A 57,138-nucleotide genomic window follows, 5' to 3' on the forward strand; every position below is an offset into this window, starting at 1 on the left:
TCGCGGAAGTCGACGGTCTCTTCCTCGATGTCGGCCAGCATGTGCATGGCCAGCGGGGAGAGCCGGCACTCCGTGTAGCGCATCGCGGCGGCCGGGTCGTTGCCCGGCGAGCCGAAGTTGCCCTGCCCGTCGATCAACGGGTAGCGCAGCGCCCACGGCTGGGCGAGGCGCACCAGCGCGTCGTAGATCGCCGAGTCGCCGTGCGGGTGGTAGTTGCCCATCACGTCGCCGACGACGCGGGCGCACTTGTTGAAGCCGCGGTCGGGGCGGAAGCCTGAGTCGAACATCGAGTACAGAACCCGCACGTGGACGGGCTTGAGCCCGTCGCGCACGTCCGGCAGCGCACGACCCACGATGACGGACATCGCGTAGTTGATGTACGAGTTCTGCATCTCCTGCTGGATCTCGACCGGCTCGATCCGGTCGTGCTGCGGGGGCAGAGTCGTATCGGTCACTGTTCTCTTTCCTTCTCGCCAGAAACGCCAGGGTGCCTAGGAACCAAGACCGGACTCAGATGTCCAGGAACTTGATGCTCTTGGCGTTACGGGTGATGAACGAACGACGTGCCTCGACGTCCTCGCCCATGAGCACGCTGAACAGCTCGTCGGCGGTGGCCGCGTCGTCCATGGTGACCTGCCGCAGGATCCGGTTCGCCGGGTCCATCGTGGTCTCCCACAGCTCCTCGGCGTTCATCTCGCCGAGACCCTTGTACCGCTGGATGTTGTCTTCCTTGCCGAGCCTCTTGCCGGACGCGATGCCGTCCTTGATCACGGCGTCGCGCTCGCGGTCGGAGTAGGCGTACTCCGGCTCGGTGCGCTGCCACTTGATCTTGTAGAGCGGCGGCTGCGCGAGGTACACGTGGTTGTGCTCGATGAGCGGCTGCATGAAGCGGAACAGCAGCGTCAGCAGCAGCGTGCGGATGTGCTGGCCGTCGACGTCGGCGTCGGCCATCAGCACGATCTTGTGGTAGCGCAGCTTGCTCAGGTCGAACTCGTCGTGGATGCCGGTGCCGAGCGCGGTGATCAGCGACTGGACCTCGGTGTTCTTCAGCACGCGGTCGATGCGCGCCTTCTCCACGTTGATGATCTTGCCGCGGATCGGCAGGATCGCCTGGTACATGGAGTCGCGCCCCTCCTTGGCCGAGCCGCCGGCGGAGTCGCCCTCGACGATGTAGAGCTCGCAGCGCTCCGGCTCGGTCGAGCGGCAGTCCTTCAGCTTGCCGGGCAGGCCGCCGATGTCGAGCGCGCCCTTGCGGCGCACCAGTTCGCGGGCCTTGCGGGCGGCGATGCGGGCCTGCGCCGACGACACCGACTTGGTGACGATCGTCTTGGCCTCGTTGGGGTGGCGCTCGAACCAGTCGGCCAGGTGCTCGTTGGTCGACTTCTGCACGAACGACTTGGCCTCGCTGTTGCCCAGCTTGGTCTTCGTCTGGCCCTCGAACTGGGGTTCCTTGAGCTTCACCGAGATGATCGCGGCGAGACCCTCGCGGATGTCGTCACCGGTGAGGTTGGTGTCCTTCTCCTTGAGGAGCTTCTTCTCGCGCGCGTACTCGTTGACGACTCGCGTCAGCGCGGCGCGGAAGCCCTCCTCGTGCGTGCCGCCCTCGTGCGTGTTGATCGTGTTCGCGAAGGTGTAGACCGAGGCCGTGTAGCCGGTGTTCCACTGCATGGCGACCTCGACCTGGAGGTCCTCGCCCTGCGCCTCGAAACCGATCACCTTCTGGTGCACGGCCTCGCGGGTGTGGTTGATGTGGCGGACGAAGTCCTCCAGGCCACCCGGGTAGTGGTAGACGCGCTCCTTCACCGCGGCCTTGTGGCCCTCCGCGTCGGCTTCCTCGTCCTCGGCCGAGACCCGCTCGTCGCGCAGGACGATGGTGATCCCCTTGTTGAGGAACGCCATCTCCTGCAGGCGGCGCGCGATCGTCTCGACGTTGTACTCGGTCGTCTCGAAGATCTCCGGGTCGGCCCAGAACGTGACGGTCGTGCCCGTCTCGTCGGTCGGGTCGCCCTGGCGCAGGTCGTGCGCGGGCTTCGAGTTCTCGTAGCGCTGGGTCCAGACGTACCCCTGGCGCTTGATCTCGACCTCGACGGCGGTGGACAGCGCGTTCACCACCGAGATGCCGACGCCGTGCAGGCCACCGGACACCGCGTAGGAGTCGCTGTCGAACTTGCCGCCCGCGTGCAGCGTGGTGAGCACGACCTCGACGGTGGGCTTGCCCTCGACGGGGTGGACGTCGACGGGGATGCCACGACCGTCGTCGATCACCCGGACGCCGCCGTTGGCCAGCAGTGTGACGTCGACCGTCGTCGCGTAGCCGGCCATCGCCTCGTCGACCGAGTTGTCCACGACCTCCTGGACGAGGTGGTGCAGACCGCGCTCGCCGGTCGAACCGATGTACATGCCCGGCCTCTTGCGCACTGCCTCGAGACCCTCGAGGACGGTGATCGAGGACGCGTCGTACTCATTCTTCTTAGCTGACACGGGCCTGGAGTCTCCTCGCTGATGCGGGCGGGGCCCGCACGGTGTTCCCCTACTTCTGGGACGGGGTGAAGCTCTCCTGTGATTCTACCGGGGCACACCGACAGAACGGGGGCAAGGACACCTTTGATTCGGTCACAGAGCGCCTCACGCGGCTCCAGCCGGGTCAGGACCGCCGAAAAGGGGGTTCAAATCCAGAGGTGAACGCTCAATGAGCCACAGAACGGCCGCTGAGCCCTTGACAGAACCTCACCCGTAGGTGTCACGCGGACCGCGCCCCGGAACGTGCCTGGGGCCGTGTCGCCAGTTCGGGGCGTCCGGGCCCTTGATCTTGAGCCGTTTCACGACGCCGTGGCCGACGCCCGCGGCGATGCGCTTGATCAGGTCGCGCTGCAGCAGGCGCAGCTGGGTGGCCCACGCCGTCGACGACGCCTGGACCGTCAGTTCCCCGTCACTGAGCGCGATCGGTTTCGCGTGCTCGGCGACGTCCTCACCCACCAGTTTCGCCCACCGGCCGAAGACCTGACCACCCTGGAGCTGCTCGACCCAGCCGCGGTCGGCGGCGAGCCGGGAGGCGATCCGGCCGAGCGGCTGGGGGTCGCGGTCGTCGGGTCCCGGCCCCGACCAGCGGCGTCGCCGGCGGTTGACCGGACGGCCCTTCGACTTGCTCCCCGGCACCCGGCCGCGGGCCTTCGCGCTGGCCTTCGCGGCCTCCAGAGCCGCCCGTGCGAGATCGGAACCCTTCAGCTGCTCACCCTCAGGTGTGAATGAACCTGTGGACAAGTCGGGTTTTGTGACGGAGTTATCCACACCATCCACAGACTTGTCCCCAGATGTGTGGGCCGACACAGCCGATCGAGCTACATGTGGGGGGTTTGAACCCCCAGCGTCATGCGTTGCGTCAGACACGTCGCACCTCCCCGCCGTGCACCTCGAACCGGGCACCGCTGAGCTCGTCCGGAACGTCCTCCGCCACCGCCGCGGTGACGAACACCTGCTCCGCACCGGCTGCCACCTTCGCGAGCTGCCGGCGGCGGCCGCGGTCGAGTTCCGCGAAGACATCGTCCAGCACGAGCACCGGTTCGACGCCGTCGACACGCATGAGCTCGTACCCGCCGAGCCGCAGGGCCAGGGCGAAGGACCATGACTCTCCGTGACTGGCGTACCCCTTCGCGGGAAGTTCGCCGAGCGTCAGATCCAGGTCGTCCCGGTGGGGGCCGACGAGACACACACCGCGTTCGATCTCCTGCCGGCGCACCCGGTCGAGCTCGGCCAGCAGGAGGTCCTCGATGCTCTCCCGGTCCTCGGGCAGGTCGCCGACGCTCGACCGGTAGGAGATGAGCGCCGGCCGCGACTCCGGGGCGACCTCCGCGTACGCCGAGGTCACGTGGTCAGCCATGTCGCGGACCAGCTTCATCCTGGCGGCCAGGAGCTCCGCGCCGTGCTGGGCGAGGTGCCCGTCCCACACGTCGAGCGTGGACAGGTCCGCCGATCTGCTGTGCTTCACCGTCTTCAACAAGGCGCTGCGCTGTTTCAGGACGCGGTCGTAGTCGCTGCGGACGCCGGCGTACCGGGGCGCGCGCAGCACGAGCATCTCGTCGAGGAACCGCCGGCGGTCGCTCGGGTCGCCTCGCACGAGGGAGAGGTCTTCCGGGGCGAACAGGACGGTGCGCAGGATCCCGAGCACGTCGCGCGGGCGCGGCACCGGGCCGCGGTTGATCCGCGCCCGGTTGGCCTTGCCCGCCGTGATCTCGAGCTCGACGAGCAGTTCGCGGTCGTCGTTGACCACGGCCGCCCGCACGACGGCGCGCTGGGCACCGTGCCGGATCAGCGGTGCGTCCGTGGCGACGCGGTGTGATCCCAGCGTCGCCACGTACCCGATCGCCTCGACCAGGTTCGTCTTGCCCTGGCCGTTGCGCCCGACGAGCACCGACACCCCCGGCTCGAACGCCAGGTCGGCGAGCTCCCACGAGCGGAAGTCGCTGACCTGGAGGTGTCTGACGTGCACCCCGGCTAGCCCTGGGTGCTGCCCGCGCCGGACGACGGCCCGGCGAGGTGCACCGCGTGACCGCCGAACTGGTTGCGCAGGGCGGCCACCGCGCGCATCGCGGGCGAGTCCTCCTGCCGCGACTGGAACCTCGCGAAGAGCGCGGCGGAGATCACCGGCAGCGGCACCGCGTTGTTGATGCCCTCCTCGACGGTCCACCGGCCCTCGCCGGAGTCCTCGACGTAGCCGCGCAGGTCGTCGAGCTCGGGGTCGGACGCCAGCGCGCGCACCAGCAGGTCGAGCAGCCACGACCGCACGACGGTCCCGCGCTGCCAGGCCGAGATCACGGCGGGCACGTTGTCCACGACGTCGGTCTTGTCGAGCAGCTCGAAGCCCTCGGCGTACGCCTGCATCAGGCCGTACTCGATGCCGTTGTGCACCATCTTCGAGTAGTGACCGGCGCCGACCTTGCCCGCGTGCGCGAAGCCTTCCTCGCGCGGGCCCTCCGGACGCAGCGCGTCGAAGATCGGCATCGCCTGCTCGACGTGCCGCGCGTCGCCGCCGACCATCAGCGCGTAGCCGTTCTCGAGGCCCCACACGCCGCCGGACACGCCGCAGTCGACGTAGCCGATCTCCTTCTCCGCCAACAGGTCCGCGTGGACGCGGTCGTCGGTGAACTTGGAGTTGCCGCCGTCGATCACCAGGTCACCGGGCGACAGCAGCTCGGAGAGCTCCTTCACCGTGTTCCTGGTGATGTCGCCCGCGGGCACCATGACCCACACCACGCGCGGTGCCTCGAGCTTGGCCACCATGTCCGCCAACGACTCCGAGTCGCTGACCTCCGGGTTGCGGTCGTAGCCGATCACCTCGTGACCGGCTCGGCGCACCCGCTCGCGCATGTTGAAACCCATCTTGCCGAGGCCGACGAGTCCGAGCTGCACGGTGTTCTCCCCTAAACGTCTTCTTGTTACCCGGTAAGAGGTTTTAGCCGGGCAGGCGAACGGGCATCAGGAGGTACAGATAGCCCGGAGCCACGTTGCCATCCTCGTCCACCGGCTTGAGCAGCGCCGGTCGGCTCGGTGTGGTGAAGGACAAGTGGACACGGGGCGTGCGGACCGCTCCCAGACCGTCGAGGAGGTACCCGGGGTTGAACGCGATCGTGACCGCGTCGCCGGTGTACTCGACGGGCAGCTCTTCCTCGGCCGAGCCCTCGTCGTCGCCACCGGCGGACAGGCGCAGGCCGCCGTCGACGAACTCGAGGCGCACCTGGGTGCCCCGCTCGGCGACGAGCGAGACGCGCTTGATCGCCTGGACGAGCGTGTCGACCTCGATGATCGCCGCGGCGGAGTGCTCGGTCGGCAGGAGCTGGCGGTACTTCGGGAAGTCGGCGTCGAGCAGGCGCGTCGTCGTGCGCTTGCCGGAACCGGACAGGCCGAGCAGCCCGTCGTTGGCCGCGAGCGACATCTCGACCTTGCTGCCGGACGAGCCGAGCGTCTTGGCCGCGTCGCCGAGCGTGCGGGCCGGGACGAGCACGGCGACCTCGCCGAGCGACGCGTCCGGCTCCCACGGGAACTCGCGCATCGCGAGCCGGAACCTGTCCGTGGCGACGAGGGTCAGCTTGCCCTCGCCGATCTCGACGCGCACACCGGTGAGCATCGGGAGCGTGTCGTCCTTGCCGGCCGCGACGGCGACCTGGCCGACCGCCTCGCCGAAGACCTCACCCGGGAGCTCGCCGATGAGCTGCGGCATCGACGGCAGCGCCGGGTAGTCCTCGACCGGCATCGTCGGCAGGCTGAACCTGGCGCTGCCGCAGGTGATCATCATGCGGGCGCCGTCGACCGCGATCTCGACGGGGTGGTTCGGGAGCGCCTTGGTGATGTCGGCGAGCAGCCGGCCGGAGACCAGCGCGCGACCGCCGTCGGCGATCGTGGCCGGAACGCCGACCTGGGCGGAGACCTCGTAGTCGAAGCCGGAGACCGTCAGCGAGTCGTCCGACTCCGCGTCGAGCAGCACCCCGCCCAGCACGGGGACCGGCGGACGGGACGGAAGGCTGCGGGCGACCCAGGCGACAGCGTCGGCCAGGCCGTCGCGTTCGACGCGGATCTTCATGAGGCGTCCTTTCCTCGACAGTCGACAAGCCCGACCACGACAACGTGCCAGTGGGGGTCAGGGAGCCTCGACCCTCGGCTTCCCGAGGTGCGGAGCAACCACGTTAGAGCGTCCTGGCCCTTCCCGTCACTTCGGGGTTCGGGCACCGATCCCCGGGAGCTGTCCCCCGCTGTTTTGCTTTGAAGTTCTTCCTGGAAAAGATCCAACAGCAGTAACAGTAAGGGCTGTGGATTGTGTGGACTGCTGTTGAACGCGCAGGTCGGAGCACCTCCGGCCATGTGGACTAAGGGGGGATGGCACCCGGGGACAGATCGGCGCACCCGGGGACAGCCGGTTGTGCACAGGTCTCGATCCACAGATCGTCCACAGTTGTCCCCGGGTGCGTCCCCGGGTGCGGGGCAGTTGTACCCGGGTGTTCAACAGGCTTCCGTGGCCGGATCGTGGCCGGGGCCACAGACTTTTCCAGTTGTCCCCACCCCTTCGAGTGCCGGTGGTGAACAGAAAGCCTCGCGGCGCGGCCCGGCACCCTCGGCTTCACCCGGGTTCGAGCGCGCGCGTACGTGCCGTGCGCTGGTCGTACGCCGTTGGGTTCCGTTGCGCGCGCACGAAAAAGGGGCCCTCCGTGTTGGAGGACCCCTTGGTTGCCACCCGGGGAGGCTCAGGGAGCGTGGCGGGCGCGCTGCTTGATCCGCGACGTCAGTTCCTGCACCTGGTCGTAGATCCGCCGGCGCTCGGCCATCTCCTTGCGGATCTTCTTGTCCGCGTGCATCACCGTCGTGTGGTCGCGGCCGCCGAACGTCTGGCCGATCTTCGGCAGCGACAGGTCCGTCAGCTCGCGGCACAGGTACATGGAGATCTGCCGCGCCTGGGCGAGCGCCTTCGTCTTGCCGGGGCCGCAGAGGTCGTCTATCGACACGCCGAAGAACTCCGCGGTGACCGCCATGATCGTCGGCGCGGTGATCTCCGGCGCGTGCGAGTCGGGGATGAGGTCGCGCAGCACGATCTCGGCGAGCTGGATGTCGACGGGCTGCCGGTTGAGCGACGCGAACGCCGTGACGCGGATGAGCGCGCCTTCGAGCTCGCGGATGTTGCGCTCGATGCGGGAGGCGATGAACTCCAGCACGTCGGCCGGTGCCGCGAGCCGGTCCTGGGCCGCCTTCTTGCGGAGGATCGCGATCCGCGTCTCCAGCTCCGGCGGCTGGATGTCGGTGATCAGGCCCCACTCGAACCGCGTGCGCAGGCGGTCCTCCAGCGTCTCCAGCCGCTTGGGCGGCCGGTCGCTCGACACCACGATCTGCTTGTTCGTGTTGTGGAGCGTGTTGAACGTGTGGAAGAACTCCTCCTGCGTGCCTTCCTTGCCCTCCAGGAACTGGATGTCGTCGACGAGGAGCACGTCGATGTCCCGGTAGCGGCGCTGGAAGGCGACCTTGCGGTCGTCGCGCAGCGAGTTGATGAAGTCGTTGGTGAACTCCTCGGTCGACACGTACCGCACGCGCATGCCGGGGAACAGGCGCTGGGCGTAGTGCCCGACGGCGTGCAGCAGGTGCGTCTTGCCGAGGCCGCTCTCACCCCAGATGAAGAGCGGGTTGTACGCCCTGGCGGGAGCCTCGGCCACCGCGACGGCGGCGGCGTGCGCGAACCGGTTCGAGGCGCCGATGACGAACGTGTCGAAGTTGTACTTCTCGTTCAGCCGCGTCTGCGACGGCGACGGGTTCGCCGGCCGGGTGTACGGGAGGTTGGTGTTCGGCGTCGCGGCCGCCGCCGTGTTGGCGGTGTTGAAGGTCGGCCAGATCTCGGTGACGGCGGCGAGCGCGTCGCCGGCTTCGTCGACCTCGTCCGAGTCGGACCCGTCCTCACCGTTCGCGCCGGTCGTCTCATCCGCGAGGACGGGCGTGTCGCCGTTGGGGACGACCGGGACCGGCGGCACGATCCCGACCGCCTGGACCGGGATGGGAGTCGTCGGGGGGTTCAGCGGTTCCGGCGAGTCGACCTTCACCGCGAGGGAGACCGAGCGGCCGAGCCTGCGCGACAGCGCGGCGGTGATCGGATCGCGCAGCGCGCGCTCGATCGCCTCTTTCGCGAAGTCGCTCGGCGCCGCGAGCAGGGCCGTTCCGTCGAGCAGACCGATCGGACGGGTGACCCTCATCCACGCGCGCTGCTGAGGGGACAGGTGGCTCGTGGCGAGTTCCTGCACCACCTCGGCCCACACGAGACCAAGGTCGACCTGCTGGTTGGACACCTCCGCGCTCCCCTCCCCTCCGCCGGAGCCGATGACTCCACTTGTGGACACGGAGAATAGAGGCATCCACAGAGTTATCCACAACTGTGCACTAAATGGTGCGTTGTGTTGCCGGTACGGTGGCGGCTCCCAAGCCAGCTCCGGCACGCGCGAGGGGAGAACGGTAACAAGGCCCGCCACGCGTCACAAGACGTGGCCTCGGCCACCCCGATTTGGTCGCCGCACCCGGGCATGCGTACCCTCGTACGAGTCTCCCGCTTGCGACGGGCGCCTTTCGCGCGCCTACGTCCACCGCTGTCGGGGACGACCACACAGGCTTTGTCAGCAGTGAAGCACCGGGAGACCGACCGTGAGCAAGGGTAAGCGCACCTTCCAGCCCAACAACCGCCGCCGCGCGAAGACGCACGGCTTCCGGCTGCGCATGCGGACCCGCGCCGGCCGCGCCATTCTGGCCGCGCGCCGCAGCAAGGGCCGTGCCACGCTGTCCGCCTGATCGCGGCTGGTAAGCGCAGCGTCGTCGTGCTACCACCGGCCGCCCGGCTCACCCGCAGCCAGGACTTCGGCCTGGTGGTCCGCCGGGGCCGCCGCGCCGGACGGCCCCGGTTGGTCGTCCACGTCTTGAAGCCCGACGTGCCCACCTTGGATTCGTCCAAGGTGGGCTTCGTCGTGAGCAAGGCAGTTGGCAACTCCGTGGTGCGCCACCGCGTGTACCGCCGGCTCCGCCACATCGTCCGCCCGTGCCTCGCGGACATGCCGCCGGGAACTCTGGTGGTGGTGCGGGCGTTGGCACCGGCAGCCGAGGCGTCGAGCGCGGAGCTCGCCGCCGATTTCTCTTCCGCTCTGCGCAAGGTGCTGCGATGACCACGTTGCCCGCGAAGGTCGCGCTGCTGCCGGTGCACTTCTACCGGCGCTTCGTCTCGCCGCTGCTGCCGCCGACCTGTCGCTTCTACCCGAGCTGCAGTGCGTACGCGGTGGAAGCGCTGACCGTCCACGGTGCGCTGCGAGGAACCTGGCTGACCATCCGCCGGTTGCTGCGCTGCGGACCCTGGCACCCTGGAGGCCTGGACCCCGTTCCGCCGAGGCGGCAGGTCCCCGACGTATCCACCGAGGAGTAGTCCGTGCTCAACTTCATCTACTACCCGGTGTCCTTCATCTTGTGGTGTTGGCACTGGGTGTTCGGCAAGGTCTTCGGTGAAGCGAGCGGGTTCGCCTGGGCGCTGGCCGTGATCTTCCTGGTCTTCACCCTCCGCGCCATCCTCTTCAAGCCGTTCGTCGGCCAGGTGCGCTCCATGCGGCGGATGCAGGAGTTCGCCCCGGAGATGCAGAAGATCAAGAAGAAGTACCCGAACGACCGCCAGCGCCAGGCTCAGGAGATGCAGAAGCTCCAGTCCGAGCACGGCGTGAACCCGCTCGGCGGCTGCCTGCCGATGCTGGTGCAGATCCCGGTGTTCATCGGTCTGTTCCACGTGCTGCGCTCGTTCAAGCCCGGCTGGGGCGAGGTCTACTTCTTCGACAAGCAGGGCGTCGACTCGTTCGTCAACGCCAAGCTCTTCGGCACCAACCTCTCGACGTTCATCACGATGCCGGCCGACCAGCTCGAGCAGTTCGGCACCGAGCGCCTGAACGTCATCCTCGTGTCCGTGCCGCTGATGATCGTCGCGTCCATCGCGACCCACTTCACGGCCCGCCACTCGGTCGCCCGCCAGAACCAGGCCGCTCTGGACAACCCGCAGACGGCCATCATGAACAAGCTGACGCTCTGGATCTTCCCGGTGGGCGTCCTGGTCGGTGGCTTCTTCTTCCCCGTCGCGATCCTGCTGTACTGGCTGTCCAACAACGCGTGGACCCTCGGCCAGCAGCACTTCGTCTACAAGCGCATCGACGCTGAGGAAGAGGAGAAGAAGACCACCGCGGCCACCACCCGCCAGGCCCTCGCCCCGAAGCCGGGCGCGAAGCCGGTGAACCCGAAGAAGCCGGCGCCGGGCGCCAAGCCCGCGAACGGCGCCAAGCGCCAGCCGACCGCGGGCCCCGGCGGCTCGTCGTCCCGCCCGGCCGCCACCAACGGCTCGTCGGACACCGCGCCGAACACCGAGATCCCCGGCCTGACCCCAGGCCGATCCACCAGCAAGAAGCCGGGCAGCAAGAAGCGCCGTTGATTTCGGGCGTTGCCCCGGAGAGGAGACATCGTGTCGGAGACCTTGCAGGCGACCGACGACGTGGAGGCGTCGACGCCGGCCGAGGCCGGGACCGAGGCTGAGCCGCAGTCGCAGAGCAAGACCGAGGACCTGCTCGTCCAGGAAGGCGACATCGCGGGCGACTACCTCGAGCGCCTGCTGGACCTGCTCGACTACGACGGCGACATCGACCTGGACGTCGAAGGCGGCCGTGCCGTCGTCAGCATCGACGGCGGCGAGGACCTGACCAAGCTGGTGGGCCCCCGAGGCAACGTCCTCGAGTCGCTGCAGGAGCTGACCCGTCTCGCCGTGCAGCAGGAGACGGGCGTCCGCTCCCGCCTGATGCTCGACATCGCCCAGTGGCGTGCGGGCCGCCGCGCCGAGCTGGCCGAGATGGGCCGCTCGACGGCGGAGAAGGTGCTCGCTTCGGGTGAGCGGGCGCGCCTGCACCCGATGACGCCGTTCGAGCGCAAGGTCGTCCACGACGCCGTCGCCTCGGTCGCCGGTGTGCACAGCGAGAGCGAGGGTGAGGAGCCGCAGCGGCGGGTCATCATCTTCCCCAAGCCCTGACGCCGTTCGGTTCGGGCACCACGGCCCCTGGTTCCGGTTGGAGCCAGGGGCCGTTTGCTGTCCGGAACGAGAACGCGCCGCGCTGGAGATCAGCGCCGCCGCAGCGTCACTGTTCCACGTGAAACGGACGATCCCGAGAGACCCACCAGTCGGCCAGCCACATCTCCTGCTCCCCCGTGTCCGGCACCGGGAACCCGCGCGCCGCCGAGATCAACCGCCAGGCCGCCTCCGGCTCCACCCCGTCCATCCCCAGCAGCAACGCCGCCAGCAACGACGACCGGCCGATCCCGGCCCAGCAGTGGAACACCACGTGGGCGCCCGCCCGGTAGAGCGCGTAGATCGATGCGACCGGTTCCACCACCTCCATCCCGAGGGGTGCGGTGCGGTCCTCGATCGGCACGCACATGAAGTGCAGTCCGGCCGCCTCCGCCAAGGCGGCTTGGTCGGACAGCTCGCACTCATCGCGTTCCGAATCCGTCTGAGCGGACACCAGCACGTCCACCTCGAGCCGACGCAGTCCGTGGAGATAGGGCAGCAAGAGGGCTCCGCCCGGCGGGTGGGCCATCGTCGACAGCGTGCCGGGACCGGGGTGGGAAACGGTGTAGATGCTCGGGCGCAACTTTCCCCCAAAGTTTCACGTGAAACGGCGCTCAGGATTTGGCGGAGCGAGTGGTCAATCCGTCATGATGGTGCCCTGGCAATCGCCAGCTTTTCCACCGGCCGCCGGAACTCCGCCGCCGCGTGGTTTCACGTGAAACGCTCACGGACGGAGAACATGGCCGGGGAGTTGCCCGACAACGCGAAGCTCGTCTTCGGTGAGCACGTCGACCGTGCCGCCGAGTTCGTCCGGCTCCTCGCGGAGCACGGAGTCGAGCGGGGGCTCATTGGGCCCCGCGAGGTCGACAAGATTTGGGATCGGCACGTGCTCAACTCGGCGGTGATCGAGGAGCTGTTCCACCAGAACGAGCGCGTCGTGGACGTGGGCTCGGGTGCGGGGCTGCCCGGTGTGCCGCTCGCCATCGCGCGTCCCGATCTGAGGATCACGCTGCTGGAGCCGATGGCGCGTCGCATCGCCTGGCTCGAGGAAGTGAAGGAACGACTCGAACTCGACAACGTCACCGTGCTCAGGGGACGCGCCGAGGAAGGGCCGATCCGGGCGCAGTTGAAGAACTGCGACGTGGCGACGGCGCGAGCCGTGGCGCCGCTGGAGAAGCTGACGAGGTGGTGCCTGCCGTTGCTCAAGGGCGGCGGTCGGATGATCGCGCTCAAGGGCGAGCGCGCGCAGGAAGAGCTCGACCGCGACGGGGCTGCGGTGCTCAAGGCCGGTGGCGCCAACGCCGAGGTCGTCGTCGTGGGAGCGGATGTGCTCGAGGTGCCGACGACGGTGCTGATCGTCGAGCGCCAGACGAGGAAGGACCGGTGAGCGTGTACCCGGAGTTCCACGCTGCCGATGTTCCACGTGAAACCGATCCTCAGCCCAAAACCAAAGCCAAGCCGACCAACAACGGAGATGACAGCGCCGTGGTGTGGACCCCGATTGCAGAAGAGGCGGCTCGTGCGGCAAGCGTGCTGCACCCCGACGAGTCACTGCTCCCCCGTCCGACTCATCGCCGGGTGATCACCGTCGCCAACCAGAAGGGTGGCGTCGGCAAGACGACGAGCACGGTGAACCTCGCCGCGGCGCTCGCGATCCACGGGCTCAAGGTGCTCGTGATCGACCTCGACCCGCAGGGCAACGCCAGCACGGCGCTCTCCGTCGAGCACCGCTCCGGCACGCCGTCCGTCTACGAGGTGCTGATCGGCGAGATCTCCATCGCCGAAGCGGCTCAGGTCAGCCCGACGTCGCCGAACCTCTTCTGCGTGCCCGCGACGATCGACCTCGCCGGCGCCGAGATCGAGCTCGTCTCGATGGTGGCCCGCGAGTCGCGGCTCAAGGAGGCGCTCTCCCCCGAGGCGCTCGACCAGTTGCAGCCCGACTACGTCTTCATCGACTGTCCGCCGAGCCTTGGCCTGCTGACCGTCAACGCGATGGTCGCGGCACAGGAGGTGCTGATCCCGATCCAGTGCGAGTACTACGCGCTGGAAGGGCTGAGCCAGCTCCTGCGCAACATCGAGCTCGTGCAGCAGCACCTCAACCCGGACCTCGCGATCTCGACCATCCTCCTCACCATGTACGACGGCCGCACGAAGCTCGCGGACCAGGTGACCAACGAGGTGCGCGGCCACTTCGGCGACGTAGCCCTCCGGACGGTCATCCCGCGGAGCGTGAAGGTCTCCGAGGCGCCGGGCTTCGGCCAGACGGTGCTGACGTACGACCCCGGATCGCGCGGGTCGATGAGCTACCTCGACGCCGCGAAGGAGATCGCGATCCGCGGGGCCAGGAGGCAGGGCGCATGACGGAGCAGCGCAAGGGCGGGCTGGGCCGCGGCCTGGCCGCACTCATCCCGCAGGGGCCACCGGCCGGTGCGCCCAGCACGATCCGGCCCGTCGCGGCCGGCAACGGGACGGCGACCAAGACCCAGCTCCCGCCCGTCAGCGAGGTCGCGGGGGCGGTCTACCGGGAGATCCCGGTGACCGCGATCAAGACCAACCCCAAGCAGCCGCGCCAGGTGTTCGACCCGGACGCGATCAACGAGCTCTCGTTCTCCATCAAGGAGTTCGGGCTCATGCAGCCGATCGTGGTGCGCGAGCTCACCGAGGACACCTACGAGCTCGTCATGGGCGAGCGCCGGTGGCGCGCGACGCAGCAGGCCGGGCTCAAGACCATTCCGGCGATCGTCCGTCAGACCGCCGACGACGTGATGCTGCGGGACGCGTTGCTGGAGAACATCCACCGCGTCCAGCTCAACCCGCTCGAAGAAGCGTCGGCCTACCAGCAGCTGCTGGAGGAGTTCGGCGTTACGCACGAGGAGCTCGCGGATCGCATCGGCCGCAGCCGCCCCGTCGTCACGAACACCATCCGGCTGCTGAAGCTCCCCCTCCCCGTGCAGCGGAGGGTAGCCGCCGGCGTGCTGAGCGCCGGGCACGCGCGGGCACTCCTCGGTCTGGACGACGCCGGGGCGCAGGAGGACCTCGCGGCACGGATCGTCGCGGAGGGCATGTCGGTCCGCGCGACCGAGGAAGCGGTGACGATCGCCAAGAACGAGAAGCCCGCGAAACCCAAGCAGGCCCCGCGCAAGCAGATGCACGCACCCGGTCTGCAGGAGCTCGCCGAGCGCCTCTCGGACAACTTCGACACCCGCGTGAAGGTCGAACTCGGGCAGCGAAAAGGCCGGATCGTCGTCGAGTTCGGGTCAGTTGACGATCTTGAACGCATCATCGGCATGATGAGCCCAGAAACGACAATTCGGACATCGGAGTAGGCCCATAGGATCACCCACGGGCCTTATGTCACGGTGACGATGACGCCCCGCAGCTAAAAGGCTACGGGGCGTCACCTATGAACAGAGATCAACGAGCGACGGCACGCTCGATCAAACCGGCGTAAATCTCGCCCAACGACTTGCCCGCCGCCTCGACGGCCATCGGCAGAAGCGACGTCTCGGTCAGTCCCGGCGACACGTTCACTTCGAGGAAGTGGACGGTCCCGTCCTCCGCCACGATCGCGTCGGTCCGCGAGACGTCCCGCAACCCGAGCAGCCGGTGCGCCGCCACGGCGAGCTCCCCCACCGCCTTCGCCGACGCGGCGTCGAGCCGGGCAGGTGCGTGGAAGTCAGTCAGCCCCGCCGTGTACCGAGCGGTGTAGTCGTACACGCCGGTCTCCGGAACGATCTCGACCGCCGGCAACGCCGTCGGGCCGTCGTCGCCGTCGATCACCGCGACGGCGACCTCCACGCCCGAGACGAACTGCTCGGCCAGCACGGTGTCGCCGTACGCGAGGCACCCGACCATCGCGGGCGGCAGCTCCGCCGCGTCCCGGACCACCTGGGCGCCCAGCGCGGACCCGCCCTGGTCCGGCTTCAGCATCAACGGCAGTCCCAGCGTCGAGACCATCGCGTCGAGCACCGGCTTGGCGCCCAGCTCCCGGAACGTCGCGTGCGGCAGGACGACCCACTCGGGCGTCGCCAGCCCGGCACGGGCCAGCTCCGCCTTCGCGGTCGGCTTGTCCCACGCCCGGCGGCACGCGCGCGAGTCGGTGCCCACGTACGGCACGCCGACCATCTCCAGGATCGTCTGCACCGACCCGTTCTCACCCTCGCCGCCGTGCAGAGCGACGACGACGGCGTCCGGGCGGTGCTCGCGCAGCCGGGTCAGCAACGAGGCGTCGGCATCCCACTCCTCCACGGTCACGCCCACCGATCGCAAGGCAGCCGACAACCGGCGGCCCGAGCGGATCGAGACTTCGCGTTCGTGGGAGAGCCCACCGGACAGCACAGCGACCATGCGGTCAGCCACAGCACAACTCCAAGGATCAGGCGGTGTCAGGCGACGGGGCCTGGGGACCGGACAGCTGACGGCCCGGCGTCGCCCCGAAGGTCGCGGCGAGCTGCATCTCGTCCTCGATGACGTTCGCCAGGCGGCGGACGCCCTCGCGGATGCGCTCAGGCGTCGGGTAGCAGTACGAGATCCGCAACTGACGGGATCCGAAGCCGTCCGCGTAGAAACCGGTGCCGGACGCGTAAGCCACGCGAGCCGTCACGGCGCGGGGAAGCATCGCCTTCGTGTCGATACCTTCCGGCACCGTCACCCAGACGTAGAAACCGCCGTTGGGAATGTTCCACGTGGAACCTTGCGGCATGTGCTGTTCCAGCGCCGAGATCGCCGCGTCCCGGCGTTCCCGGTACGCCTCGCGGTAGGTCTTGATCTGACCCTTCCAGTCCTGGGTCGACAGGTACCGCGAGACGACCATCTGGTTCAGCGTCGGCGGGCACAGGGTGGCCGACTCGGCCGCCAGCACCAGCTTCTCGCGCACCGCGTGCGGCGCCAGCACCCAGCCGACCCGCAGGCCGGCGGCGAACGTCTTCGAGAACGACCCCAGGTACACGACGTTGTCCGGGTCCATCGACCGCAGCGCCGGGTACGTCTGACCGTCGAACCCGAGGAGTCCGTACGGGTTGTCCTCCACCACCAAGACGCCGTACGAACGGCAGATCTCCAGGATCTCGGCCCGCCGTGACACCGCCAGCGTCACACCGGCCGGGTTGTGGAAGTTCGGGATCGTGTAGAGGAACTTGACGCGCTGACCGGCGCGCTTGCAGGCCTCCAGCGCCTCACGCAGCAAAGACGGCACGAGCCCGTCGGCGTCCATCGCGACGTGCACGACCTGCGCCTGGTACGCCGTGAACGACCCGAGAGCGCCCACGTAGGAGGGGCCCTCCGCGATCACCACGTCCCCGGGGTCGCAGAAGATCCGGGTGACCATGTCGAGGCCCATCTGCGAGCCGACGGTCACCACCACGTCGTCCGGGTGGCCGTTGATGCCTTCCAGCGCCATCACGTCGCAGATCTGCTCGCGCAGCAGCGGAACGCCGTGCGCCGAGCCGTACTGCAGCGCCACCAGGCCCTCGGAGGCCACGAGCTGGCCGATCTCCGCGGACAGCGACTCCAGCGGCAACGCGGCCAGGTGTGGCATGCCGCCGGCCAGCGACACCACCTCAGGCCGGGACGCGACCGCGAAGAGTGCCCGGATCTCCGACGCCGTCATCCCTGCCGTGCGCGCTGCGTAACGGCGGAGGTGGGGGTCAAGGCTTCTGGGGCCCTGCTTTGCGGGCTGTCCGGGCATCGTCATGAGGGACTCCTGAATGGGAAATGTCCCGAGCGAGTGTAACCGTCGTCCCGTTCAGGGCACTTGCCTTCCCGCTTCCGTCACATTCGCCTACCCTCGTATGGGTTCACTGTGTGTGTTAATGGGTGGAGGTCGGGGTGTCCCGTCGCGTCGTGGGCGTCACGCTGGACAACCTGGAGCATCTCTCCAAGCACAGCAGAACGTGCGTGTTCTGGGAGCTTGCTCCTCACCTGCGTGAACAAGCCGAGGAGTACGGCGACACGGAGTTCGAGAAGGAAGCCTGGGTTTCCAGCGTCCTGCTCGAATGGGGCTCGTGCGGCCGTCTCATCTACTGCGACGGCATTCCCGCCGGTTCCGCCTTCTACGCGCCACCGGCCGCCGTTCCGCGCAGCGCCGCCTTCCCCACCTCTCCGGTGAGCCCGGACGCGGTCCTCATGACGTCGCTCGACGTCCTTCCCGAGTTCCGAGGGGGAGGACTCGGGCGTGTGCTCGTGCAGGCCGTGGCGAAGGATCTGACGCGTCGCGGCGTGAAGGCCGTCGAGGCGTTCGGCGACATGCGCCCGGACGACGACGAACCCAGTTGCGTCACTCCTGCGGAGTTCCTCCAGAGCGTCGGCTTCAAGACCGTGCGGCCGCACCCCCGCTGGCCCCGGCTGCGCCTGGAGCTGCGCAGCGCCATCACGTGGAAGGAAGACGTCGAGGCGGCGCTGGAACGCCTCTTCAACAGCGTCACCGTCTCCACCGCGGAACCGAGCTTCCGCCCCGTCTGAACAGCAACGCGGGGGCCCCGCGTTTCCCTGAAGGAAACGCGGGGCCCCCGCGTTACGTCTGAAACGTCAGCTCTTCGACATCTCGTAGCGCAAGAGGTCGTTGAACGTGAACGTGCCCGTCGGCTGGTCGTCCTTGCCCAGCAGGTAGAGCCGCTTCACGGCGACGAGGATGCCCTCGGCCACGATGTCGCGGAAACCGGGCGTCGCCAGCCGGGCGCGGTCCTCGGCGTTGGTCAGGTAGCCCACCTCGACGCGGACGGCCGTGCAGCGGGTGAGCCGCAGCAGGTCCCACGTCTTCGGGTGCGACCCGCAGTTCGACATCGTCGTGCGGGCGGTGACCTCGCGCTGGATGAACCCGGCCAGTGCCTCGCCCACGGTCGACGACGTGCCGTGGCCCGTGCCGTAGTGGAACGTCGCCACGCCTTGCGCGTGCGGCGACGAGTTGCCGTCGCTGTGCAGGGACAGGATCAGGTCGGCCCCGGCCTCGTTCGCGAACCGGGCCCGCTCGGCGTCGTCCGGGCAGTTGTTCGGGCCGCGCGTGAGCAACGCCTCCATGCCGGTGGCGGCCATCTTGCCCTCCAGCCGGCGGGCGAGGTCGAGCATCAGATCGGCCTCGGACAGGCCGTCCACGACCACACCGCGGTCCTGGCCGCCGTGACCGGGGTCGATGACGATCCGCTTGCCCGACAGGCGCGAACCCGCGCTGCGGACCCGCTCCTGCTCGCGCAGCAGCACCGGGCGGCCACCGCGGACCTTCGGCTGGAGCTGGCGCAACGCGCGCACGGTGTCCGGACCGCACATGCCGTCCACGATCAGGCCGTAGTCGCGCTGGAAGTTCCTCAGCGCCTGCTCGGTCTGCTGGCCGAACACGCCGTTGGCGCGACCGGCGTCGTAACCGAGCTCCAGCAGGCGGTCCTGCAACATCAGGACGTCGTCGCCGGTGGTCGGCTGCGACATCAGGTACGCGAGCGGCCGGTCCCCCAACCGGAACGTCGCGTCGCGCAGCGCGCGGTAGGTAGCCGGGCCGACGATGCCGTCGATGATCAGCCCCCGCTGCTGCTGAAACGCGCGCACGGCGTGCTCGACCTGCTGGTCGAACTCCGGCGGCGCCTGTGGGTCGGCCGGCGGAAGCAGTCCGAGCCCGGTCAAGGTCGACCGGATCTCGGCAACATCACTTCCGACGTCCCCGCGGCGGAGCAGCTGCATGCACCCTCGCTCGACTAGGGCGCCGATCTCGTCGGCGCGGTAGGTGGGAAGTCCTCATTGTGCCCTGCCGCGCTCAGTGATCGATGCAGGGCTACTCACAGTTGTACCGGGATGACGTTCCCGGTACCGAACGGACGTGACCCGCCCGTCTTATCGATAGACGGGCGGGTCACGTTGCGCGTTGCACAGGACTTTTCGTCCCGGGCGACGACCTGGGTCAGGCCAGGACGTCCTGCAGGTCGTTCAGCAGCGCCGCCTTGGGCTTCGCGCCGACGATCTGCTTCACCGGGCGGCCGCCCTGGAACAGGATCAGCGTCGGCACGGACATGATCTGGTAGTCGCGCGCGATCGACGGGTTGGCGTCGATGTCGACCTTGGCGATGGTGATCTTCTCGCCGTGCTCGGCCGCGATCTCCTCCAGCACCGGCGCAACCATCTTGCACGGTCCGCACCAGGTCGCCCAGAAGTCGACCAGCACGGGCTTCTCGCTGGTCAGCACGTCGTCCGCGAACGACTTGTCGGTCACCGTGACGGTGGCGCCTGCCATGTTCGTCTCCTCAACTCGCCGAAACTTCAGATGCTCTTGCCGTAGCCGCCACCGACCGCCTCGGCGGCGATCTCGGCGTGTTCCTCGCCGTGTTCGGCGAGCCACCGCTCCGCGTCGATCGCAGCGCTGCAACCGGAGCCGGCGGCGGTGATGGCCTGGCGGTACTCGTGGTCGACGAGGTCGCCTGCCGCGAACACGCCGTCCAGGTTCGTGTAGGAGGACTTGCCCTTCGTCAGGACGTAGCCCTCCTCGTCCAGGTCGACCTGGCCCTTGACCAGCGCCGAGCGCGGGTCGTGGCCGATCGCCAGGAAGAAGCCGGTGACCGGCAGCTCGGACTCGGCACCGGTCTGGGTGTCCCTGACCTTGATGCCCGACACCGTGCCGTCCCCGAGCACGTCGGTGACCTGGGTGTTCAGCTGCCACTTGATCTTGTCGTTGGCGCGGGCGCGCTCGAGCATGACCTTGGAGGCGCGGAACTCCTCGCGGCGGTGGATGACCGTGACGGACTTGGCGAAGCGGGTGAGGAACGTCGCCTCCTCCATCGCCGTGTCGCCGCCGCCGACCACCGCGATGTCGTGGTCGCGGAAGAAGAAGCCGTCGCACGTCGCGCAGGCGGACACACCGCGGCCGAGCAGCTCCTGCTCGCCGGGGATGTTCAGGTACCGCGCGGCGGCGCCCATCGCGAGGATGACGGCCTTCGCCCGGTACTCGACGCCGTTCGCGACGACCTTCTTGACCTCACCGGTCAGCTCGACGGACTCGACGTCCTCCGCGCGCAGCTCGGCGCCGAAGCGCGTGGCCTGCTCGCGCATCTGCTCCATGAGCTCGGGGCCCATGATGCCGTCGCGGAAACCGGGGTAGTTCTCGACCTCGGTCGTCGTCATCAGGGCGCCGCCGTACTGCGAGCCCTCGAAGACCAGGGGCTCCAGCTGCGCGCGTGCCGCGTAGACCGCCGCGGTGTAGCCCGCCGGTCCCGATCCAATGATGATCACGTTGCGCACGCTCACGGCTCTGCAACTCCTCGATCTCGTCGTCTGACTGGCTCAACGGATCGTAGGTGCAGCTAATTCCGTGACCTGACCGACTACCTCTGGCCCACGGTCTCGTCCTCGAGAACGCCCTCCGGCTTGTCCGGCCCGCAGGTCTCCGGGTCCAGCACGACCAGCCGGAACTGGCCGAGCCCGGCGGGCAGAATGGCCATCACCGCGTTCTTGCCCTCGAGGTTGATCGGGCTGATCCCGAGCGGCTTGCCGGAGCTGGTGATGCCACCGCCCTGAAGACAGCCGGCCAACCGGTCGGGCGTCTCCAGCGGGCCGTAGTTCTGCGCCTTGAGCACCTCGCCGACCGCGGAGCCCAGCTCGTCGCGCTGCAACGCGAGCGGCGGTTCCGCGGTCACGGCCGACGACGTCGAAGCCGGGGGCTGGGCGTTGTTCGAGGGCTGCTGCCGGGTCTCCGGCGACATGACCATCACGATGCCGAACGCCGCGGCGGCCGCGACCAGCACGCCACCGCCCAGGCCGAGCCTGCGGTTGCGGCGCTTGCGGGCCTCGGCGAGCGAGACGACCGGCGCGGCGGGACGGGCCTCGGCGGCCAGTGCGGCGTCGATCCTGGCCGCGACGTGGTCGGGCATCGGGATCGGGGGCAGCGACCGCAGGTCCTCCAGCGTGGCGTCGAGCGCCTGGAGGATCTCCCTGGCCTCGGCGTCCGCCTCGACCCGCGGGCGAAGCTGTGCGGCAACCTCAGGGGGCAGCACGCCCGCGTGCAGATCCGCGATGAGGTCCACAGACCACGGCGGACCCATCGGCACGCGCTCCATGCCGGTCATCGGCCCTCCCACTGACGTTGCTCTTGCACATTCACACCGTCAGCTGGGACGTTCGCATCTGCGATTCGGTTCCTGAGGTGCCCGAGAACTTTGGCGAGCTTGGCGCGCCCGCGCGCGCACCGGCTCTTGACCGTGCCTTCCGCGATGCCCAGCATTTTCGCCGTCTCGGCGACGGAGTACCCCTCGACGTCGACCAGCACGATGGGCGCCCGCTGCTCTTCCGGCAGCTCCATCAGCGCTTTCTGCACGATCAGACTGGTCTCTCGGTCGCTCATCGCGTCCCGCGGCGCCACGGGCTCACCGGGACCCGCCTCGGGCAGCGGCACTGTCGGTCTTGTCTGCCGGCGTCTCATCCGGTCGAGGCACGCGTTGACCACGATCCGGTGAAGCCACGTGGTGACCTGCGACTCCGCGCGGAACGACGAGGCCGCCCGGAAGGCCGAGATGAACGCCTCCTGGAGCGCGTCCGCCGCCTCCTCCGGGTCGCGCAGCGTCCGCAACGCCACCGCCCACATCCGGTCGCGGTGCCGTTTCACCAGCTCCGAGAACGCGTAGGGGTCACCTGCGGCGTGGGCCGAGATGAGGTCGGCGTCCGAGCTGGCTGCGGCGGTCACCGGCCGAGGATAGCGAGGACGATCACGATGTCGTCGGGCGCTGTGTTTATTGGCCGCTGGCGCGGCGGCGAGGTCGTCGGGGAGTCGGTCGTCCGGCCGAATCGTCCGTGCCGAAATGGGCTTCGCCGATTTCGGCACGGACGGTTGACCGGACGACCGACACGACCTCGCGTCATCCGGCGAGCTGACGAGGGTGGCGAGTCCATGCCGATCGCGGGACCGTGCCGGTGGCGGGGCGATGTTGGTCGCGGGTCCGAGCCGGTCGCGGGCCGATGCTGGTGGTGGCGGGACCGTGCTGATCGCGGGTCGATGCTGATCACGGAGACCGTGCTGGCCGCAGGTCCGTGTTGGTGGCGGGACGATGTTGATCGCGGGACGATGTTGGTCGCGGGGCGGTACCGGTCGCGGGTCAGTGCTTATGGCGGACCGCGCCGATCACGAGTTCATGCTGGTCGTGAGTCGATGTCGGTCGCGGGTGCGGGCAGGTAGCAGGCCATGCTGGTCGCGGGTCCGCGCCGCCGCAAGCCCACGCTGTTCGCGCTTCCATGCCAGCTGCGATCCACCGAGATCGCGCGTCTACCCCGATCCGCGCGTCCACCCGATCCGCGCGCCCACCCGATCCGCGCGCCCACCCGATCCGCGCGCCCACCCGATCGCGATCCACCTCGATCGCGAGTTCGTGCCGGTCGTCCGGTCACCTCTTCGGGTCAACCGCCGCAGGCGATTCGGCCCGAAGCGGTGGCCGGACGACCGGCTTCCCGACGAACTCGCCGCCGCGCCAGCGGCTCATGTCACAGCTCGGGTGTACTGGACCTCTCGGATCTCCGACTGGTTCTTGCCCCCGTCGGCATCGGCTAGCTGGGTGATCCAGATCAGCACGTGGCCGGTCGGCTCGTGCTCGTTGAGCTGGATCTGCGTCTGCCCGTCCGAGAGGTCGGCGACGCCGATCACCTTGGTCTCCTGCAGCGGGGCGTCCAGCGAGGACGCCACCCTGATCTCCACCTTCGTGCCCTTGCTGGGCGAGGTGATCGTGATCGAGGCCAGCTTCACCGGTTCGGCGAACGACGCCATCAGGCCGATGCCGGGTTTGAGCGCCGGGAACTGCTGGAAGTAGTTGTCGGTCCGCCAGAACGTGCCGGGGTTGTTGTCGACCGCCCGGCTCGCCTGGTTGGCGTTGTCCGGCTGGTTGGTCACGTCGTAGACGCCGATCTGGCCCGGCTGCACCGGGCCGGCCGGCGCGGGCGCGGGGGCGCTCTGGCCGTTCGACCCCGGCTGGTTGATCACCACGGTCGGGCCGCCGCCCTTGGACGGCTCGTCGCTGAAGAACCCGACGATCTGCACGCTCAGCCACACGATCACGGTCAGCGTGGCGACGGCGAGCACGCCGACGCTGATCCACAGCTTCTTCTTCTGCTGCTTGTCCTGCCGTGGCCGCTGTGTCGTCCACACGACCTGGTCGTCGTCATCGCCGCCTGCCGCCACGGCCGGGATCAGCGCCGTTTCCGCTTCCTCGGCGGCGATCTGGTCGAGGACCTGAAGGATCGCCGCGGACGTCCGGATGCCACCGACCGAGGTGTCCTCCAGCGACCGCACCGCGACGGACGACAGTTCGTGCGGCAGGTACGGGTGCAGGGCGTTCGGTGCCACGACGGTCCCGTCCGGGCCGGTCGGGGCGGCCGGCACGCCGCTCGGGCCGCCCGGCAGCGCCCACCGGCCGGTGAGCAGCAGGTACAGGATCGCGCCGAGGCCCTTGACGTCGTCGCGCGCGATCGCGTCCGGCCGCGGGCCGGGGAACGCGAGGCGCAGGCGGCCGTCCGAGGTGACCCGGATGCGCTGCGGATGGTCGGCGCCCAGCACCAGACCGGCGTGGTGCGCGCCCTCGATGGCGGCGCCCAGCGGTTCGAGCAGGCGGGTCGCGGCGCCCGCAGGCAGCGGGCCCTCCGCGATGAGGTCCATCAGGTCGGTGCCCTGGGTCCACTCGGCGACGACCATGCCGAGGATGCCCTCGTCCGGGCGGATGCCGGTGCCGGGCGTCAGCACGTCGATCACCCTGGAGACGCCGGGGTGCGTGAACGACGCCGCGTGCATCGCGCGTTCGACCGTCCGGCGGGCGCGGGCGGCGGCCTCGTTGTCCGCCAGGTCGCCGAGCAGCACCGTCAGCGCCACGTCCCGGTTGAGCTGACCGTCGCGCGCACGCCACAGCTCCGCGTTCGACCTGCCGTCCGCGCCGGATTTCGCGAGCAGGCGGTAGCGGCCATTGCCGATGACGCCGCCGGGAACCAGGGCGGCGTGGACTCCGCTACTCACGGAAACGAGGGTACGGGACGACGGTCACGGGCTGGAGTCACCGTCGCCGCACCAAACGGTGGATCTTCTCGATCGCCGGCTTCATCTCGGGCACCCGGAACGCGGCCAGCAGGCCGAAGGCGAGCGGCAACCCGATCACCGTCACCAGGACGACCTCGACCCAGGCGGCCACGACCGGGTTGCCGAACCCGATCGCGCCCTGGACCAGCAAGTTCACCGCCTTGGCCGCGGCGAAGGCCAGTGAGGAGGCCACGACGGTGAGGCAGATCGTCCAGATCGTGAAGCCGGTGCGCAGCCGTCCGAGGCGGACGCGCAGCCAGATCTGACCGACGACCGCGCCGAAGACGAAGCTGAGCGACATGGCGAGCGACACGCCGACGGCGAGCTGCGAGGCGTCGCCCGGCGCGGACACGTCGAGGAACAGGTAGAGCAGCCCGATGCGGACGGCCACGATCAACGCCTGGATCAGCGTCGGCGTGCGGGCGTCCTTCATCGCGTAGAAGACGCGCAGCTGGAGCAGGGTGATCGCGTAGGGCACCAGGCCGAACGCCGAGAGCGCGAGCGCCAGGCCGATCCTCGTGCCGCCCTCGGTGCCGGAGTTGCCCCAGGCGAACGCGGCGAGGCCGATCGCCAGACCGGAGACCGTCATCAGCGCGGCGAACGGCATCAGCAGGATCGCCGACATGCGGTTGCCGAACAGCAGGTCGCGGACGATCGAGTCGTTGTCGTTGTGCGCGGCCGCCCGGCTCATCTTCGGCATCAGCGCGGTCAGCAGCGAGACACCGAGCACGCCGTAGGGCACCTGGGCGATCAGCCACTGGTAGTTGAACGCCACCAGGGCGCCCCTGGCGCTCGTCGCCACGTTCGTCAGCACGGTCATGCTGGCCAGGCCGAGGCCGACGTAGAGCAGCACCCAGAACGCGAGGCCGCCGAACTCCGACAGCCGCGAGTCCCAGCCGAACCGCCACTTGAAGTGGAAGCCCGTCTTCTTCAGCGCCGGGAACAGCACCGACGCCTGCACCAGCACGCCGAGCGCGGTGCCGAGGCCGAGCACCAGCAGGTGGGTGTCGGTCATGCGGACCGGGTTGAGCGTCAGCTCGCCCGGCAGCATCGCGTAGACGGCCAGCACGACGATCACGACGACGTTGTTCAGCACCGGCGCCCAGGTGGGGATGCCGAAGACGTGCCGCGCGTTCAGCACGGCGCTGAGCAGCGCGGTCAGGCCGTAGAAGACGATGCCCGGCAGCACCAGGTAGGCGAACGCGGTGACGAGCTCCGGGTTCGCGTCCGGCGAGTCCGAGATGTAGACGTCGGTGAGCAGCGGCGCACAGGCCATGGCCACGACCGTGCCGACGCCGAGGAGCAGCGTGCCCATGGTGATCAGCCACTGGGCGTAGGACTCACCGCCGTCGCCGTCCTCCTTCTCGGCGCGGACCAGCAGCGGGATCGCCACGCTGGTGAGCACGCCGCCGAGGAGCAGCTCGTTGATCATGGTGGGCAGCGTCGACGCCGCCTGGTAGGAGTCACCGAGCGTCTCGGCGCCGACCACCGCGATCAGCAGCACTTTCGAGAGCAGGCCGGTGACGCGGCTGACGATGGTCGCGATCGCCATCGAGCCGCTGGCCCTGGCTACCGACGGCGCCTGGCTCCGCTGCCCTGGTTCGGTGGTCGTGGCTGTCTCGCTCACGCGCTCGACTTCTCCGGTGTCACGTTCTCGATGGACGGTGCGTCGCCGTTCTCGCCGTTGCGGGCGCGGACCCGCTTGTAGATCCGCCGCCCCGAGAGCAGGACGAGCGCGATCCCGGCGATCACGGTGACGATCACCGTGATGGTGCCGTACGCGGACGACGACACCTCCAGCTTGACAGTGTCACCCAGAGCGACGCCCTCGGGAGTGGTCAGGCGGACGTTGACCGGGAACCGGCCGGAGCGCAGCACCTCGACCGGCACCCGCACGACGCGTTCGCCGCGGGCGGGAAGCACCTGGTCGGCGAGGTCGAGCTTCCGGATTCCCGGCGTGTCGGCGAGCGTGATCCGGACGGTCATGCGGACGTCGAGCCGGTTGGTGATCGTGACGGGGATCGGGCTGTCGCCGGAGCCGAGCAGGATCGGGCTGTTGGGCTGCGTCACCCCGACCATGCCCGTGAGCGCGTCGAGCTCGCTCTGGCTGACCTCGGCCGCGGACCGGGCGCCCTGCTCGTTCGACCGCCACGCGCCGGACATCGCGCGCAGCAGGCCGAGCCACAGCGGGTCGGCCAGGTCGGCGGGCGAGGCGTGCTCGCTGTCCTCCTGCTGCATGGCCGCGACCACACCGTTGAGCTGCACGCTCTGGGCCGTCACGGAGTTCGCGACGATCGGCGAGATCTCCCGCGCGCCGGCCTCCGCCGGGTAGGCGATCCTGGCGTTCGCCACGGCCGGGGTGGCGCTGGTCAGCTCACCGAGCCCGGTCTGGGCCGCGTACCCGCCGGCGAGCAGCTTCTGCGCGGCGGTGAGGAACTCGGTCATCTCCGGCAGCGGTGCGTTCCACCGGCGCGGCGGCGCGACCAGCACGTTGCGGCCGTCGCCCTGCCAGCCGGCGCGGAACACCAGCACCGACAGCGCGTTCTGCACGGACACAGGCTGGCTCTCGACCGGCGCCGCCACCCCGGACAGGGTGCGCGGGCGCGAGTCGCTGCCCTGCAGCGCGTCCGAGACCATCGAGTCGATCTTGACGGCGGTCACCGGGTGCTGGCCGGCGATGCCGACCGGCGCGGTGCCCTGCGCGTCGGTGAGGCCCGCCGGGTCGAGCAGCAGCGACTTCACGCCGGGGTAGCGCCGGTCCGGCTGCGGGGTGACCAGCTCGTCGAACGTCGGCTGGTCCAGCACGCCGTCCTCCGGCCACACCAGGTCGGGCAGCGGCTGCACGGACAGGACGTCCTGGATCAGCCTGGGCCCGTCGGTGACCGCGAGTGTCCGCATGGTGCCGAGCTTCGCCCTGGTCAGCGCCACGAGGTCGGCGTCGGCGGACGGCAGCGCGACGACGCACCGGCCCGTGACGGCGAGCTTGAGCCGGTCGAGCCACAGCTTCGCCTCGACCTGGCCCTTGCCGTCCGTGCCACCGCGCACCTTGTACCCGGTGCTCATGGCCTGGACGGTGCGCAGCAGGTCGGGGTCGATGGCGAGGCACATGGCCGTGCTCATCGAGGAGATCGCCTGCTCGTAGGCCTGCAACAGGCCGTACAGCCGCCCGTTGACCGACAGCGACGTGGTGAGCTCGTCGTCGATCAGCTCCGACTGCCCGCCGCCGGCCAGCCGGACGAGCCGGGGGCGGTCCGCGATCGGCCAGAGCACGGTGAGCTTCGCGGGCGCGCCCTGCTTGCCCTTCGTCTCGCCGCCGGGCACGCCGAGCACGGGCAGCAGCGTCGACAGCGCCGCGAGCCGGGCCTGGCCGCCGAAGTCCGGTTTGCCGTTGACGTTGGCGAGGATCGGGTAGATGCCGGGCTGCTCGACCTCGAGCGAGGTGGGCTCGGACCCGCGCAGCGGCACGGTGAGGGAGAAGTCCGCCTGCTGGCCGGGCTCGAGCGCGCCGGCGACCGGGGTGAACCTGGGCTGCACGGCCTCGGCCGCCGCCGGTTCCCTCAGCGCCTTGCGCAGCTCGTCCTCGGTGGCGAGCGGCTGGCCGCGCTCCAGGCGCAGCACGATGTCGGAGACCTTGCGGTCGCCGACGTTGACGATCTTGCCGGTGATCGTGACCGTGGCCGGGGAGTCGCTGGTCACGAACCGGGGGGTGAGCTGGGCGATGTCGAGCCGCAGGAACTGCGGCTGCTGCTGGCCGGGCTGGGCGGAGAGCGATCTCGTGGCCCACACCTGGGTGGCGGGCGCCGGCAGGAACGGCAGCGCGTCGACCTCGTCCGGCTGTGACTGCTCGACGGCGCCCGCGGGCGGCGTGGCGATCACCAGGAACGCGGCGACGGCGGCTGTGCAGACGAGCTTCCTCAGGCTCACGCCGACTCCGCCCCGTTCGGGCAGGGGTCTGCGAGCAGTTCGGCGGCTCGGCGGACCAGACGGCGCTCATCGGCGTACGCGAGTCGCTCGTCCAGCTCGCCGAGTGGCACCCACGCCACCTCGGTGACCTCCACGTCTTCGTCGGAAAGCTCTCCCCCCAGCGCTTCGAGGAGGAAGTGGTGAACAGTCTTGTGCACCCGGCGGTCGTCCGCGACGAACCAGTAGTCGATCGACCCCAGCGGGCGCAGCACCCTGCTATGAATACCGGTCTCCTCGGCGACCTCGCGCACCGCGGTCTGTTCCGCGGTCTCGCCGGCCTCGATGTGACCCTTGGGCAGAGACCACAGCAACCGGCCGCGCCGGTCAAGTCTCCCGATCACCGCGGCCCGCTGCTCGCCGTCGAGCACCAGGCCACCGGCCGACGTCTCGTCGACCGTCTTGAGCCTCCTGCCCCGGCGCCTCCTCCGGCGCCCCGGTGCGGGGCCTCCGGAACGTGCGGCTGACTGGGGCATACGGCCGATCGTACTTACGAACGTTGAGTACGCTGGTTTCCCGTGTCTCGATCGCTCCAGCAGAATGCGGTGGTGGAAGAGCCCGCTATCACACCAGTCGTCGCCGAGCTCGCCGCTCGGTTCACCGCCGGGGGCAAGCGCCTCTACCTCGTGGGCGGGAGTGTGCGCGACGCTGTGCTGGGGCGCCCGACGAACGACTTCGACTTCACCACCGACGCGCGTCCCGCCGAGGTCCAGCGGCTGCTCAAGGGCTGGGCCGACGCCCAGTGGGACACCGGGATCGCGTTCGGCACGGTCGGCGCCTCGAAGAACGGCGAGATCATCGAGATCACGACGTTCCGCGCGGACGTCTACGACGGCGTGACCCGCAACCCCGAGGTGACCTTCGGCGACACGATCGACGGCGACCTCGTGCGCCGCGACTTCACGGTCAACGCGATGGCCTTCGACGTCGCCGCCCGCGAGTTCGTCGACCCGACGGGTGGTCTGGCGGCCGTCCGCGAAGGCGTGCTGGACACACCGGCGACCCCGCAGGAGTCGTTCGGCGACGACCCGTTGCGGATGCTGCGCGCCGCGCGGTTCGTCTCGCAGCTCGGCTTCACCGCGGCGCCGCGGGTGGTCGAGGCGATGCGGTCGATGGCAGGCGAGCTCGCCCGCATCACGCCGGAGCGCGTGCAGGTGGAGCTCTCGAAGCTCCTGTGCGGCGCGCACCCGCGCCGCGGCATCGAGCTCATGGTCGAGACCGGGCTGGCCGACGTCGTGCTGCCCGAGCTCACGGCCATGAAGCTGGAGATCGACGAACATCATCAGCACAAGGACGTCTTCCACCACTCGCTGGTTGTCCTGGAGCAGGCGATCGATCTCGAAGATGATGATCGATCACCCGATCTGGTCCTGCGGATCGCGGCGTTGCTGCACGACATCGGCAAGCCGGCCACCAGGAGGTTCGAGCCGGGTGGCGGGGTCTCGTTCCACCACCACGAGGTCGTGGGCGCGAAGATGGTCCGCAAGCGCTTGCGAGCGTTGCGGTACTCGAAGGAGATCACCGAGGACGTCGCGAAGCTCGTCTACCTCCACCTGCGCTTCCACGGTTACGGCAACGGCGAGTGGACCGACTCGGCGGTGCGCCGGTACGTGACGGACGCGGGCGACCTGCTGACGCGGCTGCACAAGCTCGTCCGGGCCGACTGCACGACCCGGAACAAGCGCAAGGCGAACCTGCTGCGGCGGACCTACGACTCGCTGGAGGAACGCATCGCGCGCATCGCCGCCGAGGAGGACCTCGCGCGCGTGCGGCCCGACCTCGACGGCAACGAGATCATGAAGCTGCTCGGCCTGCCGCCGGGCCCGCAGGTCGGCGCCGCGTGGAAGTTCCTCAAGGAGCTCCGGCTCGACCAGGGACCGCTGGACCGCGACGAGGCCGAGGCGGCACTGCTCGCCTGGGCGCGCGAACAGGGGCTCACGCCGCCCGCTTCGTGACGCATAGTGAGTGGATGGAATCCCCGCGTTAGCGATCTGTCAGCGCGGGGATGCACCATGGGTGTGCGCAAGGGGTGCGCATGGGGGTGGTGCAGATGTTCTCCTGGGGACTTTCCGCAGGTCCCGCCACACACGACCTGGACGTGCTGACCGACGACCAGCGGGTCGTGCTGAGGTGTCTCGCCCGTGGCCACGAGGACCACGAGATCGCGCGCGTGCTCGGCGTCGGGCTCCAGCAGGTCGTCGACGAGGTCGCCGACATCCTGCGGCGCCTCGACCTACCTGATCGGGTGGCTGCCGTCGTCTTCGCGCACGAGGCGGGGATGCTGCACCTGCCCTTTCCGCGCTAGCAGCAGGTAGGCGCCCAGACCGGCCAGGTAGAGGCACGCGGCGGTGACGATGAGACCGGGCGAACGCCCGTCCAGGGGGACCACCGTCGCGGTGAGGGACACCGCGGTGACCTGCGTGATGTTGAAGAGGGTGTCGTACAGGGCGAAGACCCGGCCGCGCACCTCGTCGCCGACGTCGTGCTGCACCGCGGTGTCCACGCAGAGCTTGACGACCTGACCGGCGAAGATGATCACGAAACCGGCCGCCAGGACGGTGGGCAGCGTCATCGGCAGCCCCAGCCCGACCTGCGCGACGGCGGCGAGCAGCAACGCGCCGCAGATCGTGCGCCTGGTGCCGAACCTGTCGACGATCCGGTCGGTGAGCACGCCCGCGAGCAGGATGCCCGCACCGCCCGCGACGGCGATCTCGCCGAGCCCGCCGATGCCCGCCTTGAGGAAGCCGACGTCCTCCAGGCTGTAGCGCATCAGCAGCAGCGTGACCATCAGGCTCACGGCGAACCCGGCCCGGTGCGCGAGCAGCGCCGCGAGCCCGGCCGTGACGCTCGGGGTGTGCAGGGTGGCCTTGCCGCCGTCGAGCAGACCGCGCGCGACGGCCGTGACCGCGTTGTGCGGCTCGTCGACCTCGTCCGGCCCGAGCACGCCCGCGGAGAACCGGCTCGCGATGAACGCGCCGAGCAGCAACCCCACGACGGCGGTGCTGGTGGTCCACCCCGACCCGCCGTCGCCGGCGCCGAGCACCGTGCGGAACCCGATCGCGCAGCCCGCGCCGACCACGGCCATGATCGCTCCGGCCGTCGTCGCCAGCGCGTTGGCCTCGACCAGGTGGTCTTCCGGGACGACGTGCGGCAGCGAGGCGCTCAGCCCGGCCCCGACGAACCGGCCGATGCCCATCACGACGAGCGCCGAGACGTAGAGCGGCAGCCCGCTCAGCCCCGTCGCGACCGCCGCGGCGGTGAGCAGCACGAAGACGGCACGCAGGACGTTCGCCGCGACGATGACGCGCTTGCGGTCCCACCTGTCCAGCAGCGCGCCGGTGAACGGGCCGATGAGCGAGTACGGCAGCAGGAGCACCGCGAACCCGGCCGCGATGGCCAGCGGATCGGCCTGCCGTTCGGGGTTGAAGAGCACAGCGCCGGCGAGCCCGGCCTGGAAGACCCCGTCGCCCCACTGCGACGCGAGGCGGGTGGCGAGGAGCCTGCGGTAGTCGGGGATGCCGAGGAACCGGCGTGATCCCCAGTGGTGCCTTTCCACCGCGAGCCTTGTCACCGTTGCACTGTATGCGCGCACCGGCGAAAACCACGAAAGCCGGACCTCACGGTCCGGCTCCCCTGGATCGGATGCCAGGTCGCCTCACGGCGCGATGCACTACGCGGCTCCAGCCGAACGGTATTCCGCGAAGGCGGTTGTCTGTTGAGCCCGGGGGACACAAAGACATCCGACACCTCAGTCTAACGGGACGCGGGCCTGAGTTGTTCCGGCGATCACGGGTGATTTCATGGTGACGTGCGTCCCGATGCCGAAGTCGAGCCAGGCTCCCTCTTGGTTGCCGCTCCGAGCCTGAACGACCCGAACTTCAAGCGCACGGTCGTTTACATCATCGACCAGCGTCCGGAGGGGACCCTCGGTGTCGTGCTGAACCGTCCCTCCGAGGTGGCGGTGCACGACGTGTTGCCGCCGTGGGGTCCGCACGTCAGCAAACCGCAGTGCGTCCACATCGGCGGTCCCGTCGAGCAGAAGACGGCGCTGTGCCTCGCGGCGCTGAAGGCGGGCACCGATCCGTCGACCGTGGACGGCCTGGTCGGGGTGCAGGGCCCGGTGGCGCTGATCGACCTGGACGCCGAGCCGGACGACCTGCTGCCGCTGGTGCGCGGCCTGCGGGTGTTCGCGGGCTACTCGGGGTGGGGCGAGGGGCAGCTCGCGGGCGAGATCGAGCGCGGCGACTGGATCGTCGTGACCGGACTGGCCGACGACGTGCTCGCCGGGGCGAACACCGACCTGTGGGGACGGGTGCTGCGCCGCCAGGGGATGCCGCTGGCGCTGCTGTCGACCTACCCGGCCGACGTCCGCACCAACTGATTCACGTGAAACGTCGGGCTAGAGCCCGGCGAGCGGGGAGCAGCCGCCACCGCCGCACGCGCAGCCGCCGCAGCCCTTGGGCTTGACCGGTTCCGGCAGCATCGCGGCCGCGCGGTGCCCCATCACGCCACCGGCGGCGGCGATGACGAGCGCGCCGACGAGACCGATGATCCCGGCGGTGACCGCGAGGTCGACCATCACGAACGCCATCGCGCCGGACACGACGGCGACGGCACCGGCCGCGACGTTCGGCACGCCGGCGACCCGGTTGGCCAGGGCGAACGTCTCCTCGTCCCGCAGGGCCGCCGCCGTGCGCACCCCGGCGAACCGGTTGCGCCGCAGCTTGCCCTGCAGACCCAGCAGACCGACCGCGCCGAGAGCGACGCCGAGCACACCGAGGACGACCGACAGCACGATGTTCACCCCATGAGGGTAGGCCTCGACCCGCGTTCCTCCCACGGTCACCCCGGCCGGGTGTGCTGCACGCCATGCCCGGCGCCTCGCCCACGCCTCCGGAGCGACGCAGGTCACCCCGTTCATCGAGCTTGCGGTGCGCTGATACCGTTGAGGACATGAGCACGGCCCGCCTGCTCCTTATCTAGCCGCGGCGACCTGATCGGAAGACGGTCGGCGCGGCAGCCCTCCATGCCCATCTGGGCTGGGGGGTTTCGTCATGTCAGGGGCAGGATCGATGTGAGAGGGACGCCTGAGATGAGCACGGACGCGGCGGAGATTCCCGCCTACCGCTACACCGCCGAGCTGGCGAACCAGATCGAGGAGCGGTGGCAGCGGTACTGGGAGGAGCACGGCACCTACCACGCGCCGAACCCCGTCGGCCCGCTCAAGGGCGACGTCCCGGACGACAAGCTGTTCGTGCAGGACATGTTCCCGTACCCGAGCGGCGCCGGCCTGCACGTCGGCCACCCGCTGGGCTTCATCGGCACGGACGTGTTCGCGCGGTACCACCGCATGAACGGCCGCAACGTGCTGCACACCATGGGCTTCGACGCGTTCGGCCTGCCGGCCGAGCAGTACGCGGTGCAGACCGGCCAGCACCCGCGCAAGACCACCGAAGACAACATCAACACGTACCTGCGCCAGATCCGCAGGCTGGGGCTGGGCCACGACGAGCGGCGCCGTATCTCCACGATCGACCCCGAGTACTACAAGTGGACCCAGTGGATCTTCCTGCAGATCTTCAACTCCTGGTACGACCCGGAGCTGCGCAAGGCCCGTCCCATCGCCGAGCTGATCTCGCAGTTCGAGTCTGGCGAGCGGGACGTCCCGGGCGGTCACAAGTGGTCTGAGCTGTCTTTTGCCGACCAGCAAAGGATCTTGGGCGAATTCCGGCTGGCCTACATGTCGGAGGCGCCCGTCAACTGGTGTCCGGGACTGGGTACTGTACTGGCGAACGAAGAGGTCACCGCGGACGGTCGCAGTGAGCGTGGCAACTTCCCGGTGTTCAGGAAAAACCTGCGCCAGTGGATGATGCGCATCACCGCGTACTCGGACCGGCTGATCGACGACTTGGACCGGCTGGACTGGCCGGACAAGGTCAAGGCCATGCAGCGCAACTGGATCGGGCGCTCGCATGGTGCCCGTGTCCGATTTGCGGTGGGAGACGAGAGCATTGAGGTCTTCACGACCCGTCCGGACACGTTGTTCGGCGCGACCTACATGGTCCTGGCACCGGAACACGAGCTGGTGGACCAGATTGCGGCGCCCGATCGCGTGGCAGACATCGCCGCGTACCGGCGCGCCGCGTCCCTGAAGTCCGAGCTGGACCGTCAGGAGAACAAGGAGAAGACCGGCGTCTTCATCGGGGCGTACGCCACGAACCCGGTGAACGGCAAGGAGATCCCGGTCTACATCGCCGACTACGTCCTGATGGGCTACGGCACCGGCGCGATCATGGCCGTGCCCGGCCAGGACCAGCGCGACTGGGACTTCGCGAAGAAGTTCGACCTGCCGATCGTCCGCACCGTCCAGCCGTCGGAGGGCTTCGAGGGCGAGGCCTACACCGGCGACGGACCCGCGATCAACAGTCGCCAGGAAAATGGACTCTGCTTGGACGGCCTGACGATCGACGACGCCAAGAAGGCGATGATCGGCTGGCTGGAGGACAACGGCCACGGCCACGGCACCGTCCAGTTCAAGCTGCGCGACTGGCTGTTCAGCCGCCAGCGGTACTGGGGCGAGCCGTTCCCGGTCGTCTACGACGAGAACGGCACCGCCATCGCGCTGCCGGAGTCGATGCTGCCGGTCGAGCTGCCGGACGTCGACGACTACTCGCCGCGCACGTTCGACCCGGAGGACGCGGACACCGAGCCGTCGCCGCCGCTGTCGCGCGCGACCGACTGGACGACGGTCGAGCTGGACCTGGGCGACGGGCTGAAGACCTACCGCCGGGACACGAACACCATGCCGAACTGGGCGGGTTCATGCTGGTACCAGCTGCGCTACGTCGACCCGGTCGAGACCGAGCGGTTCGTCAACCCGGAGAACGAGCAGTACTGGCTGGGCCCGCGCACGGCCGAGCACGGCCCGACCGACCCCGGCGGCGTCGACCTGTACATCGGCGGCGTCGAGCACGCGGTGCTGCACCTGCTGTACTCGCGCTTCTGGCAGAAGGTCCTGTTCGACCTGGGCCACCTGACCGGCGACGAGCCGTACCGCCGCCTGTTCAACCAGGGCTACATCCAGGCGTACGCGTACGTCGACCCGCGCGGCGTCTACGTGCCGGCGGACGAGGTCGTCGAGGTGGATGGCAAGTACATCTACAACGGCGAAGAAGTCCGTCGTGAGTACGGGAAGATGGGCAAGAGCCTGAAGAACGTCGTCACGCCGGACCAGATGTGCGAGACGTACGGCGCCGACACCTTCCGGTTCTACGAGATGTCCATGGGCCCGATGGACGTGTCACGTCCGTGGGCGACCAAGGACGTCGTCGGCGCGCAACGGTTCCTGCAGCGCCTGTGGCGCAACCTGGTCGACGAGACCGACGGCTCACTGCGCGTCACCGACGAGGAGCCGTCCACTGAAGCGTTGCGGCTGCTGCACAAGACGATCGCCGGTGTGCACGACGACTACGCGAACCTGCGCTACAACACGGCGGGCGCGAAGCTGATCGAGCTGAACAACTACGTCACCAAGCACTACGCCGCCGGCACGCCCCGCGCGCTGGCGGAACCCCTGGTGCTGATGCTGGCTCCGCAGGCCCCGCACGTGGCCGAGGAGCTGTGGGCAAAGCTGGGTCACGACGGCACGCTGGCGCACGGCCCGTTCCCCAAGGCCGACGAGCAGTACTTGGTCGAGGACACCGTCGAATACCCGATCCAGGTCAACGGCAAGGTCCGCGCACGGGTCGTGGTCGCGGCGTCCGCGTCGCAGGACGAGATCAAGGCCGCGGCGCTGGCCGAGGAGAAGATCGCCGAGCTGGTCGCCGGTGGCGAACCGCGCAAGGTGATCGTCGTGCCCGGCCGCCTGGTGAACGTCGTCCTGTAACGACCGCTCGGAGCCGGCGCGGCTACGACCGCGCCGGCTCCGGCCACACCTCAGGGGCCGGGCCGAACGCGCGCCGGGCGGCCCGGACGGCCAGGGTGGCCATGGCCGCGTTGGCCCCACCGCCGATCAGCGCGCCGATGCCGAACGGGACCGCCCGGCCGAGCACGACGATCCCCTGCCTGGTGCCGTACTTGGTGATGAAGTTCCTGCCCAGGACTTTGTTGATCTGCTTCAACGTGGCGGTGGGCACCGCGCCGACCAGTTGGCGGGCCCAGTGCCGGCCGGTGCGCTCGGCGATCTTGCCGATCGTCTTGGAGCTCGACTCGCCGAGCAGGATCCCCAGGACGAGGGTCCGGCGGCGTTCGATCTCGTCGAGCGGAACTCCGTGGACCTCGGCGAGCGAGAGCACGTACAGGGCGCTCAGTTCGAGCGAGGAGAGCGCCTCGCCCGCCGACAGCGCCAGTGCGACCCCGGTGCCGACGCCAGGTGCGGCGGCGGCTCCTCCCACCGCGGCTCCCGTGCTGGTCAGGGCGCTGACGTACATCTTCTCCAGGGTGCCGATGACTTCCGCCGGCGTCGCCTCCGGGTTGCGCTGGCGGGCGCGGGCGATGTTCTTGCGCACGAGCGGTGCCTGCAGCCCGATGGCCTTGTCCAGCAGATCGAGGACCGCCTGGCCGGGGCCACCCGGCGAGACCGGCTCGTCCGGGGCGGCGGGAGGTTCGGCTGGAATCGCGGGGTTCTCGGTGTCGGCCACGGGTCGTATGTCGCCGGACGCCCGGACGGCGCTACATCACCGCGCCGTCGGGTCGTCCTCGTGGAACCCGATCTCCTCCAGCATCTGGTCCAGCATGGAGTCGAACATCGGTTCCGGGTTGCTCACCGCGAACGGGAACCGCCCGAACACCTCCAAGGCCACGTGCCCGTACAGCCGCACCCAGGACTGGATGACGTGGTAGATCTTGCCGAGGTTGAGCACGTCGTCGCCGACCGTGACACCGTGCTCGGACACCGCGCCCATCAGCACCTGCTGGAACCGGACCAAGTCCTCGTGCAGCGCCGCGGGCACCTCCTCGTCCACGTGCTTGGCGTCCTGGTTCGACGCGATCAGCGGCCCGGCGAGCTGGAGGAACACCGAGCCGAACTGGTCGGCGCCCAGCGGGTCGCGCGGCGAGGCGAAGACCAGCGCGAACTCCTGCGGGTGGGCCAGCGCCCAGCGGCGGAACGCGTGGCACACCGCCCTGACCTTGCAGTTCACCTGGCCTGACGTCTCGGCGGCGAGGTCCGCGTACAGCGCCTCCGCCATGTCCGCGCAGATGTCGTCGCAGAGCTGCCGCAGCAGCGCGTCGTGCGAGTCGTAGTAGCGGTACAGGGCGGGTGCGGTGATGCCCAGTTTGCGCGCGATGGCACGCAGGGTAACCGCGTCGCGGCCGCTGTCCACCAAAAGTGCGCGGGCCGCCTGCCGAATCTCACGCTCGGTTTCTGCGCGGAGTCGTTCTCGGCGAGTGGCCTCGGTCATATGTCACTCCATCGGGTTGTAGACCCTGTCCACGGCCCCGTACGGTTTCAGTGAACGGTGTTTACGCAAGTCACGGGATTGGCAGCACGGTAACCCAGGAGGCCGTCGTCGATGTTCGCGAAGTGGGGCTCGATCGCATATCGCCGCCGATGGGTGGTCCTGGTCGCGACCGTGCTGCTCGCCGTGGTCGGTGGCGTCTGGGGCCTGGGCGTGTTCGACAAGCTCAGCCAGGGCGGGTACGAGGCTCCCTCCAGTGAGGCGGCGCGGGCCGACAAGGTAGCCGAGGAGGCGTTCGGGCGGCAGAACGGTGACGTGATCGTCATTTACCGCGGCGACTTCGCCAACCCGCTCGAACTGAAGAAGATCGCCGACCACGTCAGCGGTCTTCCCAAGGACGACGTGCTCAAGACCGTCGGGCCGGTGCCGTCCGACGACCGGCGGCAGGCTCTCGTCGCCATCACGCTGACCAGCGGTGACTCGAACGAGCAGATCAAGCAGTTCGAGGACGTGCAGAAACTGCTGCCGATCGACGGCTTCGACCGGCAGGTCGGTGGGCTCGTGCCCACCCAGAAGGCCATCAACGACATGTCGCAGGACGACCTGACGCGCGCGGAGATGTTCTCGCTGCCGCTGGTCCTGCTGCTGCTCGTCGTCATCTTCGGCGGCCTGGTCGCGGCCAGCCTGCCCGTCGTCGTCGGCGGCCTCGCGATCATGGGCGCGCTCGGCGTGCTGCACGGCGTCGCGATCTTCACCGAGGTCAACTCGTTCGCGGTCAACGTCGCTTCGCTGCTCGGCCTGGGCATGGCCATCGACTACGGCCTGTTCATGGTCGGGCGGTTCCGCGAGGAGCTCGCCGCGGGACGCACCACCGAACAGGCCGTCGGCCGCACGGTCGCCAGTGCCGGACGCACCGTCGTGTTCAGCGCGACGCTGCTGGTCATCGCGCTGGCCGGGCTGCTGCTCTTCCCGCACGGCTTCCTGAAGTCCCTCGCGTACGGCGGTGTCGCGTCGGTCGCGATCGCCGCGCTGGTCTCGCTGACGCTGCTGCCCGCGCTGCTCGGCGTGCTCGGCCACCGGGTCGACAAGCTCGCGATGCCGTGGCGCAAGAAGGAGCCGAGCGAACGCGGCTGGCGCAAGCTGAGCGGCAACGTCATGAAGCGGCCCGTGCTGGTCGCGCTGCCGATCATCGGCGTCCTCGTCGCGCTCGGCGCGCCGTTCCTGAACGTCCAGTTCGGCCAGGTCACCGAGAAGGTGCTGCCGGAGGGCAACGCCGTGCGCGTGGCCACCGAGAACATCAACGAGAACTTCTCCGCGCTCTCCAACACCGGCTTCAGGATCGTCGTCAAGGGCGGTGACCAGGCCGCGGTCCAGGAGTTCCTGGGCAAGGTCAAGGACGTCGACGGCGTCGGCGAGGTCCAGCCCACCGGGGCGGACAAGGGCGTCACGGCCGCGTCCGCCGGTCTGGAGGACGACGCGCTCAGCGAGCGGTCCAAGCAGGCGTTGAAGGACGTCCGCGCGCTCCAGCCGCCCGCCGGCGCCGAGGTCCTGGTCGGCGGCAACACCGCCATGGTCAGCGACTCGCTCGACGCCATCGCCGAGGGGCTGCCGTTGATGATCGCGCTGCTGGTCGGCGCCACGCTGGTCCTGATGTTCCTCGCGTTCGGCTCGGTGTTGCTGCCGATCAAGGCCGTGGTGATGAGCGCGCTGTCGCTGTCCGCGACGTTCGGTGTGCTGGTCTGGGTGTTCCAGGAGGGTCACCTCGCGGGTCTGCTCGGCGTCACGCCGGGGCCGCTCGAGTCCGGCATCGTCGTGCTGATGGCGGCCATCGTGTTCGGCCTGTCGACGGACTACGAGGTCTTCCTGCTCTCGCGGATGGTCGAGGCCCGCAGCAGCGGCGCGACCACCGAGGAGGCCGTGACCACCGGCCTGGCCAAGACCGGCCGGGTGATCACCTCGGCGGCGCTGCTGCTGATCGTCGTCACGGGCGCGTTCGCGTTCTCGCAGGTGGCGATGATGCGGTTCGTGGGCGTCGGCATGATCCTCGCGCTGGCGCTCGACGCCACCGTGGTCCGCATGCTGCTCGTGCCGGCCGTGCTCAAGCTGCTCGGCGACGCCGCGTGGTGGTCACCGGGCCCGCTCAAGCGGATCCAGGAACGGCTCGCGCTTCACGACGAGCCGGTCGACGACCTCGATGACGAGGTGCGCAAGCCGGTCGCCGTCGGCTGACCGGGCGGGAAGGCGATCAAGGCCGCGTCGAACTGGCGCGGCCTCACCTCCCCCAGCCCCGCCGTGACCATCCGGTAGGTGGCGAGGACCGTGTCCGAGCTGTCCAGCACCGTCGTAGTCGGACCGGTCGCGAGGAAGACCCGCGGGTCGCCCTGCGCGATGGCGACGCCCAGCGCGTGGATGGGCAAGCGCTTGCTCACGGTCATGGTCGCCGTGTCGACGACCGCGACCGACCTCTCCTTCGGCAGTGCCAGGTAGGCCGTGGCGCCGTCCGGGGTGACGGCGATACCGCCCGCTCCCCTGCCGACGTCCAGCGCGCCGGCGACCTGGTTCGTGGTCGTGTCGATCACCGACAGCGTGCCGGGCGTCCCCTGGCCCAGGTGCATGGCGCTCACGTAGAGGCGCTTGCCGTCCGGTGAGATCGCGAGGTGCTGCGGCAGCCCGCCCACCGGCACCGCCGAGGTCTGGAACGCCGTCGCCGTGTCGACCAGGCCGACCGTGCCGTCCTGGGCGTTGGCCACGTAGAGGACGTGGTTGTCCGGGTGGACGGCGAGGCCCTGCGGCTGCCCGCCGGTCCTGACCACGGCCACCAGCCGGAACGTCCGCGGGTCCACCACCGCGACGCCGCCGGCGGCCGAGACGTACAGGCGCTCGCCGTCCGGGCGCATCACCGCCCGCGACAGCGGGATCCTGGTGAAGAGCCGGTCGACGACCTCACCGGTGGCCGGGTCGACCTCGGTGACCACGCCGGTCCACCCGTTGACCACGAAGAGACGCCGGCCGTCCGGGGACACGGCGACACCCGTCGCGTGGCCCGCTGTGTCGGCGTGCGCGAGCACCGTGCCGGTCGCCGTGTCGACGATCTGGACGAGACCTGTCGAGTCGACGACGTACGCGCGCGGGACCACCGACGCGGAAGTCATCGTGATGTCGTGCCGTTGCTCGACACCCATCGCCGCGATGGCCGCTGAGAGTGCCAGCACCGCGGCCACGAGGCGTGGCTTTGCCATGCGGGCGATGGGACCACTTCCGGGTGCTTCGCTCCACTTCGGTCACTCGGACGAGGGAAATCTTTGTCCTCCAGTGGGACTACTGCGGAGTTTTCGCCCCGGCCACCAACTTGGCGTAACGAGTGCCGGCGGTCAGCAGCACCAGACCGGCGCCGAGGAACGCGAGCACGCGGGCCACCCCGTCGAGCGCGGAGAGGTCGAACGTCACCAGCTTCACCACGGCCGCGGCGACCAGGATCAGCCCCGAGATCCGCAGCGCCTTGTTGTTGATCCCCTTGACCAGCAGGAACAACGCGACGACGGTCCACGACACGGTGACGACCGAGTGTCCGAAGAGGAATCCGGTCTCGTCCGGCGACACCAGCAGCGCCGCGCACAGCACCGCGCCCGCCGCGCCGTACAGCAGCACCAGTCCGGAGAGGACCCAGGCGAACGGGTGCCTGGCCGGTTCGCGCAGCACCCGCATCTTCAGCGCGGCCCACGGCGCGGTGGCCGCGTAGATGCCGAGCACCACCGCCGTCACCAGGCCCGCCGCGTAGTCGCCGGCTCCGGCGCGGACGTAGCGCGGCTCGTCCAGCAGCCACGTGATCGGCACGGCCTGGACGACCGCCATCAGGAACCCGACGACGCCGAACGCGATCGACCCCACCAGCGCGCTCTTCCTCGTCAGCCGCGCCGCGAGGAACGCCAGCAGCACCGCCTCGGCCAGCACGATCGCCGTGCGCACGTTGCCGTCGAGCGCGATCACCGTGGTCTGGAACAACGCGAGCATGCCCGTCGCGCCGGCCGCCGTCGTGAACGCGCGCGGCAGGTCGGGGACCATCCAGATCGCCAGCAGCACGGCGGCCACGGCACCGGCGAGGATGGACGCGGACGGCTTGTCCAGCAGGGTCGTCGCGAACATCGCCGGCAGCGCGGAGCCCGCGACCAGGGCGACCGCGACGATGTCCGCCGGCCGCTTCCTGATCGTGAGCAGCGCGACCACGAGGCCGGCGACGGTCGTCGCCGCGGCCACCCCGACCACGGTCCACTCGTAATCGCGCGGGATCGCGCTCGCGGTCGTGAGCAGCGAGGCGAGGATCGGCCCGAAGCCACCGGCGATCGCGAGGCCCGGCCAGTTGCGGTGGATCTGGACCGGCGTGCTCGCCATCTTCAGCACCAGCAGGAAGCCGACCAGCAGGACGGTGAATCCCCCGGTCATCACCGGCGAGCACAGCGCACACGCCGCGACGACGCCGACCGCGAGCGTTTGCGAGTCCCACCGCAGGGCGAGCGCGACACCGGCCGCCGCGACGACGAGCCCGGCGACGAGGCCGGCGGCGGGAGGCAGGTACCCGTAGAGGCTCGTGGCGGCGACGACGTCCAGGTACAACCCCGCGAAACCGGTGGCGGCCAGGGCGAACGCACCGGTGCGCCCGGCCGGGTTGCGGTGCAGCCAGACGCCGATGCCGACCAGCGCGCCGCTGAACACCGCGCCGCCGACGACGCGCGGCATCGGGCCGAGCCAGCCGCGCTGGATGGCGAGGATCAGCAGCAGCACGAAGCCGAGCACGGTGATCGCGCCGCCGACCCAGGCCAGCAGCTTCGAGCCGGCGCCGTCCTTGCCGAGCTTCTCGAACAACCCTTCGCGCGGCTGCGGCGCAGGCCAGTACTGCTGCTGCGGCTGCTGCTGCGGCTGCTGCGGCTGCTGGGAACGCGGGGGCCCTGCGTTCCCCTCAGGGAAACGCGGGGCCCCCGCGTTCCCTTGGAGCCAGGGGGCGGGGGGGTGGGGCGGCCACGGTGTGGGGGGCGCTGGTTGCTGCGTCGGGGGTGGGGGTTGGAGTGGTACGGCGGGACCTGGAGTGGCTTGGGCCGGCGGCGACGGTGCGACGGCCTCGGCGGCGACCGCGGTCGTCGCCGACTGTGCCCGCATCTCCGTGCTGATCGTCACCAGCCGCTGGCCGATCGCCGCGAGTTCCAGCGCGAGGCGCTGCTCGTACCCGAGCCGGTCCTGTCCGTCCATGTGCTCAGCGTGAGGCAGGACACGCCCGGTGACATCCGTACACCTACTCATCCGCTTGACTGGACGGCCGTGTAATCGATTAACTACTGCGCCGTGACGACCATGAAGGACGTCGCGCAGCACGCCGGCGTCTCCACGGCCACCGTGTCGCGCGTGCTCAACGGCCACGCCGCCCCGACGCCCGAGACCCGTGAGCGCGTGCTCGCCGCGATCGAGGAGCTCGGCTACCGGCCCAACGCCCTGGCGCGATCCCTCAGGACCACCAGCACCCAGACCCTCGGGCTGGTCATCAGCGACCTGCTCAACCCGTTCTTCGCCGAGATCGCCAGGGCGGTCGAGGACGAAGCCCGGTCGCACGGCTACTGCGTCGTGATCGGGAACGCCGACGAGAGCGCCGAGCAGGAGGCCACCTACGTGCGCACCCTGCTCGACCGCCGGGTGGACGGCCTTCTGCTGTGCCCCGCGACCGACGACCCCGGTCTGGTTCGCGAGGTGAGCGCGGGCGGGGTGCCGCTGGTCCTGCTCGACCGGACGGTCAGGGGCGCCACGTGCCCCGTCGTCCGCGCTGACGGCAGCGAGGCGTTGACCGCGCTCGCCCGGCGGCTCGTCGGCGCCGGTCACACCCGCGTCGGGGTGATCGCGGGTCCACCGGACACCTCCACCGGGAGAGAGCGCACCGACGTGTTCACCGGGGCGCTCGGCGGCCTGGCGCAGGTCGTGCACGGCGACTTCCGGCAGGAGAGCGGCAGCCAGGCCGCCGCGAAGCTGATCGACGACGGCGCCACCGCGCTGGTCGCGATGGACAACCTGATGGGGCTCGGCGCACTGGCCGAGATCAGGGGCCGCGGCCTGCGGATCCCGCACGACATCGCGCTCGCGGTGTTCGACGACCAGCCGTGGTTCCCGCTGCTCGACCCGCCGATCACGGTCGTCGCGCAGCCGACGGTGGAGATGGGCCGCGCCGCCGCCCGCAGCCTGCTCGCCCTGATCAACGGCCAGCAGCCGGACGACGTCCGGCTGACCGCGAAGCTCGTGCTGCGCGGCTCGCTCGGGGAGGCCGAGCTGTGAACGCGCTGATCACCGCCCGCGGCATCACCAAGCACTTCGGCCCGACGAAGGCGTTGGACGGCGTCGACCTCGACATCTTCGCGGGCGAGGTCCACGTCCTGCTCGGCGAGAACGGCGCCGGCAAGTCCACGCTGGTCAAGGTGCTCGCCGGGATCCACGGCCCCGACGCGGGCACGATCGAGGGCAGCGCGAGCCTGGCGGTCATCCACCAGGAGCTGGCGCTGGTGCCCGAGCTCAGCGTCGCGGAGAACCTGTTCCTGAACCGGTTGCCGCGCAGGTTCGGCTTCGTCGACCGCGCCGAGGCGCGCCGTCGCGCCCCGCGGCTGCTGGAGCGCGTCGGCCTGGACGTCGACCCGGACGCGAAGGTCAAGGACCTCGGCATCGCCCAGCAGCAGATGATCGAGATCGCCCGCGCGCTCGACAAGGACGCGGGGGTGCTGATCCTCGACGAGCCGACCGCGGTCCTCACCGACACCGAGACCGACCGGTTGCTGGAGATCATGGCCCAGTTGCGCGGCAACGGCGTGGGCCTCGTCTTCATCACCCACCACCTCGACGAGATCCAGCGCATCGCCGACCGCATCACGGTCCTGCGCGACGGCCGGTCCGTCGGGGTGCTCGGGCCGGGCGTCAGCACCCGGCACATGATCGAGCTGATGGTCGGCCGCCCGATCGACGAGCAGTACCCCCGCGCGCGGCAGCGCCCCGGCAGGCCGTTGCTGAGCATCTCGCACCTGAGCAGGCGCGGTGCCTTCCACGACATCACCATCGAGGTCCGCGCGGGTGAGGTCGTCGGCATCGCGGGCCTGGTCGGCGCGGGCCGGACCGAGGTCGCGCGAGCCGCGTTCGGCGTGGACGACTACGACGAGGGCTCGGTCGAGGTCGACGGGAAGCCGCTGCGCCGCAACGACGTCCAGGCCGCGATCAAGGCGGGTCTCGGCCTGGTGCCGGAGGACCGCAAGGGCCAGGGCCTCGTCCTCACCGCGACCGTCGGCCAGAACCTCGAGCTCGTGACGCTCGGGAACCGCGACCGCGAGCGCCTGCACGACATGGTGGGCAAGCTCCGGGTCAAGGGCAGCGTCGAGCAGCCGGTGAAGGAGCTGTCCGGCGGCAACCAGCAGAAGGTCGTCATCGGCAAGTGGCTGCTGGCCGACCCGAAGGTGCTGATCCTCGACGAGCCCACGCGCGGCGTCGACGTCGGCGCCAAGGTCGAGATCTACGAGCTCGTCAACCGCATGACCGCTCAGGGCCGGGCCGTGCTGCTCGTGTCGAGCGACCTGCCCGAGGTGATCGGGATGAGCGACCGCGTCGTCGTGATGGCACACGGCCGGGTGGCCGGTGAGCTGCCGGGTGGCGCGACCCAGGACCAGGTGATGGCACTCGCCGTGCAGGAGATCTCCGCATGACCGCAATCGGCAACCGCAAGCACGCGCCCAAGAAGTACCTGGCCGAGAACGGGGCGCTGGCGGGGCTTCTCGTGCTCGTCGTGGCGATCGCGGTCGCGCAGCCGGCGTTCCTCACCGCGCAGAACCTGCTCAACGTCGGCGTGCAGGCCGCGGTCATCGCGATCATGGCGTTCGGCATGACGTTCGTGGTCGTCGCCGGTGGCATCGACCTGTCGGTGGGCAGCATCGCCGCGCTGGCCGCCATGGTCGGCGCGCTGACCGCGGGCCCGGCCGGCCTCGTCGTCGGCGCGCTGTGCGGTCTCGTCAACGGCGCGCTGATCAGCTACGGCAAGCTGCCGCCGTTCATCGCGACGCTGGCCATGCTCAGCGTCGCCCGCGGTCTCACGCTGGTGATCTCCGAGGGCCAGCCGCACGAGACCGACGCCGTGGTCACGTTCCTCGGCTCGAACCTCACGCCGGTGGTTCCGCTGCCACTGCTGCTGATGCTGCTGTTCTTCGGCGTCACCGGCCTGGTGCTCACCCGCACCAACCTCGGCCGCCGCATGTACGCGATCGGCGGCAACGAGGAGGCGGCGAAGCTCAGCGGCATCGACGTCCGCAGGCAGAAGCTCTGGATCTACGCCCTGTCCGGCCTGTTCGCCGCCGCCGCCGGCCTCGTGCTCGCGGGACGGCTGGCCTCCGCCGGTCCGCAGGCGGCGGCCGGCTACGAGCTCGACGCCATCGCCGCTGTCGTCATCGGCGGTGCGTCGCTGTCCGGTGGCGTCGGCCGCGCCACCGGGACGTTGGTCGGCGCACTCGTGCTCGCCGTCCTGCGCAACGGCCTCAACCTGCTGCAGGTGCCGCCGTTCTGGCAGCAGGTCGTCATCGGCGCGGTGATCGCTCTTGCCGCGTTGCTCGACTCACTTCGCCGTCGCTGAGAAAACCCCGCAACAGGTAAGGAAGACCCCAATGAAGGTGACCCGACGGATCGCGCTGACCCTCGGCGCCGCGGCACTGCTCGCGGCCGGGTGCGGTGGAACTGGGGCGTCGTCCGGAGGCCAGATCACCATCGGCCTGGCGGTGTCCACGGTGAACAACCCGTTCTTCGTGGAGCTGCAGCAGGGCGCCCAGGAGATGGCGGACCAGCTCGGCGCCAAGCTGACCGTGGTCGACGCGCAGAACGACGCGACGAACCAGGTCAACCAGGTGCAGACGCTGGTGACCCAGGGGGTCAAGGCGATCATCCTGAACCCGGTCGACTCCAAGCAGTCCGCGCCCGCGGCCAGGGCCGCCGAGATGGCGAACATCCCGCTGATCGCGGTCGACCGCTCGGTCGAGGGCAAGATCGCCGCCGAGGTCACCTCGAACAACGTGTCGGGCGGCAGCCTCGCGGCCATCGAGCTCGGCCGCGCCACCTCCGGCGAGGTCGCGCACCTCAGGGGCATCTCGGGCGCGTCGGCGTCGCGCGACCGCGGCCAGGGCTTCGAGCAGGGCCTGAACAGCGGCAACATCAAGGTCGTCGCCACCGCCGTCGCGGACTTCGACCGCGCCAAGGGCCTCAACGAGACCACGAACCTGTTGCAGGGCCACCCGACCATCAAGGGCATCTTCGCCGAGAACGACGAGATGGCGCTCGGCGCGATCAAGGCTCTCGGCGCCCGCGCGGGCAAGGACGTCGTGGTCGTCGGCTTCGACGGCACGCCCGACGGGCTCAAGGCCGTGCAGGAGGGCACGCTCGCCGCCACCATCGCGCAGCAGCCGAAGCTGCTCGGCTCCAAGTCCGTCGAGCAGGCGGTGCGCGCGGCGAAGGGCGAGTCCGTCCAGCAGGTCGTGGACGTCGAGGTCAAGGCCGTCACGAAGCAGAACGTGGCAGAGTTCATCAAGTGACGAACGAGCTGCTGGTCCTCGGGTCCGCCAACGCCGATCTCGTCGTCGAGGTCGGCAGGCGGCCCGCGGGCGGTGAGACCGTGCTCGGCGGCGACACCGTCGTGCTGCCCGGCGGCAAGGGCGCGAACACCGCCGTCGCCGCCGCTCGCGTGGGCGCCTCCGTCGCGCTCGTCGGCGCGGTCGGCGACGACGGCTACGGCTCGGTGCTGCGCGAGTCGCTGGAGTCGGCCGGCGTCGGCACCTCGCTGGTGAAGACCTCCGCGCGGCCGACCGGGATCGCCTACATCACCGTGACCCCGGACGGCGAGAACTCGATCGTGGTGTCGCCGGGCGCCAACTCCGACGTGGCGCCGTCCGATGTGGACTCCCTGTCGTTCGACGGCGTCCGCGTCCTGACGTGCTCGCTGGAGGTGCCGCTGGAGACGGTGGTCCACGCGATCGGCGTCGCGGCACGGGCGGGCGTCCGGCCGGTGCTCAACCTGTCGCCGGTCGCCGAGCTGCCCGCGGAGGCGTTGCGGCAGCTCGACGTCCTGATCGTGAACGAGCACGAGGCGGCGCAGCTCGCGCCGGACTGGCGCGGCCTGCTCGGGCTCGGCCCGGCGTCGGCGATCGTCACCCTGGGCTCGCGCGGCGCCGCCGTGGTGACCCGGTCCGGGGTCGTCGAGGTGCCGTCGATCGAGGTGCCCGAGGTCGTCGACACGACCGGCGCCGGTGACGCGTTCGCCGGTGCCCTGTCCGCGCGGCTGGCGCAGGGCGACGATCTCGTGCAGGCTGCCCGCTACGCGGTGAAGGTCGCCGCGCTGTCCGTCACGAAGGCGGGCGCGCAGCCCTCGTACCCGACCGCCGCCGAGGTGCGCTCGCTGACGGGGTGACCGCCGCGCCGCGACCCGCCGGTGGATTGGTCGCACTGCGCTGTTGGCGGTTCACAGCGGAAGGGTATGGTCTAGACCATGTCGAGCACGCGGCTGAGCGGTGTCGGTGTCAGCGGTGGCCGGGCTTCCGGCCCTCTGGTGAGGGTGGCCGAGCCCCTTCCTGAACCTCCCGCGGGCCCGCGACCCGCGGACACAGCCGCCGAAGCCGCTCGGATCAGGCCGGCGACCGAGGTCGTGGCGCAGCGCTTGATGGAGCGCGCGAAGACCGTCGACGGCGATGCCCGCGCCGTCCTGGAGACCACGGCCGCGATGGCCGGGGACCCGTCGCTGATCAAGTCCGCCGAGCAGCTCGTCGTGAACGAGTCGCTGCCCGCCGCCCGCGCGGTGCACCAGGCGGCGCAGAAGTTCGTCACGGCGTTGCAGGCCGCCGGTGGCTACATGGCCGAACGCGCTCGCGACGTCCAGGACGTCCGCGACCGGGTCGTGGCCGAGCTCCTCGGCCTGCCCGCGCCCGGCGTGCCCGACCTCGCGTCGCCGGCCGTGCTGGTGGCGCGGGACCTGGCGCCCGCGGACACCGCGGGTCTCGACCCGGCGAAGGTCCTCGCCCTGGTCACCGAGGAGGGCGGTCCCACCTCGCACACGGCGATCCTCGCGCGGTCGCTCGGCATCCCCGCCGTCGTCGCCTGCCGCGGCGTCCTGGCCTTCGAGGGGTCCTCGCTCGACGTCGACGGCGACACCGGTCAGGTCCGCGAGTCGGACGGCAAGGTCCGCGCGGCCGGCACCGGCAAGAAGGCCGAGTGGAACGGCGTCGGCGTGCTCAAGGACGGCCACCGCGTGAAGGTCCTGGGCAACGTGGGTTCCCCCGCCGACGCGGCGGCCGCCGCGGCCGCGGGCGCGGAGGGGGTCGGCCTCTTCCGCACGGAGTTCTGCTTCCTCGACGCCGCGGAGGAACCGACGGTCGCCGAGCAGACCGCGGCCTATGAGGCCGTGCTGGCCCCGTTCGCGGGCAAGCCGGTCGTGGTGCGCACCCTCGACGCGGGTGCGGACAAGCCGCTGGCGTTCCTGAGCCCGGACCCCGAACCCAACCCGGCCCTCGGCGTCCGCGGCCTGCGCGTCGCCTTCGACCGCCCCGAGGTCCTCGACCGCCAGCTCGAAGCCATCGCCGCCGCGGCCAAGTCGTCGGGTGCCGACGTCTCGGTGATGGCGCCGATGGTCGCCACCGCCGCCGAGGCCGCCTGGTTCGTGGAACGCGCGCGCAAGGCGGGTATCGACCGTGCGGGTGTCATGGTCGAGGTCCCCTCGGCCGCGTTGAGCGCCCGCGAGATCCTCCAGGTCGTCGACTTCATCTCCATCGGCACCAACGACCTGGCCCAGTACGTCTTCGCCGCGGACCGCCAGCTCGGTGGCGTGGCCGCGCTGAACGACCCGTGGCAGCCCGCGTTGCTGCGCCTGATCTCCCTGGTCGGCGAGGCGGCCACCGCCACCGGCAAGCCCGTCGGCGTGTGCGGCGAGGCCGCGGCCGACCCGCTGCTGGCGTGCGTGCTCATCGGCATGGGCGTGACGTCGCTGTCGATGAACCACACGGCCCTGGCCGACGTGGGCGCGCGCTTGGCGACGTCGAGCATGGACATCTGCCAGCTCGCGGCCCGCGGCGCCCTGGCCGCCGCCGACCCCGCCGCCGCCAAGCTCGCCGCCCGCGCCCCGCACTAGCCGATCGCCGTCACGCGGATCTCGACGCGCATCCTCGGGTGACCGAGGGCGGTGACCCCGCTCTCGGTCCAGATCGGCGCTCGATCGCCCATCCGCCGGCGGAACTGCTCGACCATCACCCGGTTGTGCTCCTCGAAGCCGTCCTCCAGCACGTGGTACGAGTTCACGTGCACGACGTCGGCCCACGTCACCCCGGCGGTCCGCAACGTCCGCTCGACGTTGTCGAAGGCCTGCACGATCTCGGCCTCCAGCGTCTCGGGGAACTCGAAGCCGTCGTCCCAGCCGCCCTGCCCGGACGTCTCGACCCGGTCACCGATGCGCACCGCCTGGCTGTAGTGCATGTTCTCCAGTTGCGTCTCGCCGTAGCCCGGTGTCGCGAAGAACTCGACCTTGCTCATCCCTGCCTCCAATGACTTCACGCTTGAAGTCAACCGTACACGACTTCAAGCGTGAAGTAAGCTGGGCGGGTGGAGTGGCTGAACGCGGAGGAGAAGGAAGCCTGGACGGGGCTGGTCTCGTTGCTGCTGCTCATGCCGGGCAGGCTGGAGGCGCCGCTGCAACAGGAGTCGGGCCTGAGCCTCTTCGACTACCTGGTGCTCAGCCACGTCTCGGAGGCCCCCGACCGCCGCATGCGCATGAGCGAGCTCGCCCACCTGGCCAACGGCTCGCTGTCGCGGCTGTCCAACGTGGTCAAGCGCTTCGAGCACCGCGGCTGGGTGGTCCGCCACCCCGACCCCGACGACGGCCGGTACACCCTCGCCTCGCTGACCGACGAGGGCTTCGAGGTGGTCAGGGCCGCCGCCCCCGCACACCTGCGCTCGGTCCGGCAGTTCGTGCTGGATCCGCTCACGGGCGAGGACCGCCAGGCGTTGACGCGCATCGCGGCCAAGCTGCGCGTGTCGATCCCGCCGCCCTAACGCGCCGCCCGCAGCTCGTCGAGCACCGCCCTGACCAGCGGGTGCTCCTCCGACCCTCGCCGCACCGCCGCCACCACCCGCCGCAGCGGCGCCACCCCCGCCACCGGCATCCCGCGCACGGCGTTGCGGGGAGCCAACGCCACCCCCGCCCCGGCCGCGACCAGCGCCTCGATCGCCCGGAAGTCGTCAGAGGTGTGCCGGATGCGCGGCGTGAACCCGGCCTGCGCGCACGCCATCTCCACCACGTCCCGCAGCGGGTTGCCGGGCAGCGTCACGACCCAGTCCTCGTCGGCAAGCGAAGCCAGGTCCACCGGCCCGGCAGCCTCCCGCCCCGGCGGCAGGACGACGTCGAAGGGCTCGGTGTAGAGCGGGAAGCGGCTCATCCGGTCGGTGGTCCGGTGCTCTTCGGTGATCGCCACGTCGATCTCGCCGTCCAGCAACAACCGCACGCTCTCGTGCCCCTCGGCGTCGCGCACGCACAGCTCGATCGACCGTTCTTTCAACGCCGCCAGCGCGGGCGCCACGACCTGGGTGATCGCCGAGGAGAACCCGGCGACCGCCACCTGGCCCGCGGACCCCGCGGCCAGGGCGTCCAAAGTGGCCTGTGCGCGTTCCAGCTCCGCGGCGACGACGTGGGCGTGCGCGACGAGCAGCGAGCCGGCCGGGGTCAGGGACACCCGGCGTCCCTTGCGCAGCAGCAACGGGTGTCCCGCCTCGGACTCCAGGGCGGCGAGCTGCTGCGACACCGCTGACGGCGTGAGGTGCAGTGCCGCGGCCGCCGCCGTCACCGTGCCGTGGTCGGCGAGTGCGCGCAGGACGCGGAGCCGTCGTGGGTCGATCACCGCTCAATGATGGGGGATTCCACCGGACCGTTCACGGGGACGTCCTGCGGCACGATCGGCTCGAAGTCCACCTCGTCCAGCAGGAGGTACTCCTCGTTCGAGATGGGCACACCGGCGGGCAGGCCGTACTGGGACGTGGTGATCACGTCCCGCCTGATCACCGGCAGACCGGTCTCCTCGTCGACGACCAGTTGCGCCTCGACGTCGGTGAACTGGAAGGTCGGCGGCGCGCTGACCGCCACACCGGTGCCGCGCCGCGCCTCCCCCACCTGCACCTCACCCAGGACCCGCGCCCCGTCGAGCGTCTTGAGCAGCTCGAACGCCGCCCGCCGCTGATCGTCGCGGATGTTCGAGGCCATCAGCTCCATCACGAGCGTCGCGATCCGGTAGGTGTCCTTCCCGACGATCGTCTCCAGCGCCTTCCCCAGCTCCCGCGGATCGGCGGGCAGCGAGTCCAGTGAATCCAGGCGCACCTGGCTGTGCGCGGACATCTGGAGTCCGGACACGGTGGTCTTCTGCACAGACGGCTTCATCGGCCCCATGCGCACCGAGCGGCTCCCACCGACCAGGGGCGCGACCTCCGGCTTCCCCGCCGCCTCCCACCCGTCGTACTCCCTGGTCAGCGGCATGGGCGTGACGCTGCCGTCCTTCTGGACGACTGAGATCCGGCTGTCGGTGGTCATCCACTGCTCCGACATGGAGCTGAAGTACGCGCCGTACGGCTTCGCCGGGTCACCGACGATCATGATCGAGTGGATCCGCGTCAGCACGTGCCACCAGCGCGGTGCCGCGGCAGGTTGCACGGGCTGAGGGGGCGCGGGCAGCAGGACGACCGCAAGAACGATCACCGCGCCGATGACCAGCAACGGGGCGTACCGCCGCACGAACTGGATCCGCGCAGGCCTCTCTCGCGGCAACGAAGTGATGCGCGCGAGGTCGCGTTCCATCCGGTCGCGGTCGACCTCGGGAGTGGGCGGCTTGGCCTGGGCCAGGTCCTTCAGGAGGTCTTCCATGACTCCCTCGCACTGTCGAATTTCGGAGTCCACAGAGCAGCCTGCAGTCGCCGCCGAGCCCGGTGCAGCCGCACGAAGAACGTCGCCGGCGTGCACCCGAGCACCTGCGCCGCCTCCGCCGCCGCCAGCCCGTGCCACGCGATCAGGGTGAGGACCTCCTGGTCGGCCTCGGACAGGCTCGACAGCGCCGCCCGCAGCTCGATCACCGCGAACTCGTCCTCGGCGGGGAAGTCCGTCAGCTCGTAGTGCGTCGTCTGCCGACGGGTCTCGCGCACCAGGTTGCGGGCGATGCCGAGCAGCCACGGCAACGCGTTCGACGGCATCTGAGCGGACTTCCGCCAGGCGATCGTGAAGGTCTCGCTGGTGATGTCCTCGGCGAGTCGCGCCCCCGCGTGGCTCGCGGCGTAGGCGAGCACTCGCGGGTAGCACTCGCGGTAGACCGTCGCGAATTCCTCCACGCCGAGTAGTGCGCTGGCCGCGCCGATTCTTACCGTTGAGTGACGCGGGTCACATGTTGGAGGAACGCGGACCACGCCTCACCCGAGACCGGCACGTGCGCGGCGGGGGCCTTGCTGTCGCGGATGCCGATGCCGCGCCCGACCTCGACGCAGTCGCTCGAGTTCGGACTGTGGGAGCTCTTGCGCCAGGTCGACATGCGGAACGCCTCCTCAGACCAGGATGCTGCTGATCAGCCTCTTCGATTGTTCCGGATCAAGAGCTTGAACGTCGAGCAACTTCAGCACCGAGGAGTAGACCGCGAGCGACTTCGTGTCTTCCAGGAAGAGACCGGAGGTCTCGCCTTCGAGGAAGATGACCGGCTCGAACTTCTCGTAACCAAGCCTGAGGAATGATCCGGAAATTCCGGCATGTGCCCCGATGGCGGTAGGAACGACTCGCACGGTGATGTAGTCGCGCTGCGCCATGCCCAGGAGGTGGAGGTACTGGTCCTTCATCACATCCGGCCCGCCCACCGGCAGGCGCAGAGCCTGTTCGTGGATGTAGAACAGGAACGTACGGCTCCAATGGAAGAGCTTGCGGCGTTCAAGCTTCGCGGTGATGACTTTCTCGTAGTCAATCGACTTGGAGCGAGCCACTCGGTCGATGGCGGCACGCATGTAGTCAGCGGTCTGGAGGTGGCCTGGGACGAGATTCGTCGACCAGACAGTGATTTCGTTGGCGAGACGCTCCTGGTTGAGCAGCACGGGGACCTGGTCCGGTGGTCCGTCGGGGATCTTGAGATAACCGCTCTCGCGCGTTTCCCGAAACAGGGCAAGCAAGTAATCGGCCTCAAGCGGCTTGACACGGCAGTAGCCGAGCAGCCGTTCCAGGTCGGCCTGGGTCACGCCGCCCTTGCCGCGCACCAGGTCGGAGAGTTTGGCTTCGTCCCAGCCGAGTTCTTCGGCGAGCTTGCGGTGGGTCAGCCCGGTCCGCTCGATGGCGTTGCGGACGCCCTCGCCGAACTCCCGTCCCACCACACTGGACTTTCGTCGTGGCATGTCGACGAAACTAGAAGAAAGTCTCGTACCGGCTCCATCTTTTACTTCCAAATGTCCCTGAAGGAAGTAGTTTTTGGAGCCGGTCCAAGTCCTACGGTTACATCTTCGCCCGTGCGGCCACAAATGCGTCCACGGCACGATTGACGTCATCGGCCGTGTGTGCGGCGGACATCTGCGTGCGAATGCGCGCCTTGCCGTGCGGCACGACGGGGTACGAGAAGCCGATCACGTAGACGCCCTGTTCCAGCAGCAGGTCGGCGAGCCGCGAGGCCTCGGCCGCGTCGCCGATCATCACCGGGATGATCGGGTGCTCGCCCGGCAGCAGGTCGAAGCCCTCCTCGGTCATCCGGCGGCGGAACAGCTCGCTGTTCGACCGCAGCCGGCTCAGCAGCTCCGAGGACGACGAGAGCATGTCCAGCGCGGCGATCGAGGCTGCCGTGATCGAGGGCGCGAGGGAGTTCGAGAAGAGGTACGGGCGCGAGCGCTGGCGCAGCAGTTCGACGATCTCCGCGCGACCCGACGTGTACCCGCCGGACGCGCCGCCGAGCGCCTTGCCGAGGGTGCCGGTCACGATGTCGACGCGGTCCTGCACGCCGAACAGCTCCGGCGTGCCGCGGCCGGTCGGGCCGGTGAAGCCGACCGCGTGCGAGTCGTCGACCATGACCAGCGCGTTGTAGCGGTCGGCCAGGTCGCAGATCTCGTCCAACGGCGCGAGGTAGCCGTCCATCGAGAACACGCCGTCGGTCGCGATGAGGCGGTAGCGCGCGTCGGCCGCGTCCTTGAGCTGGCGCTCCAGGTCGTCCATGTCGCGGTTCTTGTAGCGGAACCTGCGGGCCTTGGACAGGCGCACGCCGTCGATGATCGACGCGTGGTTCAGCTCGTCGGAGACGATCGCGTCCTCGGCGCCGAGCAGCGTCTCGAACAGGCCGCCGTTCGCGTCGAAGCACGAGCTGTAGAGGATCGTGTCGTCGGTGCCGAGGAACTCGGAGAGCTTGCGCTCCAGCTCCTTGTGCGGTTCCTGCGTGCCGCAGATGAACCGCACCGAGGCCATGCCGAAGCCCCAGTCGTCCAGCGCCTTCTTCGCGGCCTCGATCAGGCGCGGGTGGTCGGCGAGGCCGAGGTAGTTGTTGGCGCAGAAGTTCAGCACCTCGGCACCGGAACCGACCCGGACGGCGGCGTTCTGCGGGGTGCCGATCACGCGCTCGGACTTGTAGAGCCCGGCCTCCCGGATCTCCCCGATCGTGGAGACCAGGTCGTTCTTCAGCTCGCCGTACATCAGGCTCCCGTCCAGTCGAGGATGACCTTGCCGCACTTGCCTTCACGCGCGGTGGCGAACGCCTCCGCGTGCTGCGTGTGGTCGTACCGGTGCGTGATGACCGGTGCGAGGTCGAGGCCGCGCTGGAGCAGCACGGTCATCGAGTACCAGGTCTCGAACATCTCGCGGCCGTAGATCCCCTTGACGTGCAGCATCTTCAGCACGACGCTGCTCCAGTCGACGGGGAACTCCTCCGCGGGCAGCCCCAGCATCGCGATGCGACCGCCGTGCGCCATGTTCGCGATCATGTCCCGCATCGCCACGGGCTTGCCGGACATCTCCATGCCGACGTCGAAGCCCTCGGCCATGCCGAGCTCGGCCTGCGCGTCGGCGATCGTCCGCTCGGCGACGTTGACCGCGAGGTCGACGCCGACCTTGCGGGCGAGGTCCAGCCGGTGCTCGGAGATGTCGGTGATCACGACGTTGCGCGCGCCCGCGTGCTTGGCGACGGCGGCGGCCATGATGCCGATCGGGCCGGCACCGGTGATGATCACGTCCTCGCCGATGACGGGGAAGCTCAACGCGGTGTGCACGGCGTTGCCGAACGGGTCGAAGATCGCGGCCACGTCCAGGTCGACGGGCGTGCGGTGCACCCACGCGTTCTGCTCGGGCAGCACGACGTACTGGGCGAACGCGCCGTTGGAGTGCACGCCGAGACCGCGGGTGTTGGCGCAGAGGTGACGGCGGCCCGCCTTGCAGTTGCGGCACGTCCCGCACACGAGGTGGCCCTCGCCGCTGACCAGGTCGCCGACCTTCACACCGGTCACCGAGCCGCCGACCTCGACGACCTCGCCGACGAACTCGTGGCCGAGGACCAGCGGCGCCTCGATGTTGGCCGCGGCCCAGTCGTCCCACGAGTCGATGTGCAGGTCGGTGCCGCAGATACCGGTGCGCAACACCCTGACCAGCACGTCCGCCGGTCCCGGAACCGGGTCCGGGACATCGGTCAGTTCGAGACCAGGCCCAGCGGCGACCTTGACGAGAGCCTTCATGCGGGAAGTTTCACCCTTCGCTGCTTGTGCAGTCCATCAGGACTTTCTGAAGTTCTTGTGCAGCTCAGCTTCATTGACGATGTTGCGCACCATGCCGCCGAACACCACGCCGTGGAAAGGCCAGACCACCGCCCAGTAGAGGTGGCCGACGAGCCCCTTGGGCACGAACACCGCGCGTTGGCGGTAAGTGGACCCGCCGCGCTCACCGTCCGCCACTCGAAGCTCCAGCCAGGCCTTCCCCGGCACCTTCATCTCCGCGCGCAACCGCAGCAGCCTGCCGCGTTCGACCTCCTCCACCCGCCAGAAGTCGAGCGCCTCGCCCACGTGCAACCGCGCGGGGTCGCGCCTGCCGCGACGCAGGCCCACCCCGCCCACGAGCCGGTCGAGCCACCCGCGGATCGCCCAGGCCAGCGGGAACGAGTACCAGCCGC

At 69.8% G+C, this 57,138-nt stretch carries 55 protein-coding genes (2 of these 55 running past the window's edge); 21 read left to right on the forward strand and 34 right to left on the reverse strand.

Annotated features, from left to right (window positions below; genetic code table 11):
• From gyrA to dnaA, 7 genes are all read right to left on the reverse strand, one after another.
• Positions 1-455: the 5' end (the start) of a DNA gyrase subunit A gene (gene gyrA, locus BMW88_RS00870; protein WP_089948294.1), read on the reverse strand. It extends 2,089 nt beyond the left edge of the window; the window shows 455 of its 2,544 coding nt (coding positions 1-455); its start codon is at positions 453-455; its stop codon lies off the left edge, out of view.
• A 55-nt stretch (positions 456-510) separates the two neighbouring features.
• Positions 511-2,481: a DNA topoisomerase (ATP-hydrolyzing) subunit B gene (gyrB, locus tag BMW88_RS00875; RefSeq protein ID WP_089948295.1), complete on the reverse strand. Its 1,971-nt coding sequence runs from the start codon at positions 2,479-2,481 to the stop codon at positions 511-513.
• A 246-nt stretch (positions 2,482-2,727) separates the two neighbouring features.
• Positions 2,728-3,261: a DciA family protein gene (locus tag BMW88_RS00880; RefSeq protein WP_089948297.1), complete on the reverse strand. Its 534-nt coding sequence runs from the start codon at positions 3,259-3,261 to the stop codon at positions 2,728-2,730.
• Between the two features lie 118 nt (positions 3,262-3,379).
• The gene (gene recF / locus BMW88_RS00885; RefSeq protein ID WP_089948298.1) at positions 3,380-4,486 is read right to left on the reverse strand and encodes a DNA replication/repair protein RecF; all 1,107 of its coding nucleotides are present in this window, start codon (positions 4,484-4,486) and stop codon (positions 3,380-3,382) included.
• A 5-nt stretch (positions 4,487-4,491) separates the two neighbouring features.
• Complete coding sequence (gene gnd, locus BMW88_RS00890; RefSeq protein WP_089948300.1) at positions 4,492-5,406, reverse strand: phosphogluconate dehydrogenase (NAD(+)-dependent, decarboxylating); 915 nt, start codon at positions 5,404-5,406, stop codon at positions 4,492-4,494.
• 43 nt (positions 5,407-5,449) lie between these two features.
• The gene (dnaN, locus tag BMW88_RS00895; RefSeq protein WP_089948302.1) at positions 5,450-6,574 is read right to left on the reverse strand and encodes a DNA polymerase III subunit beta; all 1,125 of its coding nucleotides are present in this window, start codon (positions 6,572-6,574) and stop codon (positions 5,450-5,452) included.
• Between the two features lie 658 nt (positions 6,575-7,232).
• Positions 7,233-8,813, reverse strand: coding sequence for a chromosomal replication initiator protein DnaA (dnaA, locus tag BMW88_RS00900; protein WP_089948303.1), 1,581 nt, complete (start codon positions 8,811-8,813; stop codon positions 7,233-7,235).
• Between the two features lie 349 nt (positions 8,814-9,162).
• Between dnaA and rpmH the strand changes: the two genes are divergently transcribed.
• The 5 genes from rpmH to BMW88_RS00925 are packed head-to-tail and all read left to right on the forward strand — an operon-like array spanning position 9,163 to position 11,557.
• The gene (rpmH, locus tag BMW88_RS00905; RefSeq protein ID WP_030465619.1) at positions 9,163-9,306 is read left to right on the forward strand and encodes a 50S ribosomal protein L34; all 144 of its coding nucleotides are present in this window, start codon (positions 9,163-9,165) and stop codon (positions 9,304-9,306) included.
• A 26-nt stretch (positions 9,307-9,332) separates the two neighbouring features.
• Positions 9,333-9,674 (forward strand): ribonuclease P protein component, encoded by a 342-nt coding sequence (gene rnpA, locus BMW88_RS00910; RefSeq protein ID WP_089948305.1) that lies wholly within the window; start codon positions 9,333-9,335, stop codon positions 9,672-9,674.
• Positions 9,671-9,928: a membrane protein insertion efficiency factor YidD gene (gene yidD, locus BMW88_RS00915; RefSeq protein WP_089948307.1), complete on the forward strand. Its 258-nt coding sequence runs from the start codon at positions 9,671-9,673 to the stop codon at positions 9,926-9,928. The genes rnpA and yidD overlap by 4 nt, the downstream gene beginning before the upstream one ends.
• Positions 9,929-9,931: 3 nt before the next feature.
• The gene (yidC, locus tag BMW88_RS00920; protein WP_089948309.1) at positions 9,932-10,969 is read left to right on the forward strand and encodes a membrane protein insertase YidC; all 1,038 of its coding nucleotides are present in this window, start codon (positions 9,932-9,934) and stop codon (positions 10,967-10,969) included.
• A 30-nt stretch (positions 10,970-10,999) separates the two neighbouring features.
• Positions 11,000-11,557, forward strand: coding sequence for a Jag family protein (locus BMW88_RS00925; RefSeq protein WP_177220858.1), 558 nt, complete (start codon positions 11,000-11,002; stop codon positions 11,555-11,557).
• A gap of 106 nt (positions 11,558-11,663) precedes the next feature.
• Here BMW88_RS00925 and BMW88_RS00930 read toward each other — a convergent pair whose 3' ends face one another.
• Positions 11,664-12,176, reverse strand: coding sequence for a protein-tyrosine phosphatase family protein (locus tag BMW88_RS00930; RefSeq protein WP_218147970.1), 513 nt, complete (start codon positions 12,174-12,176; stop codon positions 11,664-11,666).
• 156 nt (positions 12,177-12,332) lie between these two features.
• On the opposite strand from BMW88_RS00930, the gene rsmG reads away from it, so the two are divergent.
• The 3 genes from rsmG (at position 12,333) to BMW88_RS00945 (ending at position 14,919) form a co-directional block, all read left to right on the forward strand.
• On the forward strand, positions 12,333-12,980 hold the full coding sequence (rsmG, locus tag BMW88_RS00935; RefSeq protein ID WP_089949390.1) for a 16S rRNA (guanine(527)-N(7))-methyltransferase RsmG: 648 nt from the start codon (positions 12,333-12,335) through the stop codon (positions 12,978-12,980).
• A 98-nt stretch (positions 12,981-13,078) separates the two neighbouring features.
• Positions 13,079-13,954 (forward strand): ParA family protein, encoded by an 876-nt coding sequence (locus tag BMW88_RS00940; RefSeq protein ID WP_089948310.1) that lies wholly within the window; start codon positions 13,079-13,081, stop codon positions 13,952-13,954.
• The gene (locus BMW88_RS00945; protein WP_089948311.1) at positions 13,951-14,919 is read left to right on the forward strand and encodes a ParB/RepB/Spo0J family partition protein; all 969 of its coding nucleotides are present in this window, start codon (positions 13,951-13,953) and stop codon (positions 14,917-14,919) included. Before BMW88_RS00940 ends, BMW88_RS00945 begins: the two co-directional genes overlap by 4 nt.
• An 88-nt stretch (positions 14,920-15,007) precedes the next feature.
• On the opposite strand, the gene BMW88_RS00950 is transcribed toward BMW88_RS00945, so the two are convergent.
• Positions 15,008-15,952, reverse strand: coding sequence for a D-alanine--D-alanine ligase family protein (locus BMW88_RS00950; RefSeq protein WP_089948313.1), 945 nt, complete (start codon positions 15,950-15,952; stop codon positions 15,008-15,010).
• Between the two features lie 16 nt (positions 15,953-15,968).
• Complete coding sequence (locus tag BMW88_RS00955) at positions 15,969-17,285, reverse strand: aminotransferase-like domain-containing protein (RefSeq protein ID WP_089948314.1); 1,317 nt, start codon at positions 17,283-17,285, stop codon at positions 15,969-15,971.
• A 134-nt stretch (positions 17,286-17,419) separates the two neighbouring features.
• Between BMW88_RS00955 and BMW88_RS00960 the strand changes: the two genes are divergently transcribed.
• Positions 17,420-18,052 (forward strand): GNAT family N-acetyltransferase, encoded by a 633-nt coding sequence (locus BMW88_RS00960; protein ID WP_089948316.1) that lies wholly within the window; start codon positions 17,420-17,422, stop codon positions 18,050-18,052.
• Positions 18,053-18,118: 66 nt separating this feature from the next.
• On the opposite strand, the gene BMW88_RS00965 is transcribed toward BMW88_RS00960, so the two are convergent.
• The 9 genes from BMW88_RS00965 to BMW88_RS01005 form a co-directional block, all read right to left on the reverse strand.
• Complete coding sequence (locus BMW88_RS00965; RefSeq protein ID WP_089948317.1) at positions 18,119-19,258, reverse strand: N-acetylmuramoyl-L-alanine amidase; 1,140 nt, start codon at positions 19,256-19,258, stop codon at positions 18,119-18,121.
• Between the two features lie 217 nt (positions 19,259-19,475).
• Complete coding sequence (trxA, locus tag BMW88_RS00970; protein ID WP_089948318.1) at positions 19,476-19,805, reverse strand: thioredoxin; 330 nt, start codon at positions 19,803-19,805, stop codon at positions 19,476-19,478.
• A 26-nt stretch (positions 19,806-19,831) separates the two neighbouring features.
• Complete coding sequence (trxB, locus tag BMW88_RS00975; protein ID WP_089948320.1) at positions 19,832-20,812, reverse strand: thioredoxin-disulfide reductase; 981 nt, start codon at positions 20,810-20,812, stop codon at positions 19,832-19,834.
• A gap of 77 nt (positions 20,813-20,889) precedes the next feature.
• A complete protein-coding gene (locus BMW88_RS00980) occupies positions 20,890-21,630 on the reverse strand; it encodes a hypothetical protein (RefSeq protein ID WP_089948321.1) in 741 nt (246 codons plus the stop codon).
• Positions 21,627-22,244 carry an RNA polymerase sigma factor SigM gene (gene sigM, locus BMW88_RS00985; protein ID WP_089948323.1) on the reverse strand — a complete coding sequence of 206 codons (618 nt, stop codon included), beginning with the start codon at positions 22,242-22,244 and terminating at the stop codon, positions 21,627-21,629. The genes BMW88_RS00980 and sigM overlap by 4 nt, the downstream gene beginning before the upstream one ends.
• Positions 22,245-23,030: 786 nt before the next feature.
• Positions 23,031-24,551, reverse strand: a complete 1,521-nt coding sequence (locus BMW88_RS00990; protein WP_089948324.1) for a protein kinase family protein — start codon at positions 24,549-24,551, stop codon at positions 23,031-23,033.
• 37 nt (positions 24,552-24,588) lie between these two features.
• A complete protein-coding gene (gene murJ / locus BMW88_RS00995; protein WP_245777497.1) occupies positions 24,589-26,238 on the reverse strand; it encodes a murein biosynthesis integral membrane protein MurJ in 1,650 nt (549 codons plus the stop codon).
• On the reverse strand, positions 26,235-28,535 hold the full coding sequence (locus BMW88_RS01000; RefSeq protein WP_089948327.1) for a DUF6049 family protein: 2,301 nt from the start codon (positions 28,533-28,535) through the stop codon (positions 26,235-26,237). The genes murJ and BMW88_RS01000 overlap by 4 nt, the downstream gene beginning before the upstream one ends.
• Positions 28,532-29,047 carry an NUDIX hydrolase gene (locus tag BMW88_RS01005; protein ID WP_089948328.1) on the reverse strand — a complete coding sequence of 172 codons (516 nt, stop codon included), beginning with the start codon at positions 29,045-29,047 and terminating at the stop codon, positions 28,532-28,534. Before BMW88_RS01005 ends, BMW88_RS01000 begins: the two co-directional genes overlap by 4 nt.
• A 42-nt stretch (positions 29,048-29,089) precedes the next feature.
• On the opposite strand from BMW88_RS01005, the gene BMW88_RS01010 reads away from it, so the two are divergent.
• Complete coding sequence (locus BMW88_RS01010; protein ID WP_089948330.1) at positions 29,090-30,526, forward strand: CCA tRNA nucleotidyltransferase; 1,437 nt, start codon at positions 29,090-29,092, stop codon at positions 30,524-30,526.
• Between the two features lie 80 nt (positions 30,527-30,606).
• Entirely contained in the window at positions 30,607-30,876 is a 270-nt protein-coding gene (locus BMW88_RS01015; RefSeq protein ID WP_177220860.1) for a LuxR C-terminal-related transcriptional regulator, read from the forward strand.
• Here the strand turns inward: BMW88_RS01015 and BMW88_RS01020 are convergent.
• Complete coding sequence (locus tag BMW88_RS01020) at positions 30,805-32,142, reverse strand: MFS transporter (RefSeq protein ID WP_245777498.1); 1,338 nt, start codon at positions 32,140-32,142, stop codon at positions 30,805-30,807. The two genes, BMW88_RS01015 and BMW88_RS01020, sit on opposite strands and share 72 nt — an antisense overlap.
• 237 nt (positions 32,143-32,379) lie before the next feature.
• Between BMW88_RS01020 and BMW88_RS01025 the strand changes: the two genes are divergently transcribed.
• A complete protein-coding gene (locus BMW88_RS01025) occupies positions 32,380-32,952 on the forward strand; it encodes a YqgE/AlgH family protein (RefSeq protein ID WP_089948335.1) in 573 nt (190 codons plus the stop codon).
• An 18-nt stretch (positions 32,953-32,970) separates the two neighbouring features.
• Here BMW88_RS01025 and BMW88_RS01030 read toward each other — a convergent pair whose 3' ends face one another.
• The gene (locus tag BMW88_RS01030; RefSeq protein WP_245777499.1) at positions 32,971-33,375 is read right to left on the reverse strand and encodes an SdpI family protein; all 405 of its coding nucleotides are present in this window, start codon (positions 33,373-33,375) and stop codon (positions 32,971-32,973) included.
• 288 nt (positions 33,376-33,663) lie between these two features.
• On the opposite strand from BMW88_RS01030, the gene leuS reads away from it, so the two are divergent.
• Positions 33,664-36,456 carry a leucine--tRNA ligase gene (gene leuS / locus BMW88_RS01035; protein WP_089948338.1) on the forward strand — a complete coding sequence of 931 codons (2,793 nt, stop codon included), beginning with the start codon at positions 33,664-33,666 and terminating at the stop codon, positions 36,454-36,456.
• Between the two features lie 22 nt (positions 36,457-36,478).
• Here leuS and BMW88_RS01040 read toward each other — a convergent pair whose 3' ends face one another.
• Both BMW88_RS01040 and BMW88_RS01045 read right to left on the reverse strand, forming a co-directional pair.
• The gene (locus tag BMW88_RS01040; RefSeq protein WP_218147971.1) at positions 36,479-37,210 is read right to left on the reverse strand and encodes a hypothetical protein; all 732 of its coding nucleotides are present in this window, start codon (positions 37,208-37,210) and stop codon (positions 36,479-36,481) included.
• Between the two features lie 36 nt (positions 37,211-37,246).
• On the reverse strand, positions 37,247-37,972 hold the full coding sequence (locus BMW88_RS01045; RefSeq protein WP_089948339.1) for a TetR/AcrR family transcriptional regulator: 726 nt from the start codon (positions 37,970-37,972) through the stop codon (positions 37,247-37,249).
• A 111-nt stretch (positions 37,973-38,083) separates the two neighbouring features.
• Here BMW88_RS01045 and BMW88_RS01050 point away from each other — a divergent pair, with 111 nt between their 5' ends.
• On the forward strand, positions 38,084-40,198 hold the full coding sequence (locus BMW88_RS01050) for an MMPL family transporter (RefSeq protein WP_089948340.1): 2,115 nt from the start codon (positions 38,084-38,086) through the stop codon (positions 40,196-40,198).
• Here the strand turns inward: BMW88_RS01050 and BMW88_RS01055 are convergent.
• Positions 40,138-41,208: a beta-propeller fold lactonase family protein gene (locus tag BMW88_RS01055; protein WP_089948341.1), complete on the reverse strand. Its 1,071-nt coding sequence runs from the start codon at positions 41,206-41,208 to the stop codon at positions 40,138-40,140. The genes BMW88_RS01050 and BMW88_RS01055 overlap by 61 nt on opposite strands.
• Positions 41,209-41,287: 79 nt before the next feature.
• A complete protein-coding gene (locus tag BMW88_RS01060) occupies positions 41,288-42,829 on the reverse strand; it encodes a DUF2339 domain-containing protein (RefSeq protein ID WP_245777500.1) in 1,542 nt (513 codons plus the stop codon).
• 483 nt (positions 42,830-43,312) lie between these two features.
• Between BMW88_RS01060 and BMW88_RS01065 the strand changes: the two genes are divergently transcribed.
• From BMW88_RS01065 to ptsP, 6 genes are all read left to right on the forward strand, one after another.
• Positions 43,313-44,278: a LacI family DNA-binding transcriptional regulator gene (locus tag BMW88_RS01065; protein WP_245777567.1), complete on the forward strand. Its 966-nt coding sequence runs from the start codon at positions 43,313-43,315 to the stop codon at positions 44,276-44,278.
• Positions 44,275-45,684, forward strand: a complete 1,410-nt coding sequence (locus BMW88_RS01070) for a sugar ABC transporter ATP-binding protein (RefSeq protein WP_089948346.1) — start codon at positions 44,275-44,277, stop codon at positions 45,682-45,684. The genes BMW88_RS01065 and BMW88_RS01070 overlap by 4 nt, the downstream gene beginning before the upstream one ends.
• Positions 45,681-46,601 carry an ABC transporter permease gene (locus tag BMW88_RS01075; RefSeq protein WP_089948348.1) on the forward strand — a complete coding sequence of 307 codons (921 nt, stop codon included), beginning with the start codon at positions 45,681-45,683 and terminating at the stop codon, positions 46,599-46,601. The genes BMW88_RS01070 and BMW88_RS01075 overlap by 4 nt, the downstream gene beginning before the upstream one ends.
• 31 nt (positions 46,602-46,632) lie before the next feature.
• Complete coding sequence (locus BMW88_RS01080; protein ID WP_089948350.1) at positions 46,633-47,550, forward strand: substrate-binding domain-containing protein; 918 nt, start codon at positions 46,633-46,635, stop codon at positions 47,548-47,550.
• Positions 47,547-48,422, forward strand: coding sequence for a ribokinase (locus BMW88_RS01085; protein WP_089948352.1), 876 nt, complete (start codon positions 47,547-47,549; stop codon positions 48,420-48,422). Before BMW88_RS01080 ends, BMW88_RS01085 begins: the two co-directional genes overlap by 4 nt.
• 78 nt (positions 48,423-48,500) lie before the next feature.
• Positions 48,501-50,132: a phosphoenolpyruvate--protein phosphotransferase gene (ptsP, locus tag BMW88_RS01090; protein WP_089948354.1), complete on the forward strand. Its 1,632-nt coding sequence runs from the start codon at positions 48,501-48,503 to the stop codon at positions 50,130-50,132.
• Here ptsP and BMW88_RS01095 read toward each other — a convergent pair.
• Positions 50,129-50,530, reverse strand: coding sequence for a RidA family protein (locus BMW88_RS01095; protein ID WP_089948356.1), 402 nt, complete (start codon positions 50,528-50,530; stop codon positions 50,129-50,131). The two genes, ptsP and BMW88_RS01095, sit on opposite strands and share 4 nt — an antisense overlap.
• Positions 50,531-50,599: 69 nt before the next feature.
• Between BMW88_RS01095 and BMW88_RS01100 the strand changes: the two genes are divergently transcribed.
• Positions 50,600-51,049: a MarR family winged helix-turn-helix transcriptional regulator gene (locus BMW88_RS01100; protein WP_245777501.1), complete on the forward strand. Its 450-nt coding sequence runs from the start codon at positions 50,600-50,602 to the stop codon at positions 51,047-51,049.
• On the opposite strand, the gene BMW88_RS01105 is transcribed toward BMW88_RS01100, so the two are convergent.
• The 8 genes from BMW88_RS01105 to BMW88_RS01140 all read right to left on the reverse strand — a co-directional run.
• Positions 51,046-51,891, reverse strand: a complete 846-nt coding sequence (locus BMW88_RS01105; RefSeq protein WP_089948357.1) for a LysR family transcriptional regulator — start codon at positions 51,889-51,891, stop codon at positions 51,046-51,048. The genes BMW88_RS01100 and BMW88_RS01105 overlap by 4 nt on opposite strands.
• Positions 51,888-52,904: a hypothetical protein gene (locus tag BMW88_RS01110; protein ID WP_089948359.1), complete on the reverse strand. Its 1,017-nt coding sequence runs from the start codon at positions 52,902-52,904 to the stop codon at positions 51,888-51,890. Before BMW88_RS01110 ends, BMW88_RS01105 begins: the two co-directional genes overlap by 4 nt.
• Positions 52,889-53,362: an RNA polymerase sigma factor gene (locus BMW88_RS01115; RefSeq protein WP_089948361.1), complete on the reverse strand. Its 474-nt coding sequence runs from the start codon at positions 53,360-53,362 to the stop codon at positions 52,889-52,891. Before BMW88_RS01115 ends, BMW88_RS01110 begins: the two co-directional genes overlap by 16 nt.
• A 29-nt stretch (positions 53,363-53,391) precedes the next feature.
• A complete protein-coding gene (locus tag BMW88_RS01120; RefSeq protein WP_089948363.1) occupies positions 53,392-53,559 on the reverse strand; it encodes a DUF397 domain-containing protein in 168 nt (55 codons plus the stop codon).
• Positions 53,560-53,572: 13 nt separating this feature from the next.
• Complete coding sequence (locus BMW88_RS01125; protein ID WP_177220862.1) at positions 53,573-54,400, reverse strand: helix-turn-helix domain-containing protein; 828 nt, start codon at positions 54,398-54,400, stop codon at positions 53,573-53,575.
• A 97-nt stretch (positions 54,401-54,497) separates the two neighbouring features.
• Entirely contained in the window at positions 54,498-55,676 is a 1,179-nt protein-coding gene (locus BMW88_RS01130; protein ID WP_089948367.1) for a glycine C-acetyltransferase, read from the reverse strand.
• The gene (gene tdh / locus BMW88_RS01135) at positions 55,676-56,707 is read right to left on the reverse strand and encodes an L-threonine 3-dehydrogenase (RefSeq protein ID WP_089948369.1); all 1,032 of its coding nucleotides are present in this window, start codon (positions 56,705-56,707) and stop codon (positions 55,676-55,678) included. Before tdh ends, BMW88_RS01130 begins: the two co-directional genes overlap by 1 nt.
• Positions 56,708-56,743: 36 nt before the next feature.
• Positions 56,744-57,138: the end of an SDR family oxidoreductase gene (locus BMW88_RS01140; RefSeq protein WP_089948370.1), read on the reverse strand. 1,057 nt of this gene lie beyond the right edge of the window; the window shows 395 of its 1,452 coding nt (coding positions 1,058-1,452); the start codon falls outside the window, past its right edge; it ends in the stop codon at positions 56,744-56,746.

It is taken from the genome of Lentzea xinjiangensis (assembly GCF_900110955.1).
In the GTDB taxonomy this organism is placed as follows: Bacteria; Actinomycetota; Actinomycetes; order Mycobacteriales; family Pseudonocardiaceae; genus Lentzea; species Lentzea xinjiangensis.

Bases quoted from the DNA above. Each gene is read 5' to 3' on its own strand.
- dnaN (WP_089948302.1), bottom strand. From the start codon at position 6,574: ATGAAGATCCGCGTCGAACGCGACGGCCTGGCCGACGCTGTCGCCTGG.
- yidD (WP_089948307.1), top strand. From the start codon at position 9,671: ATGACCACGTTGCCCGCGAAGGTCGCGCTGCTGCCGGTGCACTTCTAC.
- rsmG (WP_089949390.1), top strand. From the start codon at position 12,333: ATGGCCGGGGAGTTGCCCGACAACGCGAAGCTCGTCTTCGGTGAGCAC.
- BMW88_RS00945 (WP_089948311.1), top strand. From the start codon at position 13,951: ATGACGGAGCAGCGCAAGGGCGGGCTGGGCCGCGGCCTGGCCGCACTC.
- BMW88_RS00955 (WP_089948314.1), bottom strand. From the start codon at position 17,285: ATGACGATGCCCGGACAGCCCGCAAAGCAGGGCCCCAGAAGCCTTGAC.
- BMW88_RS00965 (WP_089948317.1), bottom strand. From the start codon at position 19,258: ATGCAGCTGCTCCGCCGCGGGGACGTCGGAAGTGATGTTGCCGAGATC.
- trxA (WP_089948318.1), bottom strand. From the start codon at position 19,805: ATGGCAGGCGCCACCGTCACGGTGACCGACAAGTCGTTCGCGGACGAC.
- BMW88_RS00980 (WP_089948321.1), bottom strand. From the start codon at position 21,630: ATGACCGGCATGGAGCGCGTGCCGATGGGTCCGCCGTGGTCTGTGGAC.
- BMW88_RS01005 (WP_089948328.1), bottom strand. From the start codon at position 29,047: ATGCCCCAGTCAGCCGCACGTTCCGGAGGCCCCGCACCGGGGCGCCGG.
- BMW88_RS01015 (WP_177220860.1), top strand. From the start codon at position 30,607: ATGGGGGTGGTGCAGATGTTCTCCTGGGGACTTTCCGCAGGTCCCGCC.
- leuS (WP_089948338.1), top strand. From the start codon at position 33,664: ATGAGCACGGACGCGGCGGAGATTCCCGCCTACCGCTACACCGCCGAG.
- BMW88_RS01045 (WP_089948339.1), bottom strand. From the start codon at position 37,972: ATGACCGAGGCCACTCGCCGAGAACGACTCCGCGCAGAAACCGAGCGT.
- BMW88_RS01050 (WP_089948340.1), top strand. From the start codon at position 38,084: ATGTTCGCGAAGTGGGGCTCGATCGCATATCGCCGCCGATGGGTGGTC.
- BMW88_RS01055 (WP_089948341.1), bottom strand. From the start codon at position 41,208: ATGGCAAAGCCACGCCTCGTGGCCGCGGTGCTGGCACTCTCAGCGGCC.
- BMW88_RS01065 (WP_245777567.1), top strand. From the start codon at position 43,313: ATGAAGGACGTCGCGCAGCACGCCGGCGTCTCCACGGCCACCGTGTCG.
- BMW88_RS01075 (WP_089948348.1), top strand. From the start codon at position 45,681: ATGACCGCAATCGGCAACCGCAAGCACGCGCCCAAGAAGTACCTGGCC.
- BMW88_RS01080 (WP_089948350.1), top strand. From the start codon at position 46,633: ATGAAGGTGACCCGACGGATCGCGCTGACCCTCGGCGCCGCGGCACTG.
- ptsP (WP_089948354.1), top strand. From the start codon at position 48,501: ATGTCGAGCACGCGGCTGAGCGGTGTCGGTGTCAGCGGTGGCCGGGCT.
- BMW88_RS01095 (WP_089948356.1), bottom strand. From the start codon at position 50,530: ATGAGCAAGGTCGAGTTCTTCGCGACACCGGGCTACGGCGAGACGCAA.
- BMW88_RS01110 (WP_089948359.1), bottom strand. From the start codon at position 52,904: ATGGAAGACCTCCTGAAGGACCTGGCCCAGGCCAAGCCGCCCACTCCC.
- BMW88_RS01120 (WP_089948363.1), bottom strand. From the start codon at position 53,559: ATGTCGACCTGGCGCAAGAGCTCCCACAGTCCGAACTCGAGCGACTGC.
- BMW88_RS01125 (WP_177220862.1), bottom strand. From the start codon at position 54,400: ATGCCACGACGAAAGTCCAGTGTGGTGGGACGGGAGTTCGGCGAGGGC.
- BMW88_RS01130 (WP_089948367.1), bottom strand. From the start codon at position 55,676: ATGTACGGCGAGCTGAAGAACGACCTGGTCTCCACGATCGGGGAGATC.
- tdh (WP_089948369.1), bottom strand. From the start codon at position 56,707: ATGAAGGCTCTCGTCAAGGTCGCCGCTGGGCCTGGTCTCGAACTGACC.